The organism is Nocardioides ginkgobilobae (assembly GCF_054781275.1).
This window is the reverse complement of record NZ_BAAGUS010000005.1, coordinates 54,691-109,768: the sequence shown is the minus strand read 5'-3', so window position 1 is coordinate 109,768 and position 55,078 is coordinate 54,691. Positions and strand designations below refer to the sequence as shown.

At 71.9% G+C, this 55,078-nt stretch carries 58 protein-coding genes and 1 tRNA gene (2 of these 59 running past the window's edge); 15 read left to right on the top strand and 44 right to left on the bottom strand.

Annotation, left to right across the window (positions count from 1 at the left end):
• The 3 genes in view from ACYVID_RS06875 to ACYVID_RS06865 are tightly spaced (at most 60 nt apart) and all read right to left on the bottom strand, a layout consistent with a single transcriptional unit that may run on beyond the window.
• Window positions 1–1,787, bottom strand: the 5' portion of a protein-coding gene (locus ACYVID_RS06875; RefSeq protein WP_460735703.1) for a 3-hydroxyacyl-CoA dehydrogenase family protein. The gene continues 25 nt to the left of window position 1, outside the view; only the first 1,787 of its 1,812 coding nucleotides appear in the window; its start codon is at window positions 1,785–1,787; the stop codon falls past the left edge of the window.
• A 60-nt stretch (window positions 1,788–1,847) separates the two neighbouring features.
• Window positions 1,848–2,414: a GNAT family N-acetyltransferase gene (locus ACYVID_RS06870; RefSeq protein ID WP_460735701.1), complete on the bottom strand. Its 567-nt coding sequence runs from the start codon at window positions 2,412–2,414 to the stop codon at window positions 1,848–1,850.
• Window positions 2,411–3,970, bottom strand: coding sequence for an alanine/glycine:cation symporter family protein (locus ACYVID_RS06865; protein WP_460735699.1), 1,560 nt, complete (start codon window positions 3,968–3,970; stop codon window positions 2,411–2,413). The genes ACYVID_RS06870 and ACYVID_RS06865 overlap by 4 nt, the downstream gene beginning before the upstream one ends.
• Before the next feature lie 93 nt (window positions 3,971–4,063).
• Here ACYVID_RS06865 and nucS point away from each other — a divergent pair, with 93 nt between their 5' ends.
• From nucS to ACYVID_RS06850, 3 genes are all read left to right on the top strand, one after another.
• Window positions 4,064–4,765 carry an endonuclease NucS gene (gene nucS, locus ACYVID_RS06860; RefSeq protein WP_460735697.1) on the top strand — a complete coding sequence of 234 codons (702 nt, stop codon included), beginning with the start codon at window positions 4,064–4,066 and terminating at the stop codon, window positions 4,763–4,765.
• Between the two features lies 1 nt (window position 4,766).
• Window positions 4,767–5,321: a DUF952 domain-containing protein gene (locus ACYVID_RS06855; RefSeq protein ID WP_460735695.1), complete on the top strand. Its 555-nt coding sequence runs from the start codon at window positions 4,767–4,769 to the stop codon at window positions 5,319–5,321.
• 79 nt (window positions 5,322–5,400) lie between these two features.
• Window positions 5,401–6,498 (top strand): alpha/beta fold hydrolase, encoded by a 1,098-nt coding sequence (locus ACYVID_RS06850; protein ID WP_460735693.1) that lies wholly within the window; start codon window positions 5,401–5,403, stop codon window positions 6,496–6,498.
• A gap of 84 nt (window positions 6,499–6,582) precedes the next feature.
• On the opposite strand, the gene ACYVID_RS06845 is transcribed toward ACYVID_RS06850, so the two are convergent.
• The 5 genes from ACYVID_RS06845 to ACYVID_RS06825 all read right to left on the bottom strand — a co-directional run bounded on the left by ACYVID_RS06845 (window position 6,583) and on the right by ACYVID_RS06825 (window position 10,626).
• Window positions 6,583–7,113, bottom strand: a complete 531-nt coding sequence (locus ACYVID_RS06845) for a ferritin (protein ID WP_460735691.1) — start codon at window positions 7,111–7,113, stop codon at window positions 6,583–6,585.
• 16 nt (window positions 7,114–7,129) lie between these two features.
• Complete coding sequence (locus ACYVID_RS06840; RefSeq protein WP_460735689.1) at window positions 7,130–7,333, bottom strand: hypothetical protein; 204 nt, start codon at window positions 7,331–7,333, stop codon at window positions 7,130–7,132.
• Between the two features lie 69 nt (window positions 7,334–7,402).
• Complete coding sequence (locus ACYVID_RS06835) at window positions 7,403–9,439, bottom strand: protein meaA (RefSeq protein ID WP_460735687.1); 2,037 nt, start codon at window positions 9,437–9,439, stop codon at window positions 7,403–7,405.
• A gap of 97 nt (window positions 9,440–9,536) precedes the next feature.
• Entirely contained in the window at window positions 9,537–9,842 is a 306-nt protein-coding gene (locus tag ACYVID_RS06830; protein WP_300644657.1) for an STAS domain-containing protein, read from the bottom strand.
• 115 nt (window positions 9,843–9,957) lie between these two features.
• Entirely contained in the window at window positions 9,958–10,626 is a 669-nt protein-coding gene (locus ACYVID_RS06825) for a hypothetical protein (RefSeq protein WP_460735685.1), read from the bottom strand.
• A 51-nt stretch (window positions 10,627–10,677) separates the two neighbouring features.
• On the opposite strand from ACYVID_RS06825, the gene ACYVID_RS06820 reads away from it, so the two are divergent.
• The gene (locus tag ACYVID_RS06820; RefSeq protein ID WP_460735683.1) at window positions 10,678–11,256 is read left to right on the top strand and encodes a cob(I)yrinic acid a,c-diamide adenosyltransferase; all 579 of its coding nucleotides are present in this window, start codon (window positions 10,678–10,680) and stop codon (window positions 11,254–11,256) included.
• Here the strand turns inward: ACYVID_RS06820 and ACYVID_RS06815 are convergent.
• The 25 genes from ACYVID_RS06815 to argS form a co-directional block, all read right to left on the bottom strand.
• A complete protein-coding gene (locus ACYVID_RS06815; RefSeq protein WP_460735681.1) occupies window positions 11,253–12,464 on the bottom strand; it encodes an MFS transporter in 1,212 nt (403 codons plus the stop codon). The two genes, ACYVID_RS06820 and ACYVID_RS06815, sit on opposite strands and share 4 nt — an antisense overlap.
• A 55-nt stretch (window positions 12,465–12,519) precedes the next feature.
• A complete protein-coding gene (locus ACYVID_RS06810; RefSeq protein WP_460735679.1) occupies window positions 12,520–12,978 on the bottom strand; it encodes a DUF2550 domain-containing protein in 459 nt (152 codons plus the stop codon).
• Between the two features lie 111 nt (window positions 12,979–13,089).
• A complete protein-coding gene (locus ACYVID_RS06805) occupies window positions 13,090–13,488 on the bottom strand; it encodes a F0F1 ATP synthase subunit epsilon (RefSeq protein WP_460735677.1) in 399 nt (132 codons plus the stop codon).
• Complete coding sequence (atpD, locus tag ACYVID_RS06800) at window positions 13,488–14,942, bottom strand: F0F1 ATP synthase subunit beta (RefSeq protein WP_460735675.1); 1,455 nt, start codon at window positions 14,940–14,942, stop codon at window positions 13,488–13,490. Before atpD ends, ACYVID_RS06805 begins: the two co-directional genes overlap by 1 nt.
• A 13-nt stretch (window positions 14,943–14,955) precedes the next feature.
• Window positions 14,956–15,870, bottom strand: a complete 915-nt coding sequence (locus ACYVID_RS06795; RefSeq protein ID WP_460735673.1) for a F0F1 ATP synthase subunit gamma — start codon at window positions 15,868–15,870, stop codon at window positions 14,956–14,958.
• A gap of 4 nt (window positions 15,871–15,874) precedes the next feature.
• Window positions 15,875–17,509, bottom strand: a complete 1,635-nt coding sequence (gene atpA, locus ACYVID_RS06790; RefSeq protein WP_460735671.1) for a F0F1 ATP synthase subunit alpha — start codon at window positions 17,507–17,509, stop codon at window positions 15,875–15,877.
• A gap of 59 nt (window positions 17,510–17,568) precedes the next feature.
• Entirely contained in the window at window positions 17,569–18,387 is an 819-nt protein-coding gene (locus tag ACYVID_RS06785; protein ID WP_460735669.1) for a F0F1 ATP synthase subunit delta, read from the bottom strand.
• 1 nt (window position 18,388) lies between these two features.
• Entirely contained in the window at window positions 18,389–18,931 is a 543-nt protein-coding gene (locus tag ACYVID_RS06780; protein ID WP_460735667.1) for a F0F1 ATP synthase subunit B, read from the bottom strand.
• Window positions 18,932–18,968: 37 nt separating this feature from the next.
• Entirely contained in the window at window positions 18,969–19,175 is a 207-nt protein-coding gene (atpE, locus tag ACYVID_RS06775; protein ID WP_300641059.1) for an ATP synthase F0 subunit C, read from the bottom strand.
• A 130-nt stretch (window positions 19,176–19,305) separates the two neighbouring features.
• Window positions 19,306–20,103: a F0F1 ATP synthase subunit A gene (gene atpB, locus ACYVID_RS06770; protein ID WP_460735665.1), complete on the bottom strand. Its 798-nt coding sequence runs from the start codon at window positions 20,101–20,103 to the stop codon at window positions 19,306–19,308.
• A 25-nt stretch (window positions 20,104–20,128) separates the two neighbouring features.
• Window positions 20,129–20,365: an AtpZ/AtpI family protein gene (locus ACYVID_RS06765; RefSeq protein WP_300641061.1), complete on the bottom strand. Its 237-nt coding sequence runs from the start codon at window positions 20,363–20,365 to the stop codon at window positions 20,129–20,131.
• A 30-nt stretch (window positions 20,366–20,395) separates the two neighbouring features.
• Window positions 20,396–20,893 carry a hypothetical protein gene (locus tag ACYVID_RS06760; RefSeq protein ID WP_460735663.1) on the bottom strand — a complete coding sequence of 166 codons (498 nt, stop codon included), beginning with the start codon at window positions 20,891–20,893 and terminating at the stop codon, window positions 20,396–20,398.
• 52 nt (window positions 20,894–20,945) lie between these two features.
• Entirely contained in the window at window positions 20,946–22,103 is a 1,158-nt protein-coding gene (locus ACYVID_RS06755) for a glycosyltransferase family 4 protein (protein ID WP_460735661.1), read from the bottom strand.
• A 4-nt stretch (window positions 22,104–22,107) separates the two neighbouring features.
• Entirely contained in the window at window positions 22,108–22,878 is a 771-nt protein-coding gene (locus ACYVID_RS06750) for an L-threonylcarbamoyladenylate synthase (RefSeq protein ID WP_460735659.1), read from the bottom strand.
• A 5-nt stretch (window positions 22,879–22,883) separates the two neighbouring features.
• Window positions 22,884–23,735 carry a peptide chain release factor N(5)-glutamine methyltransferase gene (gene prmC, locus ACYVID_RS06745; protein ID WP_460735657.1) on the bottom strand — a complete coding sequence of 284 codons (852 nt, stop codon included), beginning with the start codon at window positions 23,733–23,735 and terminating at the stop codon, window positions 22,884–22,886.
• Between the two features lies 1 nt (window position 23,736).
• Window positions 23,737–24,810, bottom strand: coding sequence for a peptide chain release factor 1 (prfA, locus tag ACYVID_RS06740; RefSeq protein WP_460735655.1), 1,074 nt, complete (start codon window positions 24,808–24,810; stop codon window positions 23,737–23,739).
• Between the two features lie 104 nt (window positions 24,811–24,914).
• The gene (rpmE, locus tag ACYVID_RS06735; protein WP_300641072.1) at window positions 24,915–25,130 is read right to left on the bottom strand and encodes a 50S ribosomal protein L31; all 216 of its coding nucleotides are present in this window, start codon (window positions 25,128–25,130) and stop codon (window positions 24,915–24,917) included.
• Between the two features lie 99 nt (window positions 25,131–25,229).
• On the bottom strand, window positions 25,230–26,849 hold the full coding sequence (locus ACYVID_RS06730; RefSeq protein ID WP_460735652.1) for an ATP-binding protein: 1,620 nt from the start codon (window positions 26,847–26,849) through the stop codon (window positions 25,230–25,232).
• A 13-nt stretch (window positions 26,850–26,862) separates the two neighbouring features.
• Entirely contained in the window at window positions 26,863–27,234 is a 372-nt protein-coding gene (locus tag ACYVID_RS06725; RefSeq protein ID WP_300641076.1) for a response regulator transcription factor, read from the bottom strand.
• Window positions 27,235–27,310: 76 nt separating this feature from the next.
• The gene (gene rho / locus ACYVID_RS06720) at window positions 27,311–29,302 is read right to left on the bottom strand and encodes a transcription termination factor Rho (RefSeq protein WP_460735650.1); all 1,992 of its coding nucleotides are present in this window, start codon (window positions 29,300–29,302) and stop codon (window positions 27,311–27,313) included.
• Window positions 29,303–29,447: 145 nt separating this feature from the next.
• Window positions 29,448–30,365, bottom strand: a complete 918-nt coding sequence (thrB, locus tag ACYVID_RS06715; protein WP_460735648.1) for a homoserine kinase — start codon at window positions 30,363–30,365, stop codon at window positions 29,448–29,450.
• Between the two features lie 15 nt (window positions 30,366–30,380).
• Window positions 30,381–31,463: a threonine synthase gene (gene thrC / locus ACYVID_RS06710; RefSeq protein WP_460735646.1), complete on the bottom strand. Its 1,083-nt coding sequence runs from the start codon at window positions 31,461–31,463 to the stop codon at window positions 30,381–30,383.
• Window positions 31,460–32,764 (bottom strand): homoserine dehydrogenase, encoded by a 1,305-nt coding sequence (locus ACYVID_RS06705; protein WP_460735644.1) that lies wholly within the window; start codon window positions 32,762–32,764, stop codon window positions 31,460–31,462. Before ACYVID_RS06705 ends, thrC begins: the two co-directional genes overlap by 4 nt.
• Window positions 32,765–34,168, bottom strand: coding sequence for a diaminopimelate decarboxylase (lysA, locus tag ACYVID_RS06700; RefSeq protein WP_460735643.1), 1,404 nt, complete (start codon window positions 34,166–34,168; stop codon window positions 32,765–32,767).
• Window positions 34,165–35,835, bottom strand: a complete 1,671-nt coding sequence (gene argS / locus ACYVID_RS06695; protein WP_460735642.1) for an arginine--tRNA ligase — start codon at window positions 35,833–35,835, stop codon at window positions 34,165–34,167. Before argS ends, lysA begins: the two co-directional genes overlap by 4 nt.
• 153 nt (window positions 35,836–35,988) lie before the next feature.
• On the opposite strand from argS, the gene ACYVID_RS06690 reads away from it, so the two are divergent.
• Both ACYVID_RS06690 and ACYVID_RS06685 read left to right on the top strand, forming a co-directional pair.
• A tRNA-Arg gene (locus ACYVID_RS06690) sits at window positions 35,989–36,064 on the top strand.
• Window positions 36,065–36,388: 324 nt separating this feature from the next.
• Window positions 36,389–37,942 (top strand): hypothetical protein, encoded by a 1,554-nt coding sequence (locus ACYVID_RS06685; RefSeq protein ID WP_460735641.1) that lies wholly within the window; start codon window positions 36,389–36,391, stop codon window positions 37,940–37,942.
• A gap of 155 nt (window positions 37,943–38,097) precedes the next feature.
• Here the strand turns inward: ACYVID_RS06685 and ACYVID_RS06680 are convergent, their stop codons facing one another.
• Window positions 38,098–39,021: an LCP family protein gene (locus ACYVID_RS06680; protein ID WP_460735639.1), complete on the bottom strand. Its 924-nt coding sequence runs from the start codon at window positions 39,019–39,021 to the stop codon at window positions 38,098–38,100.
• Window positions 39,018–39,776, bottom strand: coding sequence for a hypothetical protein (locus ACYVID_RS06675; RefSeq protein ID WP_460735637.1), 759 nt, complete (start codon window positions 39,774–39,776; stop codon window positions 39,018–39,020). Before ACYVID_RS06675 ends, ACYVID_RS06680 begins: the two co-directional genes overlap by 4 nt.
• A 139-nt stretch (window positions 39,777–39,915) precedes the next feature.
• Here ACYVID_RS06675 and ACYVID_RS06670 point away from each other — a divergent pair, with 139 nt between their 5' ends.
• From ACYVID_RS06670 to ACYVID_RS06655, 4 genes are read left to right on the top strand one after another with little or no spacing between them, the layout of a single operon-like run.
• Window positions 39,916–43,692, top strand: a complete 3,777-nt coding sequence (locus ACYVID_RS06670; protein ID WP_460735635.1) for a multifunctional oxoglutarate decarboxylase/oxoglutarate dehydrogenase thiamine pyrophosphate-binding subunit/dihydrolipoyllysine-residue succinyltransferase subunit — start codon at window positions 39,916–39,918, stop codon at window positions 43,690–43,692.
• Between the two features lie 21 nt (window positions 43,693–43,713).
• On the top strand, window positions 43,714–43,890 hold the full coding sequence (locus ACYVID_RS06665; protein WP_300641092.1) for a DUF6104 family protein: 177 nt from the start codon (window positions 43,714–43,716) through the stop codon (window positions 43,888–43,890).
• Window positions 43,890–44,474: a hypothetical protein gene (locus ACYVID_RS06660; protein ID WP_460735633.1), complete on the top strand. Its 585-nt coding sequence runs from the start codon at window positions 43,890–43,892 to the stop codon at window positions 44,472–44,474. The genes ACYVID_RS06665 and ACYVID_RS06660 overlap by 1 nt, the downstream gene beginning before the upstream one ends.
• A 14-nt stretch (window positions 44,475–44,488) precedes the next feature.
• The gene (locus ACYVID_RS06655) at window positions 44,489–45,091 is read left to right on the top strand and encodes an acetoacetate decarboxylase family protein (protein ID WP_460735631.1); all 603 of its coding nucleotides are present in this window, start codon (window positions 44,489–44,491) and stop codon (window positions 45,089–45,091) included.
• Here the strand turns inward: ACYVID_RS06655 and ACYVID_RS06650 are convergent.
• The 3 genes from ACYVID_RS06650 to ACYVID_RS06640 all read right to left on the bottom strand — a co-directional run bounded on the left by ACYVID_RS06650 (window position 45,088) and on the right by ACYVID_RS06640 (window position 47,791).
• Window positions 45,088–45,342 (bottom strand): hypothetical protein, encoded by a 255-nt coding sequence (locus tag ACYVID_RS06650; RefSeq protein ID WP_460735629.1) that lies wholly within the window; start codon window positions 45,340–45,342, stop codon window positions 45,088–45,090. The two genes, ACYVID_RS06655 and ACYVID_RS06650, sit on opposite strands and share 4 nt — an antisense overlap.
• An 87-nt stretch (window positions 45,343–45,429) precedes the next feature.
• The gene (locus tag ACYVID_RS06645) at window positions 45,430–46,623 is read right to left on the bottom strand and encodes a fatty acid desaturase family protein (protein WP_460735627.1); all 1,194 of its coding nucleotides are present in this window, start codon (window positions 46,621–46,623) and stop codon (window positions 45,430–45,432) included.
• A 70-nt stretch (window positions 46,624–46,693) separates the two neighbouring features.
• Window positions 46,694–47,791, bottom strand: coding sequence for a ferredoxin reductase (locus ACYVID_RS06640; RefSeq protein WP_460735625.1), 1,098 nt, complete (start codon window positions 47,789–47,791; stop codon window positions 46,694–46,696).
• Window positions 47,792–47,950: 159 nt separating this feature from the next.
• Between ACYVID_RS06640 and ACYVID_RS06635 the strand changes: the two genes are divergently transcribed.
• The gene (locus ACYVID_RS06635; RefSeq protein WP_460735621.1) at window positions 47,951–48,592 is read left to right on the top strand and encodes a TetR family transcriptional regulator; all 642 of its coding nucleotides are present in this window, start codon (window positions 47,951–47,953) and stop codon (window positions 48,590–48,592) included.
• Between the two features lie 4 nt (window positions 48,593–48,596).
• Here the strand turns inward: ACYVID_RS06635 and ACYVID_RS06630 are convergent, their stop codons facing one another.
• The 4 genes from ACYVID_RS06630 to ACYVID_RS06615 form a co-directional block, all read right to left on the bottom strand.
• A complete protein-coding gene (locus ACYVID_RS06630) occupies window positions 48,597–49,295 on the bottom strand; it encodes an SDR family oxidoreductase (RefSeq protein ID WP_460735619.1) in 699 nt (232 codons plus the stop codon).
• Complete coding sequence (locus ACYVID_RS06625) at window positions 49,292–50,260, bottom strand: zinc-binding dehydrogenase (RefSeq protein WP_460735617.1); 969 nt, start codon at window positions 50,258–50,260, stop codon at window positions 49,292–49,294. Before ACYVID_RS06625 ends, ACYVID_RS06630 begins: the two co-directional genes overlap by 4 nt.
• 23 nt (window positions 50,261–50,283) lie before the next feature.
• Entirely contained in the window at window positions 50,284–51,396 is a 1,113-nt protein-coding gene (locus tag ACYVID_RS06620) for an NAD(P)-dependent malic enzyme (RefSeq protein ID WP_460735929.1), read from the bottom strand.
• A 192-nt stretch (window positions 51,397–51,588) separates the two neighbouring features.
• Window positions 51,589–51,900 (bottom strand): S24/S26 family peptidase, encoded by a 312-nt coding sequence (locus ACYVID_RS06615; RefSeq protein ID WP_460735927.1) that lies wholly within the window; start codon window positions 51,898–51,900, stop codon window positions 51,589–51,591.
• Between the two features lie 135 nt (window positions 51,901–52,035).
• Here ACYVID_RS06615 and sodN point away from each other — a divergent pair, with 135 nt between their 5' ends.
• The 3 genes from sodN to ACYVID_RS06600 all read left to right on the top strand — a co-directional run bounded on the left by sodN (window position 52,036) and on the right by ACYVID_RS06600 (window position 53,860).
• Window positions 52,036–52,437 carry a superoxide dismutase, Ni gene (gene sodN / locus ACYVID_RS06610; protein WP_300641111.1) on the top strand — a complete coding sequence of 134 codons (402 nt, stop codon included), beginning with the start codon at window positions 52,036–52,038 and terminating at the stop codon, window positions 52,435–52,437.
• Between the two features lie 113 nt (window positions 52,438–52,550).
• Window positions 52,551–52,964 carry an ATP-binding protein gene (locus tag ACYVID_RS06605; RefSeq protein WP_460735615.1) on the top strand — a complete coding sequence of 138 codons (414 nt, stop codon included), beginning with the start codon at window positions 52,551–52,553 and terminating at the stop codon, window positions 52,962–52,964.
• Between the two features lie 2 nt (window positions 52,965–52,966).
• The gene (locus tag ACYVID_RS06600) at window positions 52,967–53,860 is read left to right on the top strand and encodes an RNA polymerase sigma factor SigF (protein WP_460735613.1); all 894 of its coding nucleotides are present in this window, start codon (window positions 52,967–52,969) and stop codon (window positions 53,858–53,860) included.
• Between the two features lie 30 nt (window positions 53,861–53,890).
• On the opposite strand, the gene ACYVID_RS06595 is transcribed toward ACYVID_RS06600, so the two are convergent.
• The gene (locus ACYVID_RS06595) at window positions 53,891–54,319 is read right to left on the bottom strand and encodes a hypothetical protein (protein WP_460735611.1); all 429 of its coding nucleotides are present in this window, start codon (window positions 54,317–54,319) and stop codon (window positions 53,891–53,893) included.
• A gap of 301 nt (window positions 54,320–54,620) precedes the next feature.
• On the opposite strand from ACYVID_RS06595, the gene ACYVID_RS06590 reads away from it, so the two are divergent.
• The gene (locus tag ACYVID_RS06590; protein WP_300641119.1) at window positions 54,621–54,872 is read left to right on the top strand and encodes a WhiB family transcriptional regulator; all 252 of its coding nucleotides are present in this window, start codon (window positions 54,621–54,623) and stop codon (window positions 54,870–54,872) included.
• 15 nt (window positions 54,873–54,887) lie between these two features.
• Here ACYVID_RS06590 and ACYVID_RS06585 read toward each other — a convergent pair whose 3' ends face one another.
• A protein-coding gene (locus ACYVID_RS06585; protein WP_460735609.1) for a sensor histidine kinase crosses the window boundary here: on the bottom strand, window positions 54,888–55,078 show its 3' end. The gene runs 1,285 nt beyond the window's last position; 191 of the gene's 1,476 nt are visible here — the last part of the coding sequence; its start codon lies off the right edge, out of view — the gene reads right to left on this strand; the stop codon is at window positions 54,888–54,890.

Here is a 55,078-nt window from a genome sequence, read left to right as displayed (position 1 = left end):
CCGCGCTTGGTCTTGCGACCGAGGTAGCCCGCGGTGACCAGGTGCTCCAGCAGCGGCGCCGGCGCGAAGCCCGGCTCGCGGAACTCCAGGTAGAGCTCGCGCTGGATCGCCAGCGAGACGTCGTTGCCGACGACGTCGAGCAGCTCGAAGGGACCCATCGGCAGCGCGCAGCCCTGCTTCATCGCGGTGTCGATGTCGTCGGCGGTGGCGTAGTGCGCCTCGAGCATCTTCACGGCGTCGTTGAGGTAGGGGAAGAGCAGCGCGTTGACGATGAAGCCGGCGCGGTCCGAGCAGGACACGGCGACCTTGCCGACCTTGGCGCACAGCGCCCGCACGGTCTCGGTCACCTCGTCGGAGGTGGAGACGGTGGAGACGACCTCGACCAGCTTCATCACGGTGGCCGGGTTGAAGAAGTGCATGCCGATGACGTCCTGCGGCCGCGAGGTCACCTTCGCCATCGCGATGATCGGCAGGCTCGAGGTGGTGGTGGCGAGGATCGCGCCGGGCTTGCAGATCTCGTCGAGGTTCTCGAAGAGCGTGGTCTTGATCGCGAGGTCCTCGGCGATCGCCTCGACCACGATGTCGACGGTCGCGAGGTCGTCGAGCGAGGTGGTGCCGGTGACGCGGCCCAGCACCTCGCTCTTCTGCTCCTCGGTCGCGCGGCCGCGCTGGATCTGCTTGTCGAAGTTCTTCGTGATCATGCCGCGCACGCCCTCGACCTTCTCGGCCGAGCGCCCGACGTAGAGCACGTCGTAGCCGGCCTTGGCGAAGACCTCGACGATGCCCGAGGCCATCGTGCCGGTGCCGACGACGCCGACCTGCTTGATGTCGTGGCGCAGCGCGGGCGCCTCGTCGGCGGACGGCGTCGCGGCGTCGGCGACCACCACCGGGGAGTCGGCCTTCTCGTAGGTGTAGAAGCCGCGGCCGGTCTTGCGGCCCAGCAGGCCGGCGGTGACCATCTGCTTGAGGATCGGGGTGGGCGCGTGCAGGCGGTCGCGGCCCTGGCGGTACATCGTCTCGAGGATCTCGTACGCCGTGTCGAGGCCGATCAGGTCCAGCAGCGCCAGCGGGCCCATCGGGTAGCCGCAGCCGAAGCGCATGGCGGCGTCGATGTCCTCGCGCGAGGCGTACTTCTGCTCGAACATCGAGGCGGCGTGGTTGAGGTAGCCGAAGAGCAGGGTGTTGGCGATGAAGCCGGCCTTGTCGCCGCACACGACCGGGCTCTTGCCGAGCGAGCCGAGCAGCGACTGCACGTCCTCGAGCACCGAGGGTTCGGTGACGACGGTGCGCACGACCTCGACCAGTCGCTGCACCGGCGCGGGGTTGAAGAAGTGGATGCCCACGACCCGCCCCGGGGCCGAGGTCGCGGTGGAGAGCTCGGTGACCGAGAGCGAGGAGGTGTTGGTGGCCAGGATGGCGCCCGGCGCGACCACGGAGTCGAGCTCGCGGAAGATGCCGATCTTGACGTCCATCGACTCCACGACGGCCTCGACCACGAGGTCGGCGTCGGTGAGGTCCTTGAGCGTGGTGGAGAAGGTGATCCGCCCCAGGAGCGCGTCGGCCTCCTCCTGGGTCAGCTTCTCCCGCGAGACCGCGCGGGAGGTCGAGGCCTCGAGGTGGCGGCGGCCGCGGGCCACGCCCTCCTCGTCCTTCTCCACACCGACCACGGTGTAGCCGTGCTTGGCGAAGACCTCGGCGATGCCGGCACCCATGGTGCCGAGACCCACGACACCGACGGTCGTGAAGGTGCGGGCGGAGGACTCGGTGGGGGCGCTCTCAGCGGTCATGGGCGGCATCATGGCACGGTCCGGGCACCCCTCCCCCGCGGATGTTCACTGGTCGGTAACTTAGCCGCGATCTGATCGATCCAAGTCCCGCACGAGCACCTCTCGGACCCCGCAGGCGTCGAGGCCCAGCGCCTGCTCGTGCTCCCGCAGCCGCCGCAGGTACGCCGCCGGGCGCGACTCCTCGCGGAACCCGAGCCGCCGGTAGAACGGCCCGTTCCAGGGGGCGTCGCGGTAGGTGCACAGGCTGATCGACCCGTGGCCCTCCCACCGGGCCTCCTCGCACGCCGCCCGCACCAGGGCGGACCCGACCCCGCGCCGCCCGTGCCCCGGGAGCAGCACCGAGAGCTGCTCGAGGTGGGCCGCGGGCAGACCGGCGTCGTCACGCAGCCACAGCAGGTGCGCAAACCCCACCGGCCCACCGTCGTACGCCGGGTCGAGGGCGACCAGCAGCCGCCCCGGCTCCGCGTCGCGCTGGTGCCCGGTGGGTGCGGGGGCGACCAGGGCCGGCGGGAGGTCCCCGGTGCACCACTCCCGGAAGAGCGGTGCACCGGAGTCCTCGATCGCCGCGAGGTGGCGCAGCTCGGAGGGCCGTGCCTCGCGCACCAGGACCGGCGGGGACCCGCTCACGTAGTGGCGCGCTCCTCGACCGGGACCTCTTCGATCTCACCGCTGCGGATGCCGCGGAGGAAGGAGCGCATCTCCTCGCGCACCTTCGGCAGCAGCAGGTAGCAGGCCAGCAGGTTGAAGACCGCGCAGACGAAGAGCATCGCGTCGGCGAAGGAGAGCACCGAGCCGAGATCGACCACGGCGCCCAGGGCGGTGAAGAGGCAGAAGATGATCTTGAACGCGTTCTCCTTGGCCCGCGACCTACCGACCAGTGTGGTCCAGGCCTTGAGCGTGTAGTAGCTCCAGGTGATGAGGGTGGAGAAGGCGAACAGGGCTACCGCGACGGTGAGCACGTTCTCGAAGCCCGGTAGGAAGGACTCGAAGGACCGCGAGGTCAACGTGACCCCGCCCGCACTGTCTATGCTCTGCCCGATCCGGTCCTCGTAGTCGGTGGAGTCGGCCGCGATGATGATCGTGAGCGCCGTCATCGTGCAGATGATGACGGTGTCGATGAACGGCTCCAGCAGCGCGACGAAGCCCTCGCTGACGGGGTGCTTGGTCTTGACCGCGGAGTGCACGATCGGCGCGGAGCCGACCCCGGCCTCGTTGGAGAAGGCGGCGCGCTGGAAGCCGACGATCAGCACACCGATCATCCCGCCGGCGACGCCTTCGGGGTTGAACGCGCCGGTGATGATCGCACTGAAGGCGTCCGGGACCTCCGTGACGTTGCCGAGGATCACCAGCAGGCAGGCTCCGACGTAGATCAGCGCCATGAAGGGGACGAGCCTGGAGGTGACCCGGGCGATCGACTGGACGCCCCCGAGGATGACCACCCCGACCAGCAGCGCGAGAGCGATGCCGAAGAGCAACGAGGCCAGCGGTGAGCCGAGGAACCCCTCCTCGCCGCCGGTGATCTCCACGGCCTGCGCGTAGGTCTGGTTGGACTGGAAGGCGTTGCCGCCCAGCGCCCCGAAGAGGATGAGGGCCACCGCGAAGATACTCACGCCGATCTTGCTGGCGGAGGCGCCGAAACGCTCGAAGGCGACCGGCATGTACGTGAAGGGGCCGCCGGTGACGGTGCCGTCCTCGTGGATCTCCCGGTAGCGCACGCCCAGGGTGCACTCCACGAACTTCGTGCACATCCCGAGCAGGCCGGCCAGGATCATCCAGAACGTGGCGCCCGGACCGCCGACCGTGACGGCCACCGCGACGCCGGCGATGTTGCCGAGCCCCACGGTTCCGGACACCGCCGAGGCGAGCGCTTGGAAGTGCGTGACCTCCCCCGGGTCGCTGGAGCGGGAGTAGCGCCCGCGCACCAGCGCCCAGGACGTGCCGAGCGAGCGGAACTGCACGCCGTTGAAGTAGACGGTGAAGATCGCCGCGGCCGCGACCAGCCACAGGACGATCAGCGGGAAGGAGTAGTCCCCGAGCGGGACCTGCCAGAACACCACGGACGTCACGGCGTCCGCGATGGGTGTGAAGGCGTCGTTGATCCCCCGCTCGATGTCGGTGATGACGCCCTCGTCGGGCTGCGCGGCCAGGGGGGTCACCGCGGCGATGCTTCCGAGAATGGTCATAGCGGACCATGCAACACCACCCGATCGGGCTAGTCGACAACCCGGGAGGACCCCGCCGCCGCCGGAGGCACGTCGCCGGTACGCTCGGGCCGCGTGAGACTCGTCGTCGCGCGCTGCCAGGTCGACTACGCCGGCCGGCTGACCGCCCACCTGCCGATGGCCACCCGGGTGCTGATGATCAAGGCCGACGGGTCGGTGCTGGTGCACTCCGACGGCGGCTCCTACAAGCCGCTGAACTGGATGTCCCCGCCGTGCACCCTCAAGGAGGGCACGACCGAGGACGGCCAGGTGGAGTGGACGGTCACCAGCCGCGCCACCGCGAAGGGCCCCGAGGACACCCTGCGGATCCTCCTCGCCGAGGTCCTCCACGACTCCTCCCACGACCTGGGCGTCGACCCGGGCCTGCAGAAGGACGGGGTCGAGAGGCACCTCCAGGAGCTGCTGGCCGAGCACCCCGCGACCCTCGCCGACGGCCTCACCCTGGTGCGGCGGGAGTTCCCGACGGCGATCGGGCCGGTCGACCTGATGTGCCGCGACGCCGACGGGCTCTCGGTCGCGGTCGAGATCAAGCGCCGCGGGGAGATCGACGGCGTCGAGCAGCTGACCCGCTACCTCGAGCTGCTCAACCGCGACCCCCTGCTGTGCACCCGCGGCCCGGTCCGCGGCATCTTCGCCGCCCAGGCGATCAAGCCCCAGGCCCGCGTGCTCGCCGAGGACCGTGGCATCACCTGCGCGGTCGTGGACTACGACGCGCTGCGGGGCATGGACGACGGCGCCGAGCACCGGCTCTTCTGACGTGCTCGTCTACCACGTCGCCACCGCCGCCGACTGGGCCGCCGCCCGGCGCGAGGGGCGGTACACGACCTCCACCCGCGGCCGCACGCTGGAGCAGGAGGGCTTCGTCCACGCCAGCCGGGCCGACCAGTGGCGCGGGGTGCACGCGCGCTTCTACGCCGACGTCACCGAGCCGCTGGTCCTGCTCGAGATCGACACCGCACTCCTGGGCTGCCCCGTGGTCGAGGAGCCCGGCGAGCCCGGCGGCCGCGAGACCTTCCCGCACCTGTACGGGCCCGTGCCCGTGGCCGCGGTCGTCCGCGCCGTACCCCTGGAGGACGCGCTCGCAGCGACCTCCTTCAGTGGCCTCTTCCTGCGCGAGGTGCTCCGCAACGCAGCGCTGGGCCTGCTGCTCGTGACCCTGGCCGGCCTCGGCGGGGTGCTCGTCGGCGGTCCGGACGGCGGGCCCGAGACCCTTGCCGGTGCGGCCGCCGGCCTGGCGGTGGGACTGCTGGCGGTCTGGCTGCTGCTGCGCCGGGGCGGGGACCAGGGCCGCAGCGGGCGCGGGGCGCCTTAGGACCACCCGCTCGGACGTGGGGAGCGACACATACCGACAGTTTGTTCGCAAGTTCGTTGTTGACCTACATTCAACAACCATGAGGACCCCCCACCGCTCGCGCGTCGCGCGCACCCTCCTCGTCGGCCTGCTGGCCGGCGCGGTCTCCGGCGCCCTGGTCGGCGCCGTCGCCGGTCAGTCCACCGCCGCCGAGGCCGGTCCGCGTGGCGAGCGCCAGCCGGTGATCACCCGCGACGTCGTCTTCACCCTGACCAACACCAACGACACCGACGTCCCCTGCCTGGCCGACGGCTCGACGTACTCCGTCGCCGGCCGCCTCGTGGGCCCCCGCGACGAGGTGCTCGGCCGGGCCGGGAGCACCCGGATCAACGTGCTGGTCCACGACGCCGGCACCGGCGGCTGGTTCTGGAACCTGGAGTCCTCCCCCCGCCACGACTACGCCGGCCGCCTGGCCGCGCAGGGCGAGACCTCCCTCGTGCTGGACCGGCTCGGCTTCGACGCCAGCCCGCTGGCCGACGGCCGCTCCACCTGCCTGGGTGCCCAGGCCACGATGCTCCACCAGGTGGTGCAGAACGTGACGGCGGGCATCTACCGCTTCGTCGACCGTCCCGGGGCCTCGGTCCCCCACGCCTCGCAGGTGGTCCTGCACGGGCACGGCGTCGGCGCGGCCGTCGCCCAGCTCGAGGCGGCCACCTTCGACGACGTCGAGGGCCTGGTCGTCATGGGCTTCAACGACACCGGCGCCTCGCAGGCCGCCGTGCGCGAGGCCGCGCGCCAGACCAGCACCTGCCTGGGCGACGACTACGCGTCGTACGGCGCGACGCCGGCCGACTTCGCCTCCCTGCTCTTCGCCTCGGCGTCGAGGTCGGTGCAGCGCCAGGCCCTGGCACAGCGCAACGACACGCCCTGCGGCGACGTGACGAGCCTGCTCGGCACCCTCGGCGCGCTCGGCCTCGGCACCGGCTCGATCGAGCCCCCGGTCCTGGTGCTCCAGGGCGGCCGCGACGCCCGGATGGACGGCGACGCCCAGGCCCAGGCCCGGCGCTTCCGCTCCTCCGAGGCGGTCACCGCCCGCACCTTCGCCCGCGCCGGCTCGGCCCTCCCCCTGGAGCGCCAGGCGCCCCAGGTGCGCCGCACCGTGCTCTCCTGGCTCGACACGACCTTCGTGGAGCGCTGAGCACCCGCACCGCACCGGCAACAGCAGACGCGACGAGGCCCCCGCCGGCAGGCGGGGGCCTCGTGCTGCCACCAGGGCTGGGGATCAGGCCCCCGCGACCCGGGGCGCTGTCGGGTCCGCCCCCTCGCCGCGCTGCTCGCGCGCGACGTACTCCTCGATGTCCTCGACGTCGCCGACGTTGCGCGTGACGACCGCGAGCAGGTCGGACATGGTCGCGACCTCCTCGACCTGCTCCTTGATGAACCACTGCATGAACTGCTCGGAGGCGAAGTCGTTCTCCTCCCGCGCGATCCGCAGCAGGGCGTTGATCTGCTCGGTGACCCGTCGCTCCTGGTCGAGGGCGAGCGCGACCGGGGCGACGACGTCCGCGAAGGTCGGCACCGGCGCCGCGACCCCGGGGATGACCACCTCGGAGTCGGTGTCGAGCAGGTAGCGCACCATCATCATGGCGTGCTCCCGCTCCTCCAACGCCTGCCCGTAGAAGAAGGCCGCCATCTGCGGCATCGTCTGGGCGTCGAAGTAGACAGCGCAGGCGAGGTACTGGTTGTGGGCGGCGAGCTCGTTGCCGATCTGGGCGTTGAGCTGGTCGACGAAGCGCGCGGCAGGCACGGTCATGTCTCCTTGGTGGCGCTCAGGCGGCGCGCGTGAGGTCCTTCTTGGTGAACGTTCGGCCGTCGACCCGGACGAGCCGGCGCTTCTTGACGGTGTAGCCGTCGGGGAGGGTGCCCTCCTTGAGCATGCGCAGCGGGCAGCGGTCGCACTTCTTGCGCGACTCGCAGCACTTGGTCTTCGGCAGCTTCAGCACCATCTTCGTGCTGCCCTTCTTCTTGCCCATGACACGAGGGTAGCAAGAAGTCAGGATTGCCTAACCTATGTTCGCGGCGCTGGACGGCGCCCGCCGCCGTCAGTCCAGCCCGTTGGCCTTGCGGATGACGTCGACGATGCCGCCCATGATCTGGGTCAGCCCGAAGTCCTTGGGCGTGTAGACCGCCGCGACGCCCTGCTCGACCAGCCTGCGGCCGTCGGACTCGGGAATGATGCCGCCGACGATGACCGGCACGTCGTCGAGCCCAGCCTCGCGCAGCCCGTCGAGCACCGCGGGCACCAGCTCCATGTGGGAGCCCGAGAGGATGGAGAGCCCGACGCAGTGCACGTCCTCGGCCACGGCGGCGGACACGATCTGCTGCGGGGTGAGCCGGATGCCCTGGTAGACGACCTCGAAGCCGGCGTCGCGGGCGCGCACGGCGACCTGCTCGGCGCCGTTGGAGTGCCCGTCGAGACCGGGCTTGCCCACGAGCAGCCGCAGGCGGCCGCCCAGCTCCTCACCGGTCTGCTGCACCCGGGCGCGGACCTCGGTCAGCTCGGCCCCGGCCTCCACCACGCCGACGGCGCCCGAGACGCCGGTGGGCGCCCGGAACTCGCCGAAGACCTCGCGCAGGGTGCCGGCCCACTCCCCCGTGGTCGCGCCGGCGCGGACCGCGGCCAGCGTGGCGGGCATGAGGTTCTCGGTGCCCTTGGCGGCCTCGGCCAGCGCCCGCAGCGCCTCCTCGACGGCCGCCTCGTCGCGCTGGGCCTTCCACTCCTCCATGCTGGCCAGCGCGGTGCGCTCGGCCTCGGGGTCGGCGACCATGATCGCGCCGTCGAGGTCCGCGGTCAGCGGCGAGGGCTCGGTGGTCTCGAACTTGTTGACCCCGACGATGACCTCCTCGCCGGCCTCGATCCGCGCACGGCGGGCTGCGTGGGAGGAGACGAGCTCGCCCTTCATGTACTCCACGGCGGCGATCGCGCCGCCCATGGCCTGGACCCGGTCGATCTCGGCCTTCGCGCCGGCGACCAGCTCGGCCACCTTGGCCTCGATGACGTGCGAGCCGTCGAAGATGTCGCCGTACTCCAGCAGGTCGGACTCGAAGGCCAGCACCTGCTGCAGGCGCAGCGACCACTGCTGGTCCCAGGGCCGCGGCAGGCCGAGCGCCTCGTTCCAGGCGGGCAGCTGCAGCGCGCGGGCGCGGGCGTTCTTGGACAGGGTGACGCCGAGCATCTCCAGCACGATGCGCTGGACGTTGTTCTCCGGCTGGGCCTCGGTCAGGCCGAGGCTGTTGACCTGCACGCCGTAGCGGAAGCGACGCATCTTCTCGTCGGTGACGCCGTAGCGCTCACGGGTGATCTCGTCCCACAGCTGCACGAAGGCCCGCATCTTGCAGGTCTCCTCGATGAAGCGGACACCGGCGTTGACGAAGAACGAGATCCGCCCGACGACCTTGCCGAAGTCCTCCTCCGAGACCTGCCCCGAGCCCTTGACCTCGTCGAGGACGGCGATCGCCGTGCACAGCGCGTAGGCCAGCTCCTGCGTCGGCGTCGCGCCGGCCTCCTGCAGGTGGTAGCTGCAGATGTTGATCGGGTTCCACTTGGGGATCTGATGGACGGTGTAGGCGATCATGTCGGCGATCAGCCGCATGGAGGCCTCGGGCGGGAACGCGTAGGTCCCGCGGGAGAGGTACTCCTTGATGATGTCGTTCTGGGTGGTGCCGGCCAGCTGGGCGGCCACCTCCTCCGGCGACAGCTCGGGGTTCTGCTCCTCGGCCGCGACCTGGTACATCGCGAGCATCCACATGGCGACCGCGTTGATCGTCATGGAGGTGTTCATCTCCGTGAGCGGGATGCCGTCGAAGAGCTTGCGCATCTCACCGAGGTGCATGACCGGGACGCCGACCTTGCCGACCTCGCCGCGCGCCATCACCGAGTCCGGGTCGTAGCCGGTCTGGGTCGGCAGGTCGAAGGCGACCGAGAGACCGGTCTGCCCCTTGGCGAGGTTCGTCCGGTAGAGCTGGTTGGACGCTGTCGCCGTGGAGTGCCCGGCGTAGGTCCGCATGACCCAGGGACGGTCCTTCGCGGGACGTGCGGGGGCCTGGCTGTCAGCGGGCCGCTCGGTGGGCGCAGTCATGGATCGAAGGGTAGAACGAGATGTACGCGTCGGTAACCTCCGTCCATGTGGCCATCGCCACGCGTCCGGAGGCCGCGGCCACGGGGTCTGTCGTGCGTCAGGCGGTCGCGGCCGAGCGCTCCACGTCCACCACGCGGATCAGGTGGGAGAGGTGCAGCATCCGGATCACCGCCGGGCCGCACCCGCGCAACGTCAGGTGCTGGCCCTCCCGGGCGGCCTCCCGCGAGGCCATCGCCAGCACCCGCAGCGCGGTGAGGTCGATGGTCGCCACCGCGGTCAGGTCGGCCACGACGTGCTCGTGCTCGGCCAACCGGTCGTAGAGCGCGGAACGCACCTCCATGGTGCTGCGCGCGTCGAAGTCACCGCTCAGCACGAGCGTGGGTCCGTCGGTCGTGATGTCCATCCGCTGCCTCCCGAGACGTGCGCCCCCAGGTTCCTTTACCCACAGTGACGCTCGCCAGTCCTTTTCGGTTGCACCTCGGACCCGACTTTCTCGACGCGTGTCGGTAGTGGACGGATCAACCACCGAGCGGGGCGCGTTCCGCGGAGCGCAGCCGCCACGCCCAGGAGGCGCTCCCGACGCCGATCAGCCCCATCCCGGCCACGCCCTCGGGAGCGAAGATGTGGCCGACGTGCACCAGCCAGGCCCCGGGCAGCAGGGTCACGGTCCCAACGACCCAGGTGGGGACGTCGCCGCGGTGCCGGACGAGCCGGTCCACGACGAGGGCCAGGACCACGACGACCAGCGCCCACTCGCCGACCCGGCCCAGCGGCGTACCGATCCGGAAGAGCTGGCTGACCGCCTCGGGGCGGGGCACGCCCGGCCCGAGCTGGTGGGTGACCCAGCCGGCAGCCAGACCGCTCACGACGTCGAGCGCGGTGTAGAAGGTGGCATAGGTGTAGGCCCCCAGACGGACCAGCCACGCCAGCGGGTCGCGCCGCCCGGCCACGAGGGTCGCCAGGGCCCAGCCGACCAGCGGGAAGACGACCAGGCCGGCCACGTGCAGCGTGAACCACCGCCACGAGGAGTCGTAGGTCAGCGAGTGCGGGTGGAAGAGCCCCGCGGCCGCCAGCGCGAACGCCGGCGCGGCGACCAGCGCCGGGTGCGCCACGCGGCGACCGGACGGGCCCGCCGGGGCCGGGTCGCGGAGGGCGGGGCTGCTGGTGGTGCCGGTGCTGCGTGCCATCGCTCGAACCTAGCCCGCAGGGGTCCCACCCGCGTGGCTACGCTCTCGGGCATGGTGAACCTGACGCGCATCTACACCCGCACCGGCGACGCTGGCGAGACCCGGCTCGGCGACATGAGCGTCACCACCAAGAACGACCTGAGGCTGCACGCCTACGCCGACGTCGACGAGGCCAACGCCACGATCGGCCTCGCGGTCGCCACCGGTGGGCTCGACGAGGACGTCGTGCGGGTGCTGACCCACGTGCAGAACGACCTCTTCGACGTCGGCGCGGACTTCTGCACCCCGGTGGTCCCGGACCCCGAGTACCCGCCCCTGCGGATCGAGCAGGACTACGTCGACCGGCTCGAGGCCTGGTGCGACGAGTACAACGAGCACCTCGAGCCGCTGCGCTCCTTCATCCTCTCCGGTGGTACGCCGGGTGCCGCGCACCTGCACGTGGCCCGCACCGTCGTCCGCCGGGCCGAGCGGTCCGCCTGGGCGGCCTACGAGCAGCACCACGACACGATGAACAAGGTGGCCATCACCTACCTCAACCGGCTCTCGGACCTGGTCTTCATCCTCGCCCGGCACGCCAACCGCGCCCAGGGCGACGTGCTCTGGGTGCCGGGTGGTGAGCGGGAGGCCTAGGCCGGCTTCCGCGTCGCGAGCACGCTGAGCGCCGCGGGCAGCATGAGCGCGGTGACCGCGAGCAGCACCTCGAGCGTGCCGATCCGGTCGCCCAGGTGTCCCAGCAGCGGCGGGCCGGCCAGGAACGCGCCGTACCCGACCGTCGAGACGACCGAGACCCGCGCCGCGGCCCGCCCGCCCTCGTCGGCGGCCGCGCTCATGCCCACGGGGAAGCCGAGGGCAGCGCCCAGGCCCCAGAGCAGGACTCCCAGCACGACGAACGGCAGCGCGGGGCCCGGCAACGCACCGCCCAGAACGGTGAGGACCGCGCCGAGCGCGGCCAGGGCGGCGCTCCCCCACAGCGTCGCCGGTCGGCCGTAGCGGTCCAGCAGCACCGGGCCGTAGAGGCGGCCGGTGGTCATCGCCACGACGAAGAGGGCGAACCCGGCGACCCCGACCCAGTGCTCCACGCCGTAGCCGTCGATGAGGCCGAGGGTGAGCCAGTCGTTGGCCGTGCCCTCGACCATGGCGAAGCACAGCACCATCAGGCCGATGGCCAGGGTGCGCGGCTCGCGCCACGGCGAGGGGCCGCGGCGCACGGCTCCGCCCTCGCCGGCCGCGGGGGCCGGCTCGGCAGGCAGGAAGCGGGCCGAGGTGGTCCAGGCGACGACACCGATGACGACGGCCGCGCCCACGAGGTGCAGGAGCATCGGCACGTCCAGGGCCACGACCAGGATCCCGATGCCGGCGCCCAGGAAGGAACCCGCGCTCCAGGCGGCGTGGAAGCGCGGCATCACGGTGCGCGCCATCCGGCGCTCGACCTCGGCCGCCTCGACGTTCATCGCCACGTCCCAGACACCGATGCCGATGCCGTGCACGAAGAGCCCGACGGCGGCCAGGGGCAGCTGGCCCGTCACGGCGCCCAGCGCGGCCACGGACAGGCCCACGGTGTCCGCGAGGACGCCTCCGCGCACCGTGCGGGTCGCGCCGATCCGCTCGATGACGCGACCGGTGCTGGGCAGCGCGACGAGCGAGCCGCCGGCGATGGCCAGCAGCAGCATGCCGAGCGAGCCGTTGGAAAGCGACAGCCGCTCGCGCAGGTCGGGCAGCCGCGAGACCAGGGAGGCGAACACCAGCCCGTTGAGCACGAAGGAGGCCGCGACGGCGTTGCGGGCGGCGAGCAGCCCGGGCGCGAGGGGACTGCGGCGTACGTCGGTCGTGGCACTCACCCGACCATGGTGCGCCTGGTGTGTTTACCGGTCAAATGAGCAGCGCGCCCGCCGCTCAGGGCCGGGTCCCCCGCGACCCAGGCATCTCCGCGCCCGGCGGGCGCGCCTCGAGCCAGGCCTGGAAGCCGGTGAGCGTGGCGGGGCTCATCGCCAGCTCGATGTCGCCGTCGGCAGCCCGGCAGGAGATCACCACGTGGTCGGGGAAGAGCGAGACCTGCTCGGGTCCCTCGGGGTCGCGGCGACCGACGTAGGTGAGCTCGTCGCGCACCCAGGTGCGCTTGGGCCGCGGCGAGAGCGAGAAGATCCGGAACCACTCCAGCCGCTCGTCGGAGTAGCGGCCCACCCCCAGCAGCCAGCCCCGACCCGGGTGCGAGGTGCGCACGCGGTGGGACAGCTCGAAGGTGCCTCCGGAGCGCGCGATGACGCGTCGGCGGACGACCAGCCCGAGCCCGTAGAGGAGCACCAGCACCAGCAGTCCGCCGGCGATGTCGAGCAGCCACTGCCACAGCGGCACCGCATCCCCCTCACGCCGACGAGTCCGGGAAACGACACCACCCACCGTCCCGGCTGGGGGTCACCCTAGCGGGACGGTGGGCGGGTCAGGACCTGCGGGGCAGGTGCGCGGTCAGCTGGCCTTCTCGGCAGCGCGGATGCGCGCCTCGGCACGGCGGATCTGCATCTCGCGCTCGTCGCCGGTGGGCAGCCCCTGGGCCGCCTCCAGCTCCGCGCGCGCCTCGTCGACCTTGATCTCCTCGGCCAGCAGCGCGTGCTCGGTGAGGATCGAGACCCGGTCGTCGGCGACGGAGATGAACCCGCCGTCGACGGCCGCGTGCACGACGCCCTCGGGAGCGTTGATCTCGATCGCCGCGTCCGTGAGCAGGGCGAGCATGGGCGCGTGGCCCTGCAGCACACCCATGTCGCCCTCGACCGTGCGAGCGATGACCATCGACGCCTCGCCGGACCACACGGTCCGGTCGGCGGCGACCAGCGCGACCTGCAGGCCGGTGGCTCCCTCGCTCGTCATCAGAGGTTCTTCTGGATCTCGGCCCACTTCTTCTCGACGTCGTCCAGACCGCCGCACATGAAGAAGGCCTGCTCGGCCACGTGGTCGTACTCGCCGTCAGCGATCTTGTTGAACGCCTCGATGGTGTCGGCGACGGGGACGGTGGAGCCCTCGATGCCGGTGAACTGCTTGGCCACGTAGGTGTTCTGCGACAGGAAGCGCTGGATGCGGCGCGCCCGGCTGACGATGATCTTGTCCTCCTCGGACAGCTCGTCGACACCCAGGATCGCGATGATGTCCTGCAGCTCCTTGTTGCGCTGCAGGATCTGCTTCACCCGGATCGCGCAGTCGTAGTGCTCCCGACCGATGTACTGCGGGTCGAGGATGCGCGAGGTCGAGGTCAGCGGGTCCACCGCGGGGTAGATGCCCAGCGAGGCGATCTCGCGGGACAGCTCGGTGGTCGCGTCCAGGTGGGCGAAGGTGGTCGCCGGCGCCGGGTCGGTGTAGTCGTCGGCCGGCACGTAGATCGCCTGCATCGAGGTGATCGAGTGACCGCGGGTGGAGGTGATGCGCTCCTGGAGCACACCCATCTCGTCGGCGAGGTTGGGCTGGTAGCCCACGGCCGAGGGCATGCGACCCAGCAGGGTCGAGACCTCGGAGCCGGCCTGGGTGAAGCGGAAGATGTTGTCGATGAAGAGCAGCACGTCCTGGTTCTGGACGTCGCGGAAGTACTCCGCCATCGTCAGCGCCGACAGCGCGACGCGCAGGCGGGTGCCCGGCGGCTCGTCCATCTGGCCGAAGACCAGGGCGGTCTGGCCGAGGACGCCGGCCTCCTCCATCTCCACCATGAGGTCGTTGCCCTCACGGGTGCGCTCGCCGACACCGGCGAACACCGACACACCACCGTGGTTGCGGGCCACACGGGCGATCATCTCCTGGATGAGCACCGTCTTGCCCACGCCGGCGCCGCCGAACAGGCCGATCTTGCCGCCCTGCACGTAGGGGGTCAGCAGGTCGATGACCTTGATGCCGGTCTCGAACATCTGGGTCTTCGACTCCAGCTGGTCGAAGGCGGGCGCCTTGCGGTGGATGCCCCACCGCTCCTGCGCGACGAAGGTCTCCCCCGCCGGCATGTTGAGCACCTCGCCGGTGGTGTTGAAGACCTTGCCGAGGGTCTGGTCGCCGACGGGGACCGTGATCGGCTCGCCGGTGTCGACCACCTGGCCGCCGCGGACCAGGCCGTCGGTCGGCTTCAGGGAGATCGCACGGACCATGCCGTCGCCGATGTGCTGGGCGACCTCGAGGGCGATCGTGGTGGTCTCACCCTCGAGCGTGATCTCGGCGGTGAGCTTGTTGTACATCTCCGGCATCGCGTCGACGGGGAACTCCACGTCGACGACCGGGCCGATGACGCGCGCGATGCGACCGACGCTGGCACCGCCGGCCTGGGTGGTCTCTTCAAGGGTGGCAGTCATGTCACTACTTTCGTTACTCGGCGCCTGCGTTGGCATCGGCCAGCGCGTTGACGCCACCGACGATCTCGCTGATTTCCTGGGTGATGCCGGCCTGACGGGCCTGGTTGGCGATGCGGGTGTACTTCTTGATCAGCTCTTCGGCGTTGTCCGTCGCGGACTTCATCGCCTTCTGCCGCGCGGCGAGCTCGGAGGCCGCCGCCTGCAGGAGGGAGAAGAAGATCCGGGACTGGACGTACTGCGGGAGCAGCCCGTCCAGCACCTCCTCGGCGGAGGGCTCGAACTCGTAGAGCGGGAGGAGCTCGGACTCGTCCGGCGCCTCGGTGCCCTCGACGACCTCCAGGGGCAGCAGCCGCACGGCCGTCGGCTCCTGGGTCAGCATCGAGACGAAGCGGGTGTAGACGACGTGGACCTCGTCCACGTCACCCTCCTCGCCCTGCTCCTTGAGGAAGGACTCGATCAGCGTCGACCCGACCTCGGCCGCCACGTCGTACGACGGCTGGTCGGAGAAGCCCGTCCAGGCCTGCACGATCGGGCGCTGGCGGAACTTGTAGTACGCCTCGCCCTTGCGGCCGCAGATGTAGGTGTCGATCTCCTTGCCCTCCTCGCGGAGGCGCTCGACGAGTCGCTCTGCCTCCTTGAGGACCGAGCTGGAGTAGGCACCGGCCAGTCCACGGTCACTGGTGACGATGAGGACGGCGGCCCGCTTCGGGTCCTCCTCCTCCTTGGTCAGCGGGTGGTCGACGTTGGAGAACGTCGCCACCGCCGACACCGCACGCGTCAGCTCTCGGGCGTACGGCGCCGCGGCCTGGGCCCGCTGCTGCGCCTTGATGATGCGGGACGCAGCAATGAGCTCCATGGCGCGCGTGATCTTCTTCATCGACTCCGTCGACTTGATCCGCGCGCGGTACTCACGCAGCGATACGGCCATCGGGTCAGCCCCGCTTCTGCTTGACGATCTGCTCCTGGCCCAGCTCGTCGTCCTCCATCGCCTCGGCCTCTTCGTGGCCGACCTTGATCGAGCCACCGTCGGAGGTCTCGAACTGGGTGATGAAGGAGTCGTAGGCAGCCGCCAGGCCGTCCTCGTCCTCGAACTTCGTCGTCTCGCGGATCGCGTCGAGGATGCCCCCGTGGCTGCGCTTGACGTAGTCGATGAACTCCTGCTCGAAGCGCAGCACGTCACCGACCGGGACCTTGTCGAGGCGACCGGTGGTGCCCAGCCACAGGGAGACGGTCATCTCCTCCAGGGCGTAGGGCGAGTACGCCGGCTGCTTGAGCAGCGCCATCAGGCGCTGACCGCGGTCCAGCTGCTGGCGCGAGGCCGCGTCGAGGTCGGAGGCGAACATCGCGAACGCCTCCATCGCGCGGAACTGCGCCAGGTCGACCTTGAGCGAGCCGGTGACGGCCTTCATCGCCTTGGTCATGGCCGCACCACCCACGCGCGAGACCGAGACACCCACGTCGATGGCGGGGCGCTGGTTGGAGGCGAAGAGGTCCGACTGCAGGAAGATCTGGCCGTCGGTGATCGAGATGACGTTGGTCGGGATGAACGCCGAGACGTCGTTGGCCTTGGTCTCGATGATCGGCAGACCGGTCATCGAGCCGGCGCCCAGGTCGTCGGAGAGCTTCGCGCAGCGCTCGAGCAGGCGGCTGTGCAGGTAGAAGACGTCACCCGGGTAGGCCTCGCGGCCCGGCGGGCGGCGCAGCAGCAGCGACACGGCGCGGTAGGCCTCGGCCTGCTTGGTCAGGTCGTCGAAGACGATCAGGACGTGCTTGCCGTCGTACATCCAGTGCTGGCCGATGGCCGAGCCGGTGTAGGGCGCGAGGTACTTGAAGCCCGCGGAGTCCGAGGCGGGGGCCGCCACGATGGTGGTGTACTCCAGGGCGCCGGCCTCCTCGAGGGCACCGCGCACCGAGGCGATGGTCGAGCCCTTCTGGCCGATGGCGACGTAGATGCAGCGGACCTGCTTGGTCGGGTCGCCCGACTCCCAGTTCTGGCGCTGGTTGATGATCGTGTCGATCGCGATCGTGGTCTTGCCGGTCGCGCGGTCGCCGATGATCAGCTGGCGCTGGCCGCGGCCGATCGGGGTCATCGAGTCGATGGCCTTGATGCCGGTGGCCAGGGGCTCGTGCACCGACTTGCGCTGCACCACGTTGGGGGCCTGGAGCTCCAGGGCGCGGCGGCTGTCGGAGACGATCTCGCCGAGACCGTCGATCGGCTTGCCGAGCGGGTCCACGACGCGGCCCATGAAGCCGTCACCCACGGGCACCGAGAGGATCTCGCCGGTACGGCGGACCGTCTGGCCCTCCTCGATCTTGTCGAAGTCACCGAGGACGACGACACCGATCTCGCGGGTGTCGAGGTTCAGGGCGATGCCCAGCGTGCCGTCCTCGAACTCCAGCAGCTCGTTGGCCATCGCCGAGGGCAGCCCGCTGACGCGCGCGATGCCGTCGGCCGCCTGGGCGACGGTGCCGACCTCCTCGCGGCTCGCCGCGTCGGGCTGGTAGTCGGCGACGTACTTCTGCAGCGCGTCGCGGATCTCGTCCGGACGGATGGAGAGCTCCGTCATTCTGGTGCCTTCTCTCTTGTGCTCGGTGCCTGTGGGCGGAGTAGGGGGTGGGGCCGGGGTCAGCCGGCGAGCAGACGACGCGCGTCGTCGAGCCGGCTCGAGACCGTCCCGTCGATCACGTCGTCACCGATCTCGACGCGGACACCACCGAGGACCTCGGGGTCGACCACGGTGTTGAGGTGGACCGGCCGGCCGTACTGACGGGTCAGCAGGTCGGCGAGGCGCCGCTCCTCGGTCTCGCTGAGCGGCCGGGCGACGCGCACGGTGGCGACGTTCTCGCCGGCCACCGCAGCAGCGACCTTCTGGTACTCGACCAGGGCCGCGCCCACGGTGCGGTAGGTGCCGTGCAGGGCCTGCGTGGCCAGCACGACGGTCGCCGGGAGGGCCTTGCCGCCGAGGAGGTCCTCGACGAGCCGGGCCTTGTCGGCGATGGAGCGCGCGGGGTCGGAGAGCGCGTCGCGCAGCGACGGCTCGGCCTTGACGGTCTGACCGAAGGCGAAGAGCTCGTCGGCCAGCCGGTCGGCGTCAGCCTGGACCGAGCGCACGGTCGCGACGACGCTGAGGTGCTCGAGCGCGTGGGCCAGGTCGCTGGCCACCGTCCACCGTCGCGAGACGGCCGAGCGCAGCAGCGCGAGGCTGGTCTCGGAGACCTTGGCGCCGAGGACCTCTCCCACGAGGCCGGTCTTGGCCTCGGTCGGGATCGACCCGTCGGTGGCGAAGCGGCGCAGCGCACCCTCGGTGCGCAGCGTCGAGGCCACCGAGAACAGGTCGGAGGCCACCCGGGTGGCGGTCTCCGGCGAGCCGGAGACCGAGGCCTCCAGCTCGCCGGTGAGCGAGGCGACGGCGTCGGCCGAGGCTCCGCGGAAGTCCGAGGTCATCTCAGTTGACCCCCGGGGTCCCGGCCTCGAGGTCGGCGAGGAAGCGCTCGACGACGCGGCTCTGGCGGGCCTCGTCCTCCAGGCTCTCGCCCACGATGCGACCGGCCAGGCCGGTCGCGAGGGCGCCGACCTCGGCCCGCAGCGAGGCGACGGCCTGCTGGCGCTCCGCCTCGATCTGGGTCTTGCCGTGGTCGACGATGCGAGCCGCCTCGGTCTGGGCCTGCTGGCGCATCTCGGCGACGATCGCAGCACCCTGCTCGCGGGCCTCCTCGCGGATGCGCGCGGCCTCGTGACGGGCCTCGGACAGCCGCTGCTCGAGCTCGGCGAGCTTGGCGTCGGCCTCGGCCTGCTTGGTCTCCGCCTGGGCGATCCCGCCCTCGATGGCCGCAGTCCGCTCGGTGAACGCCTGCTCGAAGCGGGGCGCGACGAACTTGTAGATCAGGACGACCAGGAGCAGGAAGAAAGCCCCGCCGAGGACGATCTCGATCACCGGCGGGATCAGCGGGTTGGTGGGTTCCGCCGCCCGCAGCATGGAATCACCCATGAGTCACCTCAGTACGTGGGAAGGAGCGTCGGACGGATCAGGTGATGACGAACGCGAGCGCGATGCCGATGATCGCGAGCGCCTCGGCGAGCGCGAAGCCGAGGATCGCGATCGACTGCAGGCGACCCTGCGCCTCGGGCTGACGGGCGACGCCGTTGATGTAGGCGGCGAAGATGAGACCCACCGCGATCGCCGGGCCGATCGTCGCGATGCCGTACCCGAGCATGTTGAGGGAGCCAGTCACGGCTTTTCCTTTCGTCTGACGCCGGCGGCGTCGTTTTGGCGGAACTGCTGTCGTGCGGTGCTGCGTTGTCCAGCACCGCGGGTTATTCAGTTGTGGGAACCGGGGTCGCCCCCGAGCGCCGAGCGGGTGCTCAGTGCTCGTCGGCGAGGGCGCCGCCGACGTACATGGCCGTCAGCAGCGTGAAGACGTAGGCCTGCAGGAACATCACCAGGAGCTCGAGCACCGAGACGGCGAAGAACATGACCCAGGCCAGGACGCCACCGAAGACGTTGACCAGCGAGGGCGACTCGATGATGAGGTACTCACCGCCGACGGCGAAGAGGACCAGCAGCAGGTGGCCGGCGAACATGTTGGCGAACAGACGCAGCGCCAGGGTGACCGGCCGGACCAGGATGTTGGAGAGGAACTCCAGCGGCACGATGAGCAGGAGCACCGGGCCCTTCACGCCCGCGGGGATGCAGGTGTGCTTGAGGTAGCCGATGAGGCCGTGCTTCCAGATGCCGGCGCCGTTGTAGAGCAGCCAGGTCAGGATCGCCAGGCCGTAGGCGTAGCCGGAGCGCGAGAACGTCGGCAGCTGGATCAGCGGGACGATGCCGAAGTAGTTGTTCACTGCCACGAACATGAACAGCGCGAAGAGGTACGGCACGAACTTCAGGTAGTGCTCGGCACCGATGATCTCGCGGGCGATGCTGTTGCGGACGCCGCCGTAGGCGATCTCGCCGGCGTACTGCAGGCGACCGGGGACGATCGCGGCGCGGCGCGCCATCAGGTAGGTCACGCCCGCGATCAGGACCACGGACAGCGCCAGCTGCAGCATCGACTTCGTGACCCCGCCGAACAGCGGCGGGTACTCGAAGACGGACGGGCCCGGCGGCTCGAAGCCGCCGCCGTCGGCCAACGGCAGTAGGACGGTGGCGAGGTCGATCAACGCCGGGTCTCCTTCGTCGTCTGCGTCACTGCTCTCCCCCGGAGTCTGCCGGAGGGGCGCCGAACGTCTTGAACACCATGTACATCCCGAGGCCCGCACCCAGAAGGATGCCGACCGCCACCAGGAACGAGGTCCCGAGCCACCGGTCGGCCAGCCAGCCGAGGACGCCGTAGAGCAGGACGCCCGCCACGAGGTAGCTGAAGGCCCGCCAGGGATCCTGGGACGGCTGGCTCGTGTCGTACCGAGAGTCGTCGGGAGCCATCGCGAAGCGGACGATAGCAGTCGGTGGCACTCATCGCCGCACCGCCTCGGGCGAGGGGCCGGCGGGGGTCGTGGGGGCCGCTGCGGGGCCCTGCTGGGGCAGCTCGTAGACGGGGATCCGGACGCGGACGGCGGCGACCACTTGGCCCACCATCCACCCCAGCATCACGGCGAGCAGGCCGCCGAAGAGCCAGCGGCGCTCGGCCAGGTCGGCGAAGAGCGCGGCCTCGGAGGCGGCCAGCAGGACGGCCACCAGCAGCACGAGCTGCAGCGCGTAGGTCATCAGCGCCACGCCCAGCGAGGCGCCCGGCATGAGACCCGCCACCAGGTCCACGGCCGTGGAGCCGAAGAGCAGGATGCCCAGGACCGCCAGCGCGCCGAAGACGGCTGCGAGGGCCGCGTCACTGCCCGAGGCCAGCCAGCCGGCGCCGGCGACGAGGAGCCCGGGGACCAGCGCGGCGGCGCCGACGGCGCCGTGCAGGAGCACGGCGTGCGGGCGGCGCGGGGACGCGGTCGTCGCGGGGGTCATCGGCGGCCGTTCTCTGCTGGGAGGGGCAGGGCTGTAACGCTCGTGAAAACTATCACAAGCGTTCGGGCGCCTCGGCAACTGGATCGTTCAAGACCGCGGGCCGGTGCAGCCGCGGGAGCAGGAAGGTGAGCGCGATCGTGCCCGCCGTCGCCACGGCGACACCGGCCACCACGACCGGACCGGAGTAGAGGCTCACCAGCACGGTGCCGAAGGCGACCAGGGCCGCCCACAGCCACATGATGAGCACCGCGCGGCGCTGGGAGTGCCCGATCTCCAGCAGCCGGTGGTGCAGGTGCTGCTTGTCCGGGGCGAAGGGCGAGCGGCCCGCTCGGGTCCGGCGCACCACGGCCAGGACCAGGTCGAGCAGGGGGACCACGAGGATCGCCACGGGCAGCAGGATCGGCAGCAGCAGGACCAGGCTGGCGTCCCCGCCCGAACCGCTGCCCTGCGACAGGTCGACCTCGTTGAACTGGCCCGTGAGGGTGATGGCTCCCGCGGAGAGCACCAGCCCGATGAGCATCGACCCCGAGTCGCCCATGAAGAGGCGGGCCGGGTTGATGTTGTGAGGCAGGAACCCCGCGCAGGCGCCCGCCAGCGCCACGGTGAGCAGCGCCGCCGTGGTCGCGCGCGAAGTGTTGTTGATGGCCGTCAGCTGGTAGCAGAACAGGAAGAAGGCCCCGGCGCCGATCCCGACGACGCCCGCGGCGAGGCCGTCGAGGCCGTCGACGAAGTTCACCGCGTTGATGGTGGCGATCACCAGGAACCCGGTGAGCAGGGCGGCCTGCCTCGGGTCGAGGGAGAAGATCTCGCCGCCCGGGACGGTGAAGAAGTAGAACTGCACGCCGAAGGCCACCAGGAAGCCCGCGGCCAGCAGCTGGCCGCCGAGCTTGGTCAACGCATCGAGCTCGAAGAGGTCGTCGAGCACCCCGACCGCACAGATCAGCGCCCCGGCACCGATGACCACCCCGGCGTCGCGGAAGACCACGTCGCCCGCGGTGGAGAGGAAGGGCAGCTCACGGGCCACGAGGTACGCCGACACGAGGCCGCCGAGCATCGCCAGCCCCCCGAGGTAGGGGATCGGCTCGTCGTGCACGTCGCGGTCGCGGACGCGCGCGACCGCACCGGTGCGCAGCGCGATCTCGCGCGCGATGACGGTGAGGAGGTAGGTGACCGCCATGGCCACCAGGAAGACGACGACGTACTCGCGCACGCCCTCAGACCTCGCTGTCGGCGCGCGGCCCCGGGTCCTGCTCGTCGGGGTCCGTGCTCACGGGACCGCGGGGACCGCCGGGGTCGTCGCCCGCGGTCGGCGGCCCGGCCTCCGGCTCCTCGCCCTCGAGCACGAGCGTCGCACCCAGGGGCTCGAGCACCTCGTTGAGCCGCTCCAGCGACAACGCGCCCAGGCGCAGCACCCGGCCCTGGGTGCCGGTCACGTCCACGATCGTGGACGCCTCTCCCCCGGGCGACTCGCCGTCGTCGACGATGACGTCGACGTCCTCGCCGAGCATCTCCTCGGCCTGGTCTGCGTCGGTGGCCGCGGGCATCCCGGTCTTGTTGGCCGAGGAGACCGCCAGGGGCCCGGTGCGCTCGAGGATCTCGCGCGTGAGGTCGTGGTCGGGCATCCGGACGGCGACGGTGCCGCGGGTCTCCCCCAGGTCCCACTGCAGGGAGGACTGCTGGTGGCAGACGAGGGTCAGCGGACCGGGCCAGAACTCGTCGACCAGCGCGCGGGCGTAGCCGGGCACCCGCACGGCCAGGGCGTCGAGCGTCGTGGCGGCCGAGACCAGCACCGGCGGCGGCATCTCGCGTCCGCGTCCCTTGGCGGCCAGCAGCGCACGGACGGCGGCAGGGTCGAAGGCGTCCGCGGCGATCCCGTAGACGGTGTCGGTCGGCACCACCGCGAGACCACCGCGCTGCAGGGCCAGGGCAGCGGCCTCGACCGCGCTCTCCCGGTCGTCCTCGCCCTGGGTCGTGTAGCGCTCCATGGGGGTCATCGTGCCAGTCGGGCCGTGGTGAACCGTGCGCGACCGGCCAGGTCCGCGTGGTCGCGCACCTCGTGCCAGCGGCCGGTGGCGGCCAGCACGGCCGGCACGCTCTCGCCCTGGACGTCGGCGTGCTCGACGCCGAGGACGCCGCCCGCTCGCAGCAGCGCGGCGCCGCGGACCGCCAGGAGGCGGATCGCGTCGAGTCCGTCCTGACCCGAGAAGAGCGCCAGGTGCGGGTCGTGGTCGCGTGCCTCGACCGCCACTGACTCCCACGACTCCAGCGGGACGTAGGGCGGATTGCAGACCAGCACGTCGACGGTGCCGAGCAGGTCCTCGAACGCCTCGAAGGCGTCGCCCAGCCGCAGGTCGACCCCGGTGCCGGCGAGGTTGCGCTCGGCGTAGGCGTGCGCCTCGGGGCTCAGCTCGACGGCGTGGACACGGGCGTGCGGCACCTCGTCGGCCACCGCTGCCGCGATCGCGCCGGAGCCGGTGCACAGGTCGACCACGACGGGCGCGGCCAGGGCCGCGGCCTGCTCGACGGCCCACCCGGCGAGCAGCTCGGTCTCGGGGCGGGGGACGAACACGCCCGGCCCGACGGCCAGCTCGACGTGCCGGAAGCCCGCCGAGCCCGTGAGGTGCTGCAGAGGCTCGCGGGCGGCGCGGCGCGCCACCAGCACGTCGTACGACGCCGCCTGCTCGTCGGTGACCTCCGCGACCAGGGCGAGCCCGCCGCGGGTGGTGCCGAGCACGTGGGCCAGCAGGGTCGCGGCGTCGGAGTCCGGGCTGGCCACTCCCCCGGCGGCCAGGCGTGTCGCGGCGTCGGCGAGGAGCGCGCGACGCCCGACGGGCGGGGCCACCTCAGTCCTCGAGCGCGGCCAGGCGCGCGGCCATGTCGGCGTCCACGCACGAGGCGAGCACCGGCTCCAGGGCGCCGTCGAGGACCTGGTCGAGGTTGTAGGACTTGTAGCCGGTGCGGTGGTCGGAGATCCGGTTCTCCGGGAAGTTGTAGGTGCGGATCCGCTCGGAGCGGTCGACCGTGCGGACCTGGCTGCGCCGGGCCTCCCCGGCGGCGGCCTCGGCCTCCTCCTGGGCGACGGCCAGCAGGCGCGCGCGCAGGATGCGCATCGCCTGCTCCTTGTTCTGCAGCTGGGACTTCTCGTTCTGACAGGACACGACGATCCCCGAGGGCACGTGGGTGATCCTGACCGCCGAGTCGGTGGTGTTGACGCTCTGCCCACCGGGGCCGCTGGAGCGGAAGACGTCGATGCGCAGGTCGTTCTCGTCGATGCTGACGTCGACCTGCTCGGCCTCCGGGAGCACCAGGACGCCGGCGGCACTCGTGTGGACCCGCCCCTGGGACTCCGTCACCGGAACCCGCTGGACCCGGTGCACGCCACCCTCGAACTTCAGCAGCGCGTACGGCGCCTCACCGGGCGCGGGAGTGCCCTTGGCCTTCACGGCCACCGTCACCGACTTGTAGCCGCCCAGGTCGGACTCGGTGGCGTCGAGCACCTCGACGGACCAGCCGCGCTGCTCGGCGTACCGGGTGTACATGCGCAGCAGGTCCCCGGCGAACAGGGCGGACTCCTCACCGCCCTCCCCGGACTTCACCTCCAGGAGCGCGTCCTTCTCGTCGGCCGGGTCGCGGGGCACCAGCAGGCGGCGCAGCCGCTCCTCGGTCGTCGCACGACGCTCCGCCAGGGCCTCGGCCTCCTCGGCGAAGGCGGGGTCCTCGGCGGCCAGCTCGCGCGCGGCCTCGGCGTCCTCGCCGAGGGTGCGCCACTCCCGCCAGGTGCCGATGATGGCCGAGAGCGCGGCGTAGCGCTGGTTGAGGCGCTTGGCCAGCCGGGCGTCGGCATGGGTCTCGGGCTGGGCGAGCTGCTGCTCCAGCTCACCGTGCTCGACGAGCATCCCCTCGACGGCCTCGAACACGCGGTGCTCCTCGGGTGGTGGTGCGGTGAGTGGGGATCGAGCGGGGACAGCACGAGCGCCGGCCCTCCCAGCCTGTGGCGGGGTGGACCGGCGCTCGGACGGGGCTACTTCTTGGCAGCCTTGGCGTAGCGGGCCTCGAAGCGGGCGACCCGGCCGCCGGTGTCGAGGATCTTCTGCTTGCCGGTGTAGAACGGGTGGCACTGCGAGCAGACGTCGGACTTGATGACGCCCGAGGTCGCCGTGCTGCGGGTGGTGAACGTGGCGCCGCAGGCGCAGGAGACCTGGGTCTCGACGTACTCCGGGTGGATGTCCTTCTTCATGGGTCTTCCTCTCGTCGATGACCCCGGGTCGCCCTACCTGGGTGGTGGCGTGAACCGGGATCGAGCCAGGACATCATGCCCAACGCCGGGGCCCCTGCCCTAATTCCGGCTGGCCGGCTCCTGGTCGGGCTGCCCGACGGGCTGCCCGGTCGGTTCCTCGGCGGAGCGCCCGGTCGACCCTGCCGCCGGGACCTCGGCGGGCTCGGGCGCCGCGGTGTCCCCGAGCAGCGGGAACCGCATCGTCACGGTCGTCCCCCGCCCCTCCTCGGACTCGATGCGGAGCTCGCCGGCGTGCCGGTCGACGATGGTCTGCACGATCCGGATGCCCAGGCCGGTGCCCGCGATCTCGTTGGTCACCGCGTTGGACGCCCGGAAGAACCGGGTGCCGAGCCGCTCCACCTCGGCCGCGGGGATGCCGATGCCGTGGTCGCGCACGCGGACGACGGCCTGTGCGGCACCGGCGGTGACCTCGACCTCGACCGTGGTGTCGTCGAGGCTGAACTTCACGGCGTTGGAGAGCACGTTCAGCAGCGCCCGCCCGAGCATCGCCCGGTCGGCCAGCAGCAGCACCGGCGTCGTCGGCGCGTTCAGGCGCACCGTGATGCCCCGGCTCGCCGCGGTGATGCGCACGTCGGTGACCGCGTCGCGCACCAGCGGCACCAGGTCGGCGGACTCCAGGTCGGTGTGCCGGGTCTCGGCCTTGGACAGGGTCAGCAGGTCGTCGATCAGCATCTTGAGCCGGGCCACGTTGCGGCGGCTCGCCTCGAGGATCCGCTCGTGCCGCGGCGACATGACGTCCTCGAACTCCTCGGCCACGACCTCGAGGTAGCCGCTGATGGTCGTCAGTGGCGTGCGGAGCTCGTGGGAGACGTTGGAGACGAAGTCGTCCTTGGCGGTGTCGAGGGTCCGCAGCGACGACTGGATCCGCGACTCGACCGCCAGCGCCCGCCCCTGCGCGTCGGCCAGGGCGTTGAGCGCCTCCACGACCGAGCGCAGCTCGCGCGGGCCGACCGGACGAGCGCGCAGGGACGGGTCCTTGGCCATCTGGGTCACGACGCGCTCGAGCTCGACCAGCGGGTCCGACACGTCACGCAGCATCTGGGCGCGCGAGCGGGTCACCACCAGCCAGGCGAGGAGGGCCAGCAGCGCGATCGCGCCGACGGTGGCGCGCAGCCGCCAGGAGGCGTCCGTGCTGGCCTGGCGGACCCGGTCGCCGAACGCGGCGGCCGTGGCGCGGTGCGACTCCAGCACCTCGCCGAAGAGCACCTGGCCGAGGCGGTAGCGACGCGGCTGGAAGCTGTCGGGACCTCCCGCGTCGGCGACGCGGGGCTGGGCGTAGCGGGTCAGCCACTCCTCGACCGCCGCCTCCTGCTGGGCGACCAGGACCCGCAGGTCCGGGTCGCCCTCGGCGTACGCCCGGACCTCGCGCTGGTCCGCGGGGAGCCGGGCCAGGACCTGCTGGTACTGGTCGAGCGCCGAGGGGTCGCCGCTGCGGGCGTAGTTGGCCACGGCTCCCTCCATCGCCGTGAGGTCCAGCAGCACGTCCTGGTTGGCCGCGGCCGCCGGCTGCAGCTCCTCGGTGAGGCTGTTGACCGCACGGGTGGAGAGAAGGACCCCCAGGATCGCGACCACGGCCATGAGCCCGACCACGAGGGCCAGGCGGAACAGGGCAGGAGTCAGTGTCCGTGCGACGGTGCGCCCGGGCGCCGTGGCCTCCACGCCTGACCCCGTCTCAGCCCGAGCGCGACAGCAGCGCCTCGACGCGCGCTGCCAGCTCGCGCGGGCTGAACGGCTTGGTGATGTAGTCGTCGGCACCGGAGTCGAAGCCCGTCTCGACGTCGGACTCCTGGGCGCGGGCCGTGAGCAGGATGACGGGCAGGTCGGCCAGGGCGGGGTCGGCCCGGATCGCCCGGATCGCGTCGAGGCCCGAGACCCCCGGCATCATGACGTCCAGCACCGCGAGGTCGGGGCGGCTGGCCTGGCATGCCTCCACCGCCGCCGCGCCGTCGCCGACCGCCGTGATCTCGTGACCCATGGTCGAGAGCTTGAACTCGACGAGCTCACGGATGTCGACGTCGTCGTCGGCCACCAGGATCCGTGCCACGGGTCACCTCTCGTCGCGGGCCACCGGGCCCAGGTCTCCAGCAGAGCCTAGGGCACCGGAGGTGCCCGTCAGGCCGCTACCTGGCAACCTTCCCGCCGGCTTCCGCCAGCTGCCCCTGGGCCTGGACCGACCGGAGCAGCTCGTAGTTGGTCTGGGTGGCGGCGAGCCGGTCCAGCAGCAGCTCCATCGCCTGCACCGGCTCGAGCTCGGCGAGCCCGGCGCGCAGGGCGTCGACCACCGCGACCTCCTCCGCGGCCAGGAGCAGGTCGGCGCGACGCGTCCCGCTCGCGGCCACGTCCACGGCCGGGAAGAGCCGCCTGGCAGCCAGGTCGGATCGCAGGCGCAGCTCGTGGTTGCCGGTCCCGCGGAACTCCTCGAGGATCCGCTGGTCGGTCGCGGAGCCGGAGTCGGCGACGGCCGTGGCGAGGATCGTCAGCGACCCGCCGTTCTCGATGTTGCGGGCGGCACCGAAGAGCCGCTTGGCCGGGTGCAGGGACTGCGGGTCCAGCCCGCCCTCCAGCGTCCGGCCGCTCGAGGGGGCCGCCAGGTTGTAGGCGCGGGTGAGGCGGGTCAGGCCGTCCAGCAGCACGACGACGTCGTGGCCGAGCTCGACCAGCCGCTTGGCCCGCTCGACGGCCAGCTCCGCGACGGCGGTGTGGTCGGCCGGCTGGCGGTCGAAGGTCGAGGCGATGACCTCGCCCTTGGTCCGCCGCTCGACGTCGGTGACCTCCTCCGGCCGCTCGTCGACCAGCACGACCATGAGGTGGCACTCGGGGTTGTTGGCCGTGAGCGAGTCGGCGATCGACTGCAGCAGCATCGTGCGGCCCGAGCCCGGGGGCGCGACGACCAGGCCGCGCTGGCCCTTGCCGACGGGTGCCAGCAGGTCGACCACGCGACCCACGAGGTCGGTGGGGCCGGTCTCCAGGCGCAACCGCTCGGAGGGGTAGAGCGGGGTCAGCCGGGCGAAGTCCGGGCGGTGGCGCGAGGCGTCGGGCTCCTGACCGTTGACGCTCTCGATCTTCACCATCGGGTTGAACTTCTCCTTGCGCTCGCCCTCGCGGGGCTGGCGCACCTGCCCGGTCACGGCGTCGCCGCGACGCAGGCCGTACTTCCGCACCATGGTCAGCGAGACGTAGACGTCGTCGGTGCCGGCGAGGTAGCCGCTGGTGCGGACGAAGGCGTAGTTGTCGAGCACGTCGAGGATGCCCGCGGCCGGGACGAGCACGTCGTCCTCGAGGATCGTGGTGTCCACCTCGCCGCGACGGGTGCGGTCGCGCTCGCGGCCACGACGGCGCCGGCTGCGGCGGCCGCCCTCGTCATCGTCGTCGTCGAGGTCGCCGCCGAGGTTCTGGTTGCCGGGGTTCTGGTTGCCGGGGTTCTGGTTGCCCTGCTTGCCGCCCTGGCCCTGCTGGTTGCCCTGCTTGCCGCCCTGGCCCTGGTCGCCACCCTTGCCCTGGTCGCCGGCCTGACCCTGCTGGGACTTCTGGTTCTGGTTCTTCTTGCCCTGCTGGCCCTGCTGCCGGTCCTGCTGCGGGCGCTCGGAGCGGTCCTGGCGCTCCGAACGCTGGCGCTCCTGCTGGTCGGCCTTGCCCTGCTGGTCGGCCTTGCCCTGCTGGTCGGGCTTGCCCTGCTGGTCGCCCTGGCCCTGCTGCTGGCGCTCGGGCCGGTCCTGGCGCTCGGCGGAGCGGTCGCGCGCGGGGCGCTCCTCCTGCTCCTGCCGCTGCGGCTGCCGGTCACCCTGGTCGGTGGCGGGGCGCTCGGCCGGCTGGTCGGTGGTCCGGGGTGTCGACCGCCCGTCCGAGGAGTCACCGGCCCGGCCTCCCGACCGGCCACCCGACTGGCCATCCGACTGGCCCGACTGGCCACCCGACTGGGCGGCCTTGATCGCCTCCACGAGCTGGGCCTTCTTCATCGACCCGGACCCCTTGATGCCCAGGCCCCCGGCGAGCTGCTTGAGGTCGGCCAGCAGCATGCCGTTGAGGCCACCGGCGCGGGCGCGCTTGCTGGTGGCGGCGGCCGGCGCCGCCTGTCCCTGCTCGGCGGCGGGGTCGTGGGTCTGCTCGGTCACGTGAGTCCTTCCCACACCGGTGTGCGCGAGAGGACAACCGGCGTGCGCGATCCGCCCGAGGGGCGAGGAACGGGAGCCCGCTGGACGCGGGACGCGGCCCGCGTCGGAGACGACGTGCGGCCGGGCGCCACAGTAGCAGTCGCGCTCAGCCCTCGCGGCGCACCACCGCACCGGCGCCGTCGACGGCGAGGTGCGTGGACCACCAGCCCGCCGGCGTACGGTCCAGGACCGCACGGGTGGAGTCGGCCTCCGGGCCCTCGACGAAGGCCAGCACCGTCGGTCCGGCGCCGGAGACCACGGCGGGGATCCCGTCGGCGCGCAGCGCCTCGACCAGGTCCAGGGACTCCGGCATCGCCGGGCGCCGGTAGGACTGGTGGAGGTAGTCGCGGGTGGCGAGCAGCAGGTGCTCGGGGCGCCCGCCGAGGGCCGCGACCAGCAGCGCGGCACGGCCGGCGTCCGCGGCCGCGTCGGCGTGCGGCACGGTGTCGGGGAGCAGCCCGCGGGCGGCCTCGGTCGAGACCGGCGTCGGCGGCACGAGCGCGACCGCGCCGATCCGGGGGTCGACGGGGGCCGGGACAGCGTAGAACTCCCCCGCCTCCTGGCCCGAGACCACGAAGCCGCCGAGCAGCGCCGGCGCGACGTTGTCGGGGTGCCCCTCGATGCGGGCGGCCAGCCGCAGCGCGGCCTCGTCGTCGAGCAGCAGCTCACCGCCCGCCACCAGGGCTCGCGCCAGGACCACCCCGCCGACGATCGCGGCCGAGGACGACCCCAGGCCGCGGGCGTGCGGCACGACGTTGCGGCAGGTCAGGCGCAGGCCCGCGGGCTGGCCACCGAGCAGCTCGAAGGTGGCGCGCATCGAGCGGACGACCAGGTGCGACTCGTCGCGGGGTACGTCGTCGGCACCAGCGCCCTCGACCTGCACGACGAGTCCCGACCCGAGCACCTCGCCCTCGAGCTCGTCGCGCAGCGAGAGCGCGAGGCCCAGGGAGTCGAAGCCGGGGCCGAGGTTGGCCGAGGTGGCCGGGACGGAGACGCCGACCGGGCCGTCGACGAAGGTGACCATGAGCGGGTCCGGCCCTCAGGCCAGGCCGGCGGCAGCCGCGGCGGCGTCCACGTCGGCGTCCACCACGGTGTCGACGATCCCGCCACCGCTGGCCGAGAAGGCCTCCAGCGCGGTCGCGGTGTCCTTGAGCCCGTGGCCGGTCACGGTGATGACCACCGTCGAGCCGCGGTAGGACTCGCCGTGGGCCAGCTCCTGCAGCAGGCCGGCGACCCCGGCCGCCGAGGCGGGCTCGACGAACACGCCGTCGTGGCTGGCCAGCTGCGCCTGGGCGGCGAGGATCTGGTCGTCGGTGACCGCGGCGAACCGGCCCTCGGACTCCTTCGCCGCCTTCTCGGCCAGGTGCCAGGAGGCGGGGTTGCCGATCCGGATCGCGGTGGCCTTGGTCTCCGGGTCCGGGAAGGGCTCCCCGGTCACCAGCGGCGAGGCGCCCTCGGCCTGGAAGCCGCGCATGACGGGCCGCTTCGTGGCCTCGCCGAGCTCGGCGTACTGGGTGTAGCCCAGCCAGTAGGCGGAGATGTTGCCGGCGTTGCCGACGGGCAGCAGGTGGTAGTCCGGGGCGTCGCCGAGGAAGTCGACGACCTCGAAGGCCGCGGTCTTCTGCCCCTCGAGGCGGACGGGGTTGACGCTGTTGACCAGGGCCACGGGGTAGGCCTGCGAGAGCCCGCGCGCCATGGCCAGGCAGTCGTCGAAGTTCCCGCGGACCATGATCACCTGCGCGCCGTGGAGGATCGCCTGGGCCATCTTCCCGGCCGCGATCTTGCCCTCGGGCACGAGCACGAGCGGCTTGATGCCGGCCTTGGCGGCGTAGGCGGCCATCGAGGCGGAGGTGTTGCCGGTCGAGGCGCAGACCACCGCTTTGGCGCCCTCGTGGACGGCCACCGACAGCGCGGCGGTCATGCCGCGGTCCTTGAAGGAGCCGGTGGGGTTGTCGCCCTCGACCTTGAGGTGCACCTCGGCGCCGGTCAGTCCGGAGAGCCACTCCGAGTGCACGAGCGGGGTGCCGCCCTCGCGCAGCGTGACCGCGCGGGTGCCCTCGGGGATCTCGAGCAGGTCGCGGTACTCCTCCACGACCCCCCGCCACTGCTGGGTCCGGCTCACTCCGCTCCTCCTTCGACGCGCATGACCGAGGTGACCTCGCGCACGATGTCCATCCGCTGCAGGTGCTCCACCGTCGCGGAGAGCTGGGCGTCGGTCGCCTCGTGCGAGACCACGACCAGCTGCGCGTCGTCGTCGCGGCCCTCCTGTCGCACGGTCTGGATCGAGACGCCGTGCTCGGCGAAGGCCTGCGCCACCGCGGCCAGCACGCCGGCACGGTCGTCGACGTCGATGGCCACGTGGTAGCGGGTGACCGTCTCGCCCATCGGCAGCACCGCCAGGTCGGCGTACGCCGACTCGCCGGCGCCGCGCGTGGCGGCGAGCCGGTTGCGGGCGACCGTGACGAGGTCGCCCAGGACGGCCGAGGCCGTGGGCGAGCCGCCCGCGCCGGGGCCGTAGAACATCAGCTGCCCGGCGGCCTCGGACTCGACGAAGACCGCGTTGTAGGCCTCGCGGACCGAGGCCAGCGGGTGCGACCGCGGGATCATCGCGGGGTGGACCCGCACGGCCACGGCGTCCTCGCCGCCCGGCTGGCGGCGCAGCTCGCAGATGGCCAGCAGCTTCACGACGCAGCCCATCTCGGCGGCGGAGGCGACGTCGGCGGCGGTGACCTCGGAGATGCCCTCGCGGTGCACGTCGGCGGCGGTCACGCGGGTGTGGAAGGCCAAGGAGGCCAGGATCGCGGCCTTGGCCGCGGCGTCGAAGCCCTCGACGTCGGCGGTCGGGTCGGCCTCGGCGTACCCCAGCTCCTGGGCCTCCTCCAGCGCCTCGGCGAAGCCGCTCCCGGCGGTGTCCATCTTGTCGAGGATGAAGTTGGTGGTGCCGTTGACGATGCCCAGCACGCGGGTGACGCGGTCACCGGCCAGGGACTCGCGCAGCGGGCGCAGGATCGGGATCGCGCCGGCGACGGCGGCCTCGTAGTAGAGGTCGCGGTCGGCCTTCGCGGCCGCCTCGAACAGGGTGGGACCGTCCTCGGCCAGCAGCGCCTTGTTGGCCGTGACGACCGAGGCCCCGTGCTCCAGCGCGGAGAGGATCAGGCCCCGGGCGGGCTCGATGCCGCCGATGACCTCGACGACCACGTCGGCCCGGGTGACCAGGGCCGCGGAGTCGGTCGTGAGCAGCCCCTCGGGGACCTCCACCTCGCGCGGTGCGTCGAGCCGGCGCACGCCGACGCCGACCAGCTCCACCGGCGCACCGATGCGCGCCGCCAGGTCCTCGGACTGCTCGGAGAGCAGCCGCACCACCTGCGAGCCCACGGAACCGCACCCCAGGACCGCCACCTTCAGCGGTTCAGCGCTGACCATCTACAGATCACCCACGTCGGTTGCCAACAGGTCGTCCTCAGTCTCGCGCCGCACGACGACGCGTGCGACCCCGTCCCGCACCGCGACCACCGGGGGCCGCAGTGCGTGGTTGTAGTTGGAGGCCATGGAGCGGCAGTAGGCACCGGTGCCGGGCACGGCCAGCAGGTCGCCGGCCGCGACGTCGCCGGGCAGGAACTCGTCCTTGACGACGATGTCCCCGGCCTCGCAGTGCTTGCCGACCACGCGGGCGAGCACCGGCGGCGCGTCGGAGGCGCGACCGGCCAGCGTGCAGGAGTAGTCGGCGTCGTACAACGCGGTGCGGATGTTGTCGCTCATGCCGCCGTCGACCGAGACGTAGGTGCGCACGGCTCCCCCGTCGAGCCGGACCGGCTTGACGGTGCCGACGGAGTAGACCGTGCACACCGCGGGGCCGACGATCGCGCGACCCGGCTCGATGGACAGGTGCGGGAGCTCGATGCCCAGCGCCCGGCACTCGTGCTCGACGATCTCGCGCATCCCCGCGGCGAGGTCGCGCGGGTCGGCCGGGTCGTCCTGGGTGGTGTAGGCGATGCCGAAGCCGCCGCCGAGGTCCATCTCGGGCATGACCGTGCCGAGCTCGGTGGCCACCCGGGCGTGCAGCGCCAGCACGCGACGGGCCGCGACCTCGAAGCCGGCGGTGTCGAAGATCTGGCTGCCGATGTGGGAGTGCAGGCCGCGCAGCTCGAGCGCGTCGGAGGCCAGCACCCGGCGCACCGCCTCCAGGGCGTCGCCGGAGGTGATGGAGAAGCCGAACTTCTGGTCCTCGTGAGCCGTCGCGATGTACTCGTGGGTGTGGGCCTCGACGCCCGCGGTGACGCGGACCATCACCGCGGTCCTCGTGCCGTGCGCCCGGCTGACCTCGGCCAGCCGCTCGACCTCCTCGAAGGAGTCGATGATGACCCGGCCCACGCCCAGCCGCACCGCGCGCTCGAGCTCGGCGACGCTCTTGTTGTTGCCGTGGAAGCCGACCCGCTCCATCGGGAAGCCGGCGCGCTCCGCGACCGCCATCTCCCCGCCCGTGCAGACGTCGAGGTGCAGCCCCTCCTCGGCGACCCATCGGGCCACGGCCGTGCAGAGGAACGCCTTGCCGGCGTAGTAGACGTCGAAGCCTGCGAAGGCGTCACGGAAGGCCCCGGCGCGGGCGCGGAAGTCCGCCTCGTCCAGGACGTACGCCGGCGAGCCGTGCTCGGCCACGAGGTCGGTCAGCGCCACGCCGCCGACCGACAGCACGCCGTCGGACTTCGTGGCGGTGCGCGACCACAGCTGCTCGACCAGCTCGTTGGGGTCGCTGGGCTCGCGCAGCCACGAGGGACCGCGCAGCGCGCCGGAGGCGTGGGCCCAACCGGCCTCGTGGGTGTGGCTCACATCCGCTCCGGGGCGGAGACACCGAGCAGGTCCAGGCCGTTGGCCAGGACGGTCCGGGCCGCGAGCGTGAGGACCAGCCGGGCCTCGTTGACCGGGGCCACGGGCTCGTCGCCTTGCGGCAGCATCCGGCACTCGCGGGTGTCGTACCACTTGTTGAACGTGGAGGCGAGGTCCTCGAGGTAGCGCGCGACCCGGTGGGGAGCGCGCAGCTCGGCGGCGGCCGTCACGACCCGGGGGAACTCCGCGAGCGCACGCAGCAGGTCGCCCTCCCGCTCGTGGGAGAGCAGGGCCGGGTCGAAGGCGGCCGCGGCCGCCTCACCGGACATGCCGAGGTCGGCGGCGTTCTCGACCATCCGGCAGGTGCGAGCGTGGGCGTACTGCACGTAGAACACCGGGTTGTCGTTGGTCGCACGGGCCCAGAGCTCGAGGTCCAGGTCGATGTTGACGTCGCTGGAGTAGCGGGCCAGTGCGTAGCGTCCCGCGTCCACACCGATCGCCTCGACCAGGTCCTCGAGCGTCACGACGGTGCCGGCCCGCTTGGACATGCGCACGGGCTGACCGTCGCGGAGGAGGTTGACCATCTGGCCGATGAGGATCTCGAGGTTCGTGCCCGGCTGGTCGCCGAAGGCGGCACACATGGCCATCATCCGGCCGACGTACCCGTGGTGGTCGGCGCCCAGCATGATCAGGCAGCGGTCGAACCCACGCTCGCGCTTGTCGAGGTAGTAGGCGAGGTCGCCGGACAGATAGGCGCCGTTGCCGTCGGACTTGATGACGACCCGGTCCTTGTCGTCACCGAACTTCTCGGTGGCCAGCCACGTGGCCCCGTCCTGCTCGTAGATGTTGCCGAGCTCGCGCAACCGCGCCACCGCACGCTCGACCGCGCCCGACTTGTGCAGCTCGTCCTCGTGGAAGAACACGTCGAAGTCGACGCCGAAGTCGTGCAGGGACTGCTTGATCTCGCCGAACATCATCTCGACGCCGATGGCCCGGAAGACCTCCTGCGGGTCGTCAGCCTCGAGAGCGTCGGGCCGCTGGGCCAGGACCGCCGCAGCGATGTCGTGGATGTACTGCCCGCCGTACCCGTCCTCGGGTGCGGGCTCGCCCTTGGCCGAGGCCAGCAGCGAGCTGCTGAACCGGTCGATCTGGCTGCCGTGGTCGTTGAAGTAGTACTCCCGCGTGACCTCGGCGCCGGAGCGCTCGAAGATCCGCCCGAGGGCGTCGCCGACCGCTGCCCACCGCACCCCGCCGATGTGGATCGGGCCGGTGGGGTTCGCCGAGACGAACTCCAGGTTGACCTTCTCCCCCGCGAACGCGTCGTTGGCGCCGTACGCCGCCCCGGCCGCCACGATGTCGGCGGCGACCTTGCCCTGGGCGCCGGCGTCGACGGTGATGTTGAGGAAGCCCGGACCGGCGATCTCGACGGCGGTCACGCCGTCGCCGGCCAGCAGCCGCTCGCGCACCAGCTCGGCCAGGGCCCGGGGGTTGAGACCTGCCTTCTTCGCCAGCTGCAGCGCGACGTTGGTGGCGTAGTCGCCGTGCTCCTTGGAGCGGGGTCGCTCCACGGTCACGTTCGTCGGGACGCCGTCCGGCAGGGTGAGGGCACCCTCGTCGGAGAGCGTCGTCAGCACGTCGACGATCGCGGTGGAGAGCTGCTCGGGAGTCACCCGACAACCCTATCGGCGCGCGCGTGCGGGCCCCGCATCGATATCGGCGCTGGGACGTGGCGCGCCGGGGGCGACCCGATTCGGCACCCCCCTGGCCGGGCTGTAGGGTGAGCCCGCTCGCAGGCCCGGCCCCGTGCCGGACCTCGACAGCACGCCTCCGTAGCTCAGGGGATAGAGCACTGGTTTCCGGTACCAGGTGTCGCAGGTTCGAATCCTGCCGGAGGCGCCAGCACCGCGACGGTCGTCGACCGTCGTCCCGACCCGGACCCGCTCCAGCAGGTCCGGGTCGTTGCGTCTGCGCAGCCGCTTATACCGCCGCCCTCAAGTCGCCGGGGCACGAAGCCGATGCTCCTCGTGGTCCGGACGCCTGGAGGTAGTCCGTCCGGCCTGGTCCAGACCACCCGAAGTGACTACCTAACCCGAGGGTGTGTGGGCCGTTTCACCCTTTGAGGTCCGTCACCACGACGGAAACCTCCCGGGAGGGGAGGGGTGCTTCACACACTCTTCCTGGCTACCACCGCTGACACCAGCAGCGACGACGAAAGTAGGAAGTGTGAAGAAGTCCTTCAAGAGGGCAGTGGCCGTCTCCGCCGTCTGCGCGGCCGGCCTCGCAGGAACCCTCACCACCACCCCCGCCGCGACCGCCCAGGACGACGCGCAGGCGCCCAAGGTCCTCACCGACTTCGGCATGACCGCGCTGGCCTACGGCACGAAGATCAGCCTGGCCGGGGTGGACGTCAAGAGCCTCAAGGACGCCAAGACCCTGCAGGCCTGCACGCGGACCACCGGCCTGGAGCGCCTCGCGCCCTCGCTGCTGTCCACGGACACGATCGCCGAGCTCCTCGGCGACGCCCTGCCGGTCGACCTGGCGGGCCTGATCCACCTCTCCCCCAGCACCAGCTCCACCGAGACCTACCGCGACGGCAACATCACCGGCGTCCGGGCGACCAACGTCCTCGGTGACATCGTCCTCGGCGCCAAGGAGCTCGCGCCCGGCGTGCAGCTGCCGACGCTGCGCATCCAGGGCCTCGAGGCCGTGGCGGACTCCTTCCACGACCCTGCCGACGCGGACGGCGACGGCAACCCGTTCGGCACCGCCGAGTCCTTCGGTTTCGGGACCCTGGAGCTGATCCTCCCCGAGGACGGCGTCATCGGCGACACCCTGGAGATGCTCTTCGAGAACATCCCGGGCACCGAGGGCCTCAACGAGATCATCAACGTCCCCCTCGGCGCCCTGGTCGACACCCTGAACCAGCTCGCGGACGCCGCGAACCCGCTGCTCGGTGACGTCATCGAGATCCCGGGCCTGGGCTCGATCGGCCTCGGCACCTCCTTCGCCAAGGTCGGCGACGGCTTCGCCTCCTCCGGTGCCAACGCCCTGCAGATCGAGGTCGACCCCTCGGAGCAGAACAACGACTCCACCGCGCTGCTCAAGCTGGGCTACGCCCAGTCGCGCATCGACGAGGGCGCCGTCAACGGCGTCTTCCGCTCCACCCTCAGCGGCCTGAACCTCAAGGCGCTGCCGCTCACCGAGGACACCGCGCTGCTGCACCTCGGCGGCATCGGCACTCAGGCCATCCCCTGCGCGGGCACCGACAACGAGACGGAGTCCAAGACCGTCGAGAGCGTCGACTTCCCGCTGAGCCTGCCCGGCCTGCCGACCGCGATCGCCACCCTCAACGGCATCGAGTACTCCTACAAGGCCGACCAGCTCTCCCGCGGCCGCGCCAAGTCGGTCGCCACCTCCTCGCTCGGCTCGCTCGAGATCCCGGCCCTCGACCTGGTCATCTCCGGTGTGGAGTCCACGCTGCGCCTGCGCAGCACCGGCAAGCCCGGCAAGGCCGTCCGCGGCGCCAAGGCTCCCGAGTTCAAGCTCGCCAGCGTCCTGTACAAGGGCGAGGAGCTGCTCCCGCCGGGTGGTCTGAACATCGGCGAGACCGTCTCCTTCGTCGTCGAGGAGCTCAACAACACCAACGGGTTCATCACCTTCGGCCCGCGTGCGACGAGCAACTTCTACGGCGGCAAGCTGGCGGCGACGCGTCTGCAGATCGGCGACCTCCTGACCCTCGACCTGGGTTGGCTCGAGTCGCAGATCTTCCCCCGCTGATCCACGCTCGCTGAGCCTCGGCCCAGCGACCTGACCGGCACTGCCGGTCCACCCTTCTGACACGACCGGGGCGGCCCATCGAGGGCCGCCCCGGTTCGTGCGTTCCGGGGTCTCGTGGCTCGCTGCGCTCGCACCTCGACCAGCGAGGTGCGCCGTCAGCAGCCGGGGGGCAGCGTGGCGTCGGCGCGAGCAGCGTTGCCGAGCCGACGGGCGGTCGCGACGTCCGGCCGCACGATGCTCGCTCCGCCGATGGTGCCGATGGTGCCGGGCACCACGCACGTGGTGATCCGGGCGGGGTCGACCCGGGCGACGAGCTGCGCCAGCCGGAACAGCGTCGCCGGGCCCTCCCCCGTGCGCAGGTGCTGCAGCACCGACATGACCCCGCGCTCCATGAACCCCGGGGTGCCGGCCTGCGAGGCCACCCGCGCCTGGATGCCGCGCAGCACCCGCTGCTGGTTGGCCGAGCGCGCGAAGTCGCCCCCGGCCAGGGTCTTGCGGATGCGGGCGAAGGCCATCGCGCCGTAGCCGTCGAGGCGGACCCGCCCCTGGGCGAACCCGCGCGGCTTGAGGTCGGGGTCGGAGAAGCGGCGCGGGTTGCTGACCGTGATGCCGCCGATGTCGTCGACCATGTCCTCGAAGAACGGGAACCGCGTGACGAACACGTAGTCGGGCTGGACGCCCACGAGGTTGCCGACGGTCCGGCCCTGGAGCTCGGGCCCACCGAACACCATCGCGGCGTTGACCCGGCTCGCGCCGTACCCGGGGATCGGGACGTAGGAGTCGCGCGGGATGCCGATCGCGGCCGCCGCGCCGGTGCGCGGGTCGATCCCGATCAGCTGCAGCGCATCGCCGCGGGTCCTGGTCATGACCTGGCCGGGCCGGGCGTCGGAGCCCACCGCCAGGATCCACACGACCCGGTCCCCCACGTCGAGGCCGCGTGCGTGCCGCATCGCCACCAGCGCGGAGTCCTCGGAGGCCACCTCGGCGTCCGGCACCACGACCGCGGTCGTGGCCAAGACGGCCGCCAACGCGGTCGCCCTCGCCGTACGCCGGAGCCGGCCCGCCCTGCGCGTGCTCATCGCCCGCCTCCCGACTGCTTGCCCGACTGCTTGCCCGACTGCGTGGCCGACTGCCTGCCCGACCGCTCCGCCTCCCGGCCGGGGGCCGGCTGGAGCGGCGACTGGGTCACGTCGAAGCCGAAGACCCGCCACCCGCCGCGCAGGTAGGACAGCACCAGCCGGCCCTCGAGCCGGATCCGGCGCTCCACCTCGCCCGTGGTGCGGAAGTCCATCCGCACCCGTGCGGTCGCCCCGCGCGGCATCTCCCGCGTGGACAGCACGTCGACGGCGACCCGTCGCCGCAACGGCACGAGCGCGTCGATCCGCGAGCCCAGCCGGGCGCTGGTCATGAGGTCGCGCTGCTGCCAGGCCTGCGCGGCCGCCGTGCGGGTGAACCCGGGGAAGGAGCCCCGGTAGCGGCTGCGCGGGTAGTCGGCCTCGACGAAGGCCGCGTCCCACCAGCCGTCGACGACCGCCGCGACCCGCTGCGCCACTTGGCGGTGCCGCTGCGGCGCGAGCCGGCCGACCCGCTGGCCGGGCACCACCACGGTGGGCACGCCCGAGGCCTGCCGACCGGCATCCTCACCGCGGCTGCTCGGCCCGCCGTCCCGCGGGCCCGACCCGTCCTCGCCGGTGCACCCGGAGACGAGGACCAGGGCCAGCAGCGGGCCCAGCAGCGGGGCGAGGAGCCGCCGGTCCGGGCGGTTGCGCCGGGACCCCCGGAGGGGTGGGGTACGCCGGGTCCTGGGCGCCCCGAGGGGCTCCTGGTGCGGCACGAATGCTCCTCCTGGTGTGGCTTCGGTGACACCCTGCCCGAATCGCGCCCCGACCTGGGACATCGACGCGTCGGGGGTCTAGCCTGGGTGACTGCAATTCCCACCTTCGCGCGCTCATCCGAAAGAGGCGAATCAAGCCGTGCCGCAGTCCCCTGGCAGCTCCACCTCCACCGGCTCCCCCGAGGTCTCCCACGACTTCGGCGCCAACGACTGGCTCGTGGAGGAGATGTTCGAGCAGTACCAGAAGGACCCCGGCAGCGTCGATCCGAGCTGGAAGGCCTACTTCGACTCGCGCAACGGTGCCGGCAACGGCAGCGGCGGCGGCAGCAACGGCGCCGCCCCGGCGAAGGCCCCGGCGCCGGCGCAGCCTGCGAAGGCCGAGCCCGCCAAGGCCGAGCCCGCCAAGGCCGGGAGCAACGGCGCCGACAAGCCCGCGGACAAGGACAAGCCCGCCGCCCAGGCGCCGGCCCCCGTGGCCAAGCCGCGCCCCGAGTCCAAGGCAGCCGAGCCGAGCAAGGGGACGTCCTCGCCCATGCCCAAGGAGACCCGCCCGACCGCGCCGGCCGAGGCCAGCGACGAGCCGACGTACACCGTGCTGCGCGGCGCCCCGGCGCGGACCGCGCAGAACATGGACGTCTCGCTGACGGTCCCGACCGCGACCTCGATCCGCTCGGTCCCGGTCAAGCTGCTGTGGGACAACCGCACCGTCATCAACAACCACCTCGCCCGTGCCCGCGGTGGCAAGGTCTCCTTCACCCACCTCATCGGCTACGCCCTGGTGAAGGCGCTGAAGTCGATGCCGGAGATGAACAACTCCTACGCCGAGGTCGACGGCAAGCCGAACCTCGTCACGCCGGCCCACATCAACCTCGGCCTGGCCATCGACATCAAGAAGGGCGAGACCCGCCAGCTGCTCGTCCCGAGCATCAAGGCCTGCGAGTCGATGGACTTCGCGGCCTTCTGGACCGCCTACGAGGACGTCGTCACCAAGGCCCGCGAGGGCAAGCTCACCGTCGCTGACTTCCAGGGCACCACGATCAGCCTCACCAACGTCGGCGGGCTCGGCACCAACCACTCGGTGCCGCGCCTGATGACCGGCCAGGCCGCGATCATCGGCGTCGGCGCCATGGAGTACCCGCCGGAGTGGCAGGGCGCCTCGGCCGACGCGATCGCGCGCAACGCGATCTCCAAGGTCATGACGCTGACCTCGACGTACGACCACCGCGTCATCCAGGGCGCCCAGTCCGGTGAGTTCCTGCGCCGCGTCCACCAGCTGCTGCTGGGCGAGGACGGCTTCTACGACGAGATCTTCCGCTCGCTGCGCATCCCCTACCAGCCGATCCGCTGGGGCGCGGACATCGCGACGTCGCACGACGACGAGATCTCCAAGCAGGCGCGCATCCTGGAGCTGATCCACGCCTACCGCGTGCGCGGCCACCTCATGGCCGACACCGACCCGCTGGAGTACCGCCAGCGCACCCACCCCGACCTCGAGGTGGAGAACCACGGCCTCACGCTGTGGGACCTCGACCGCGAGTTCGCCACCGGCTCCTTCGGCGGCGAGGGCCGCCGGTTCATGAAGCTGCGCACGATCCTGGGGATCCTGCGCGACTCCTACTGCCGCACCACCGGCATCGAGTACATGCACATCATGGACCCCGAGCAGCGCCGTTGGCTCCAGCAGCGCGTCGAGCAGCCGCACGTGAAGCCGCCCCGCGAGGAGCAGCTGCGGATCCTGCTCAAGCTCAACCAGGCCGAGGCCTTCGAGACCTTCCTGCAGACCAAGTTCGTGGGCCAGAAGCGCTTCTCCCTCGAGGGCGGCGAGACCACGATCCCGGTCATCGACGAGATCTGCGAGGCCGCCGCCGAGGCCGGTCTCGACGAGGTCACCATCGGCATGGCCCACCGCGGCCGCCTCAACGTGCTGGCCAACATCGTCGGCAAGAACTACTCCCAGATCTTCCGCGAGTTCGAGGGCAACATCGATCCGCGCACGGTCCAGGGCTCCGGCGACGTGAAGTACCACCTCGGCGCCGAGGGCGAGTTCACCGCGGAGAGCGGTTCGACGGTCAAGGTCTCCGTCGCGGCCAACCCCTCCCACCTCGAGGCCGTCGACCCCGTGCTCGAGGGCATCGCCCGGGCCAAGCAGGACGTCCTGGACCGCGGCTCGGAGTACCCCGTCCTGCCGCTGCTGGTCCACGGTGACGCCGCGTTCGCCGGCCAGGGCGTGGTCGCGGAGACGCTCAACCTCTCCCAGCTGCGCGGCTACCGCACCGGTGGCACCGTCCACCTGATCGTCAACAACCAGGTCGGCTTCACCACCTCGCCCGGCTCGTCGCGCTCCTCGCTCTACTGCACCGACGTGGCGCGGATGGTCCAGGCACCGATCTTCCACGTCAACGGCGACGACCCCGAGGCCTGCATCCGCGTGGCCCGGCTGGCCTTCGAGTACCGCCAGGCCTTCCACAAGGACGTCGTCATCGACCTGGTGTGCTACCGCCGGCGTGGTCACAACGAGGGCGACGACCCGTCGTACACCCAGCCGCTGATGTACGACCTGATCGAGCAGAAGCGCTCCGTGCGCAAGCTCTACACCGAGTCCCTCATCGGTCGTGGCGACATCACGATCGAGGAGGCCGAGCAGGTCCTGCGCGACTACCAGCAGCAGCTGGAGCGGGTCTTCACCGAGGTCCGCGAGGCCACGAGCCAGCCCTCGGGCTGGACCACGGTCCCCGACTACCCGGACAAGCCCGCGGGCGAGACCCGTACCTCGATCGAGCCCGACGTGCTCAAGCGGATCGCGGACGCCTACACCACGCCGCCGGAGGGCTTCACCGTCCACCCGAAGGTCATGCCGCAGCTGCAGCGCCGGGCCACCTCCATCACCGAGGGCCCGATCGACTGGGGCACCGGCGAGATCCTCGCCTTCGGCTCGCTGCTCATGGAGGGTCGCCCGGTCCGCCTGGCCGGCCAGGACTCGCGCCGCGGCACCTTCGTGTCGCGCTTCGCCACGATCATCGACCGGCGCAACGCCGACGAGTGGACCCCGCTGTCCTCGCTCACCGAGGACCAGGCGAAGTTCTACGTCTACGACTCGCTGCTCTCGGAGTACGCCGCGCTCGGCTTCGAGTACGGCTACTCGGTGGCGCGTCCCGAGGCGCTGGTGCTGTGGGAGGCGCAGTTCGGCGACTTCGTCAACGGTGCCCAGACCGTCATCGACGAGTTCATCTCCTCCGGTCGCACGAAGTGGCGCCAGGACTCCGGTGTCGTGCTGCTGCTGCCCCACGGCTACGAGGGCCAGGGCCCCGACCACTCCTCCGCGCGGATCGAGCGGTTCCTGCAGATGGCCGCCGACGACGCCTTCGTCGTGGCCCAGCCGTCGACCCCGGCGTCGTACTTCCACCTGCTGCGCCAGCACGCGCTCGGCGAGGAGCACCGTCCGCTGATCGTCTTCACGCCGAAGTCGATGCTCAAGCGCAAGGAGGCCGCCTCGCAGCCCGAGGAGTTCACCTCCGGGCACTTCCGTCCCTTCATCGGCGACGGTGCGGCGGACCCGGACAAGGTCGACACCCTGCTGCTGTGCAGCGGTCGCGTGACCTGGGACCTCATGGTCGACCGGGCCAAGCGGGAGAACCCCGAGCGGTTCGCGATCGCCCGGGTCGAGCAGCTCTACCCGCGCCCGCTGGACGACATCAAGGCCGAGATCGCGCGCTACCCCCACCTCAAGGAGGTGCGCTGGGTCCAGGACGAGCCGCGCAACAACGGCCCCTGGCCGCACTACGCGCTCAACGCCTGGGCCGAGGTCGACGCCACGGTCGTGCCGGTCACCCGGCCCGAGTCGTCCTCGCCGTCGGTCGGCACCGTCAAGCGGCACCAGGTCGAGCAGAAGGAGCTGCTGGACCGGGCCTTCGCCTGATCCGGCATCCGCGGCAGCGACATGTACTTCACCGATCGCGGCATCGAGGAGCTCGTCTCGCGCCGGGGAGACGAGGAGGTGACCCTGGGGTGGCTCGCCGAGCAGCTCCAGGCCTTCACCGACGTCCACCCCGAGCACGAGGCGGCGGTCGAGCGGCTGGCCACCTGGCTGGCCCGCCTCGACGACCCCGAGGACTGATGGAGGCACCTCCGCCGGAGATCAGCTACGCCGCCTGGGGCCGCGCCTTCTTCCGCGAGGCGGTCTCGGTGGAGCGGGTCCTGGCCGCGGTCAACGTCCTGTCCGGGCAACCGGTCGACCTGCGCCCCCTGGGCGTCGGTCCGGGTCGCGTGGCGCGGGTGACCGCCCAGGGCGCCATCGGCGAGGCCTGGGGGCACCGGGTCGGCGACGACCCGGTCGCCTTCGCCGTACGACTCCCGGTGGCGGTGACCTTCACCCTCGACCTCGGCGTGGACAAGCAGGTCTTTGCGGCGGACCTCGAGGTGCCGCTGCTCATCACCGGTCGGGCGCGCGCGGACCTGACCATCACCTTGGACATCGAGCCGCCGCGCCCGCACCAGATCGTGGTCGACCTGCGGGCGCAGGGGCTGCGGGCCTCCCTCACCAAGCACGCCGCCCGCGTGCAGGGCGAGCTGCAGCGCTTCGTGGCGCGCTACGTCGCGCGCGAGGTGGAGAAGGACTACGTCCTGCGGGTGCGGACGATCGACGTCTCCGCGGCCATCGACCGAGCCCTGGTCACCCTGGCCCCGCAACGGCCGGTCTGACTACCGTCGGGACCATGACGACGCTCTACCCCGCGGCCCCGTGGACGATGGAGGGCCAGCTGTGGCTCTCGCTGTTCAAGGTCGGGCACGACGTCGACGCCCGCCGCCCCCGCGGTGTGTACGGCGTCGCGCTGGTCTCCTACGAGGAGCCGAGCCCCCTCACCTACTCCGAGCTGCTGGTCGCGCGGGTGGTCAAGGAGCCGCTGCGGGCGGTGTCGATCACCGACATCTGGGTCGACTCCCCCGCCTCGGTCGCCGGCGGCCGCGAGCTGTGGGCGATCCCGAAGGAGCTGGCCGATTTCCGCGTGACCCGCGAGCGCGGCACGGTGCGAGAGCGCACGTCGTGGTCGGTCGACGTCGAGGGCCGCCCGGTCGTGCGGGCCCGCTTCACCGACGCCTCGCGGCTGCTGCCGCGCGTGCCGCTCAAGGGTGCGACCTGGCAGCCGCCCATCGACGACCACGCCGGCGACGTCGTCGCGCACCTGACCGGCTCCAGCAAGGTGGGGCCGTGCCGCTCCGGCTGGGAGATCGCCCCCGACGGGCCGCTCGGCTGGCTGGCCGGCGCGCGCCGCCTGGCGTCGTTCCGCCAGGACGGCTTCCGGATGACCTTCGGCTAGCCGGGCAGCTGCTGGGGGTCCTCGTCCGCGGTCGGCTCCTGCTCGGCCGCGGCCCGCTTGGCGGCGTCACGGATCTCGAAGACCTCGGTGGCCAGGCCACCGATCGCCCCGGCGACGTCCTTGACGGCGTTGGTGAGGATCGTGGCGACCTCGCCCACCGCGCCGGCCGTCGCCTCGACGGTGCTCTGCACGGCGTCCTTGGAGATCTCCGCCTTGCTGATGCGGTCCTTGCCGCCGGGGCCGTTGCTCATGGACACAGTCTCCCCTCCGAGGTCCGGGTGCGCCACGGCCCGTGACCATGGTCTGGGTCACGGGCCGTGGCGTCGGCTGAGGTCGGCTCAGGCCGCGATCCGCTCCTGGGCGGCGACGGGCTCGGCGGCCTTGGCGCCCCGGCCCGGCAGGGCGAGCCGGCAGATCTTCTTGAACACGCTGCCGACCTGCTTGTGCAGCGGACCGGTGTTGTAGGGCAGGCCGTAGCGCTCGCAGATCTCCTGCACCTGCTGGGCGACCTCGGGGTAGCGGCGGGCCGGCAGGTCGGGGAAGAGGTGGTGCTCGATCTGGTGGCTCAGGTTGCCGCTCATGACGTGGAAGAGCGGACCGCCGGAGATGTTGGCCGAGCCGAGCACCTGGCGGTAGTACCAGTGGCCGCGGGTCTCGACCGGCTCGCCCTTGTCGTCGACGCCGTCGAGGCACTCCTCCTCGGAGAAGGTCTCCACGCCGGCCGGGAAGTGCCCGCAGAAGATGATGTTGAAGGCCCAGATGTTCCGCACGACGTTGGCCACCGCGTTGCCCGCGAAGGTCAGCGGGAAGAGCGGGCCGGTCAGCGCCGGGAACAGCACGTAGTCCTTCAGCGCCTGGCGGCGGATCTTGCGCAGCAGGCCGGGGTAGAGCGGCTTGTTGTCGGCGAGGCTGCGCTTGCCGGAGACGATGTTCTCGACCTCCAGGTCGTGCAGGGCCACGCCCCACTCGAACAGCATCATCAGGGCGAAGGCGTAGAGGGGGTTGCCCAGGTAGTAGGGCCGCCACTTCTGGTCCTCGTCCATCCGCAGGATGCCGTAGCCGATGTCGCGGTCCTTGCCGAGGATGTTGGTGAAGGTGTGGTGGATGTAGTTGTGGGAGTACTTCCACTGCTCACCGGGGCAGGCGGTGTCCCAGTCGAACATCCGCGAGTTCAGGCCGGGGTCGCCCATCCAGTCGTACTGGCCGTGCATGACGTTGTGGCCGATCTCCATGTTGTCGAGGATCTTCGACAGCGAGAGCGCGGCGACGGCCAGCGGCCAGGCCGGCGGCACGTAGAACAGCGCGCGGCCGGCGACCTCGAGGCCGCGCTGGTACTTCACGACCTTGCGGATGTAGGCCGCGTCGGCCTCGCCGAGGTCGGCCAGGACGGCCTGGCGGATGGCGTCCATCTCCTCGCCGAACGCCTGCAGCTGCTCAGCGGTCAACGGGACCTTGCCGGAGACGGGGGCCGTGGTGGCGCTCGAGGTGGTCGTGGCGCGGGTGCTCTGGGGGGTGCTCTGGGTGGTGCTCATGGTGGGCTTCCCTTCGGTCGGAGGGTGCGGAAGTGACTGGTCGACGGTGCGAAAGTGACGGCTCGGCGGGTCAGAGGTCCACGACGCAGTCACCGACAGGGGCGGTCACGCAGACGCGGACCTCCTCGTCGGGCTGCGAGGACTCCTCGCCGGTGAGGACGTTGCGGACGGTGCCGCTGGACTTCGTGGCGGTGCAGGAGAAGCAGATGCCCATCCGACAGCCGGAGGTCGGGCGCAGCCCCAGGGCCTCGGCCTGCTCGAGCAGGGTGGTGCCGGTGTTGGCGGCCTGCTTGCCGGAGCGGGAGAAGGCGACGTCGCCCTCGGCGGCGCCGGACGGCACCACGCTGGCCACGTTGAACAGCTCGGTGCGCAGCCGGGGGCTGTCGGCGTACGCCTCGCGGACCAGGTCGAGCATGGGCGCCGGGCCGCAGGCCCACGTGTCGGTGGCGGCGTACGACGGCACGAGCCGGCGCAGCTCGAACTCGCTGAACACGCTGCCGTGGCGCAGCACGACGTCGACGTCGTTGTCGGCCGCCGCGATCTGGGCCAGCTCCTCGGCGAAGATCTGGTCCTCGGCCGAGCGGGCGAAGTGCAGGAACGTCACGCGGCGCCCCGCCTTGCCGTCGTACCCGTCGCGCAGCAGGGTGCGCAGGATCGACATGGCCGGGGTGATGCCGGAGCCGCCGGTGAGGAAGAGCAGGTGGTTGTTGGTCGGCGTCGCCGGGCTCTCCTCGAGGACGAAGTCGCCCTCGGCCTGGGACAGGTGGACGATGTCGCCGACCTGGGCGCGCTCGACGAGCCAGCGGCTGACCGACTGGCCGGGCCGCTGCTCGCCCTGGGCGCGGACGGTGAGCTGGATGGTCTCCCCCGGCAGCGAGGCCGCGGAGGAGATGGTGAAGCAGCGGGTGGTCCGCCGGCTCCCGGGCAGGTCCACGCCGACCTGGACGTACTGACCGGCGCGGTGCCCGCGCCAGGTGCTGGTCGGCTGGAGGGTGATGGTGGCGACGGGGTGCTCGCCGCCGGTCTCGCGCCGCACGTCCAGGACGCGGGCGCGGACCTCCTTGGCGGCCCACATCGGGTTGATCTGCTCGAGGTAGCGGTCCACACCGTGGGGCGAGGTGAGTGCGGCGACCGCGCGGGAGCGGAGGATGGTGCCGGCGATACTCATGTCGTCTCCTGACAATGGGTGAACGTCTGTTCACTCAATCTTGCCGACCGCCCCCCGGCAGGGTCAAGTAGCGCGCAGGTGACCCACCCCACGGGACCGAGTGAGGGTGGACACATGTGCACCGACGAGTCGGCCGACCTCCCTCGATAGGCTGGCCCCGTGACCGAGACCCGCGTGGAGCGCAAGGAGCGCACCCGGCGCGCCATCCTGGATGCGGCCCTGGAGCTCTGCGAGGACAGCAGCCTGGTCGCGCTGTCGCTGCGCCAGGTCGCCGGGCGGGTCGGGATCGTCCCCACCGGCTTCTACCGCCACTTCGACTCCATCGAGGCCCTGGGCCTGGCGCTGGTCGACGAGTCCTTCGTGTCGCTGCGCGCCATGCTCCGCGACGTACGTCGGGTGGAGGCGGGTGGCACGGCCCCGGTCTCCTTCGCCGCGATCGTCGACCGGTCCGTCGACACGCTGGTCTCGCACGTGCACGCCCAGCGCGCCCACTTCGCGTTCATCGCGCGCGAGCGGACGGCCGGGCCCCCCGCGGTGCGCGAGGCGATCCGGCACGAGATCGAGCTCTGCGAGCGCGAGCTCGCCACCGACCTGGCCCGGCTCCCCGGGCCGGACGCCTGGAGCGCCGAGGACCTGCGGATCCTCTCCAACCTCATCGTCACCGCGATGGTGCACACCGCCGAGTCGCTCATCAGCAGCGCCGGGCGGCCCGAGGCCGAGCGTCGGCTGACCCAGACCGCCCGCACGCAGCTGAGGATGGTCATCATCGGCGCCCTGCACTGGCGCTCGGGTCAGGAGTAGCCGCTCAACGGGGCCCGGGCTTGATCGTCAGGTCGGGGACGGTGGCGTCGACGGGCAGGTCGAGCACGTGCAGGACCGCGTCGGCGACGGTCTCCGGGCGGATCCAGTCGGCGGCGTCGTACTCCTTGCCCTCCTGGGCGTGCACCTGCTCCTGCATCGGGGTGGCGGTGCGGCCGGGGTAGATGCTCGTGACCCGGACGCCGTGCCCGGCCTCCTCCGCCCGCAGCGCGTCGGCCAGGGCCCGCAGGCCGTGCTTGGTGGCGGCGTACGCCGACCACTGCGGGTGCGCGAAGAGCCCGGCACCCGAGTTGACCAGCACCACGGTGCCGCGGGCCTCCCGCAGCGCCGGCAGCGCGACCCGGGTCAGGGCGGCAGGCGCGACGAGGTTGACCCGCAGCTGCTCGGCCCAGTCCTGCACCGAGAGCTCCGCGACCGTGCCGAGCTGGACGACACCGGCGGCGTGGACGACCGAGTCCAGCCGCCCGGGCAGGGGCAGCGCCTCCACGGACTCCGGGTGCGCCAGGTCGGCCACGAGCGTGATGGCCCCCGGCAGCTGGGCGGCGAGCTCGGTCGCGCGCTGCTCCGAGCGGACCACCACGTGCACCTCGTCGCCGCGCTCGAGCAGCGCCGCCGCCACCAGGGCACCGATGCCGGAGCCGGCGCCGGTGACCAGGTGGGTCCGGGACGGGGTCGTGCGGGTCACCGGGTCAGGACGATCTTGCCGAACACGTCGCCGTCGACGATCGCAGCGAAACCCTCGGCGGCCTGCTCCATCGGGAGCGTGCGGTCCACCAGCGGGCGGGAGCCGGTGGCGTCGAGCAGCGAGACCAGCGAGGCGAGCTCGTCGCGGGTGCCCATGGTCGAGCCGATGACCGAGAGCTGGAGGAAGAAGATCCGGGTCAGCTCGGCGTCGTCGAGCTGCGGGCCCGAGGTGGTGCCGGAGATGACGATGGAGCCGCCGGGGCGCAGCGCGCGGATCGAGTGGGACCAGGTGGCGCGGCCGACGGTCTCCATCACCGCGTCGACCTTCACCGGCAGCCGGGCGCCGGACTCGAAGACCTCGTGGGCACCGATCTCCAGCGCGCGGGCGCGCTTGGCCTCGTCACGGCTGGTGGCGAGCACCTTCAGGCCCGCGGCACGGCCGAGGATGATGCAGGCGGTCGCGACGCCGCCGCCGGCGCCCTGCACGAGCACGGTGTCACCGGCCTTGAGGCCGCCACGGGTGAAGAGCATGCGGTACGCCGTGAGCCAGGCCGTCGGCAGGCAGGCAGCCTCCTCGAAGGACATCGAGGCGGGCTTGGGCACCACGTTGCGGCGCGGCACGACGACCTTGTCGGCGAAGGTGCCCTGGTGCCGCTCGGAGAGCAACGAGCGACGCGGGTCGAGGGTCTCGTCGCCGGTCCACGCCGGGTCGCTGATGACCGCGTGCACGACGACCTCGTTGCCGTCCTCGTCGAGGCCCGCGGCGTCGCAGCCCAGGATCATCGGCAGCTGCTCGGACTTCAGCCCCACGCCCTTGAGCGACCACACGTCGTGGTGGTTCAACGAGGCCGCCTTGACGGTCACGGTCGTCCACCCGTCGGGGGCGACCGGGTCCGGACGCTCACCCACCTTCAGCGCGGACAGCGGGTCGTCGGAGGAGAAGGAGTCGGCGTAGACAGCGAACATGGGCCGACCGTACCGACCGGCCCTTACCTCCGGGCCACCCCGTCTCGCCGAGCGGCCTCGGCGACGGCGGCCGAGACGGCGCCGGGCACGCGGGGGTCGAACGGGCCGGGGATGACGAAGTCCTCGCGCAGCTCGTCGCCGACCAGCTCGGCCAGCGCGTTGGCCGCGGCGAGCTTCATGCCCTCGGTGATGCCGGTGGCGTGGACGTCCAGCGCGCCCCGGAAGATCCCGGGGAAGGCGAGCACGTTGTTGATCTGGTTGGGGAAGTCCGAGCGGCCGGTGGCCACGACGCGGGCGTACTTGTGTGCGATGTCGGGGTGGACCTCGGGGGTGGGGTTGGCCATCGCGAAGATGATCGCGTCGGGGGCCATCCGGGCGATGTCCTCCTCCGGGATGGTGCCGCCGGAGACGCCGAGGTAGACGTCGGCGCCGTCGAGGGCGTCGGCCAGCGAGCCGGAGCGGCCGGCCTTGTCGGCGGTGATCTCGGCCAGCGCCTTCTTCACCGGCGTGAGGTCGTCGCGGCCGGAGTGGACCACGCCCTTGCGGTCGGTGACGGCGAGGTCGGTGATGCCGGCCTCGATGAGGATCTTGGCGATGGCGACGCCCGCGGCGCCGGCACCGGAGATGACGACCCGGGTCGTGGCGTAGTCGCGCCCGGTGAGCTTGAGGGCGTTCTCGAGCGCGGCCAGCGCGACGACGGCGGTGCCGTGCTGGTCGTCGTGGAAGACGGGGATGTCGAGGCGCTCCTTGAGCCGGTCCTCGATCTCGAAGCAGCGCGGCGCGGAGATGTCCTCGAGGTTGACGCCGCCGAAGCTCGGCGCGAGCCGGGCGACGGTCTCGATGATCTCCTCGGTGTCGGTGGTGTCCAGGCAGATCGGGACGGCGTCGACGCCGCCGAACTGCTTGAAGAGCACCGCCTTGCCCTCCATCACCGGCATCGCGGCGGCGGGGCCGATGTCGCCCAGGCCGAGCACGGCGGTGCCGTCGGAGACGACGGCCACGGTGTTGGGCACCCAGGTGTAGTGCTGGGTCATGCTGGGGTCGGCGGCGATCGCCTCGCACACCAGCGCCACCCCGGGGGTGTAGGCCAGCGAGAGGTCCTCCTTGCCCGTCAGCGGCGCGGAGGTGATCTCCATCTTGCCGCCCAGGTGGAGGTCGAAGACGGGGTCGCCCTCGTGCGGGTGGTGGGCTGCACGGAAGGGCTTGGGGGTGTTCGGCGTCTCGGACACGGCCGGAAGTCTGGCACAGCGGACGTCATCGTCCGGGGGGCGTCTCGCGGTGCGATGGGTCACAGGAAAGGGCGGGGCTGCCCGCCCTCAGGCCGGCCCTCAGGCCGGCCCTCGGAGCCGCCCCGGACGCGGCCAGAGCCGCGCCAGCACCACCGCCCGGACCCGCTCGTCGGGCACCGGGCCGCGGTGCCGCGAGTCGACGCCGACGGCGGGGTCGTCGCTGAGCAGCCACCAGCCACCCGCGCCGGAGGCCGTCGTACGCCGCTCGACCGCGCGCTTCACCGCGACCGTGCCGTCCGCGAGCTCCCCGACCACGACGTCACCGGGGCGCACCCGGCGGCCGTGGACCACGAGGAGCCGGTCGCCCTCGCGCAGGGTGGGGGCCATGGAGGCGCCGTGGACGCGTGCCAGGCCCAGCCGCGGGGTCGGCGGGGTCCGGGGGACCCGAGGAAGCCGAGGGACCCAAGGGAGAGGTCGTCGTCGGGGTGAGTCCACGAGGAGTAGTGTCCCAAGCCACCAGGACGACTCGATGAGAAAAGGACCTGCATGTTCTCGAAGCTGTTCGCCCCCACGATCGACGTCTCGGCCCACTGCGACCTGCCGTGCGGTGTCTACGACCCCGCCCAGGCCCGCATCGAGGCCGAGTCGATCAAGGGGATCATCGCCAAGGTCGCCGACAACGACGACCCCGACTTCCGCACCCGCGCGCTGATCATCAAGGAGCAGCGCGCCGAGATGGTCAAGCACCACCTGTGGGTGCTGTGGACCGACTACTTCAAGCCCCCGCACTTCGAGAAGTACCCCCAGCTGCACGTCCTCGTGAACGAGGCGACCAAGCTGGCCGGTGCCTCGGGCGCCAAGGGTTCGCTGGACGCCGACGTGGCCGACCAGCTGCTGGCCAAGATCGACGAGATCGCGGAGATCTTCTGGGAGACCAAGAAGGCCTGAGGCCTCCGCCCGGTCTCGCGGCGCGGGCCGGTCCCACCGGGGCCGGCCCGCGCTGCACCCGCTCCACCGACGTGCCCCTCCCCCACACCCACGCCCCAGACGAGGACGACCCCATGTCAGAGCCCGGTCAGGTCGAGGCACCCGGCGACCGCCGCCCCGACGTCGAGCTGCGGCTGCCTGCCGACGGCGCCTACGTCGCAGTGCTGCGCACCCTCACCGCCGGGCTCGCTGCCCGCCTGGACTTCACCATCGACGACATCGAGGACCTGCGGATCGCGGTCGGCGAGGCGTGCGCGATGGTGCTGCCCGAGGCCGACCCGGGCTCCGACCTCACGGGGCGCTTCGCGCTGGCACCCGGCCGGCTGGCGATCTCGGTGGCCGTGACGGCCTCGCAGCCCGCTCCCCCGGACCACGACTCCTTCGCCTGGCAGGTGCTCACCACGCTCGCGAGCAGCGCGACCATGAGCACCACGGAGGGCGAGCTCGTCGTGACCCTCGTGATGGCACCCGACTCCTCGGGCCTGTGACCGTGACCCCCACCGCAGGACCCGACCAGCCCGCGGTCGAGGCAGCCACGCCGCTGCCCGACGTGGTGCTGCCCGAGGTCCCGGACCCGCCCGAGGCGGGCGAGCCCACCGACGCCCGGCGCGCCGGCATCGAGGAGACCCGTCGGCGCAGCGCCGAGCTGTTCGTGGAGTTCCTCGACGAGGGCGCCTCCCAGGCCTCGCGCGACGCCGCCCGCGACGCCCTCGTGCGCCTGCACCTGCCGCTGGTCGAGCACTGCGCGCGCCGCTTCCGCAACCGCGGTGAGCCCTTCGAGGACCTCGTCCAGGTCGGCACGATCGGCCTGATCAAGAGCGTGGACCGCTTCGACACCGAGCGCGGCGTGGAGTTCTCCACCTACGCCACGCCCACGATCATCGGTGAGATCAAGCGCTACTTCCGCGACAAGGGCTGGGCCATCCGGGTGCCGCGCCGGCTCCAGGAGCTGCGGATGCAGATCGGCACCGCGACCGCCGAGCTGACCCAGGACCTCGGCCGCTCCCCCACCGCCAGCGAGCTCGCCGCGCACATCGGCTGCACGGTCGAGGAGATCGTGGAGGGCATCGAGTCCTCGAACGCCTACTCCACGCTCTCCCTCGACGCCACCGACGACTCCGACGACGGCGCGGCCTCGATGCTCGACGCCCTCGGCGAGGTCGACGCGGGCATGGAGCACGTGGAGATCCGCGAGTCGATCAAGCCGCTGCTCGACCAGCTCGACGCGCGCGAGAAGAAGATCCTGCTGCTGCGCTTCTTCAAGAACATGACGCAGAGCCAGATCGCGGAGGAGATCGGGGTCTCGCAGATGCACGTCTCGCGGCTCCTCAACCGCACGCTGGAGCAGCTGCGCAGCTCGCTGCAGGCCGCCGAGCACGGCTGAGCCGGCTGCGGCCACGGTCCCGCCCGGCGGCTACCGCTCGCGGCGCGGGTCCGCCTCCGGCAGCGCGCCCAGCGCGCGCATCGTGTCGGGGTGCAGCATCCCGGCCAGCGTGACCAGCGCGACCAGCACGAGCGCTACCGCGAGCAGCGGCAGGTCCTGGACGTTCCACGCCAGGCCCAGGGCGATGAGCTGGGTCAGCAGCAGCGGGCCGCGCGACCACGAGGCCATCCGGAACAGCCCCCAGGCGCAGGACAGCACGGCAGCGCCCACCAGCAGGAAGAAGACCGCGGTGGACAGTCCGAGCGAGAGCCGCTCGGACTCGATGCTGGCAGCCTCCAGGGCGGCCAGCAGCAGCAGAGCGGCGCCCTCCACCCCCGCCAGCGACGCCGCCACGACGAGCGGGGCGGGCCGGGCCCCGGAGGTCGGGGCGGGCTCGGTCGGGGGCACCTGTGAGGTCACCTGCCAAGCCTAGGCGCTCCGTGTCGCTCCCTCCGTCCCGCTCGGGGACCGGGCGGGTACCCGCGGATAGCACGTCGCGCGGCCTGCAGGGGTGATCCGCCGCTGTGACGTAGCAGACCAGGATGGGCGGTCGAAAGGTCTTGTTTAACGGTCCAATCATTGCCACGCTGGTCGCTGCGCTCGCGACGGAGTCCGTCCTGGCATGCCCACAGGCCCGCCGACGGACCGCGCGACAGGAGCGCCGCAGGCCCTGCCACCCCTGGCTTGCCCGGACGTAGAAGGAAAGAGGGATACCCCAGCCATGGATTGGCGCCACCGTTCCGCCTGCCTCGACGAGGACCCCGAGCTCTTCTTCCCGATCGGCAACACGGGCCCTGCGATCCTCCAGATCGAGGAGGCCAAGCAGGTCTGCCGCCGCTGCGACGTGCGCGAGCAGTGCCTGCAGTGGGCCCTCGAGGCCGGCCAGGATCACGGTGTCTGGGGCGGTCTCAGCGAGGACGAGCGTCGCGCGCTCAAGCGGCGTACGGCGCGGGCCCGCGTCCGCACCGCCTGAGCCCGGGTCCGACCCTCACTCCAGCGGCACGTCGATGGCCGCCCGCGTCCCGGCCTCGGGACGACCCGCCCTCGCGGGGCCGAGCGCGAGCCTGCCCCCGAGCTCGGACTCCACGAGCGTGCGGACGATCGAGAGCCCGAGGTTGGTCGACCCGTCGAGGGTGAAGTCGTCGGGCAGGCCGCGTCCGTCGTCGACGACCGCGACCT

Coding starts and splice junctions, on each gene's coding strand:
- ACYVID_RS06760 (WP_460735663.1), bottom strand. CDS start 20,893: ATGACCCCCGCGACGACCGCGTCCCCGCGCCGCCCGCACGCCGTGCTC.
- rpmE (WP_300641072.1), bottom strand. CDS start 25,130: ATGAAGAAGGACATCCACCCGGAGTACGTCGAGACCCAGGTCTCCTGC.
- ACYVID_RS06795 (WP_460735673.1), bottom strand. CDS start 15,870: ATGGCCGTATCGCTGCGTGAGTACCGCGCGCGGATCAAGTCGACGGAG.
- ACYVID_RS06830 (WP_300644657.1), bottom strand. CDS start 9,842: ATGGACATCACGACCGACGGACCCACGCTCGTGCTGAGCGGTGACTTC.
- ACYVID_RS06645 (WP_460735627.1), bottom strand. CDS start 46,623: ATGAGCACCACCCAGAGCACCCCCCAGAGCACCCGCGCCACGACCACC.
- ACYVID_RS06785 (WP_460735669.1), bottom strand. CDS start 18,387: ATGACCTCGGACTTCCGCGGAGCCTCGGCCGACGCCGTCGCCTCGCTC.
- ACYVID_RS06680 (WP_460735639.1), bottom strand. CDS start 39,021: ATGAGCACGCGCAGGGCGGGCCGGCTCCGGCGTACGGCGAGGGCGACC.
- ACYVID_RS06865 (WP_460735699.1), bottom strand. CDS start 3,970: ATGACCATTCTCGGAAGCATCGCCGCGGTGACCCCCCTGGCCGCGCAG.
- ACYVID_RS06820 (WP_460735683.1), top strand. CDS start 10,678: ATGGTGAACCTGACGCGCATCTACACCCGCACCGGCGACGCTGGCGAG.
- atpA (WP_460735671.1), bottom strand. CDS start 17,509: ATGACGGAGCTCTCCATCCGTCCGGACGAGATCCGCGACGCGCTGCAG.
- ACYVID_RS06850 (WP_460735693.1), top strand. CDS start 5,401: ATGAGGACCCCCCACCGCTCGCGCGTCGCGCGCACCCTCCTCGTCGGC.
- ACYVID_RS06625 (WP_460735617.1), bottom strand. CDS start 50,260: ATGTTCGCTGTCTACGCCGACTCCTTCTCCTCCGACGACCCGCTGTCC.
- ACYVID_RS06805 (WP_460735677.1), bottom strand. CDS start 13,488: ATGACGAGCGAGGGAGCCACCGGCCTGCAGGTCGCGCTGGTCGCCGCC.
- ACYVID_RS06845 (WP_460735691.1), bottom strand. CDS start 7,113: ATGACCGTGCCTGCCGCGCGCTTCGTCGACCAGCTCAACGCCCAGATC.
- ACYVID_RS06750 (WP_460735659.1), bottom strand. CDS start 22,878: ATGGAGCGCTACACGACCCAGGGCGAGGACGACCGGGAGAGCGCGGTC.
- ACYVID_RS06840 (WP_460735689.1), bottom strand. CDS start 7,333: ATGGGCAAGAAGAAGGGCAGCACGAAGATGGTGCTGAAGCTGCCGAAG.
- ACYVID_RS06780 (WP_460735667.1), bottom strand. CDS start 18,931: ATGGGTGATTCCATGCTGCGGGCGGCGGAACCCACCAACCCGCTGATC.
- ACYVID_RS06640 (WP_460735625.1), bottom strand. CDS start 47,791: ATGAGTATCGCCGGCACCATCCTCCGCTCCCGCGCGGTCGCCGCACTC.
- atpD (WP_460735675.1), bottom strand. CDS start 14,942: ATGACTGCCACCCTTGAAGAGACCACCCAGGCCGGCGGTGCCAGCGTC.
- ACYVID_RS06620 (WP_460735929.1), bottom strand. CDS start 51,396: ATGGAGATCACCTCCGCGCCGCTGACGGGCAAGGAGGACCTCTCGCTG.
- ACYVID_RS06650 (WP_460735629.1), bottom strand. CDS start 45,342: ATGAGCAACGGCCCCGGCGGCAAGGACCGCATCAGCAAGGCGGAGATC.
- ACYVID_RS06705 (WP_460735644.1), bottom strand. CDS start 32,764: ATGGTCAGCGCTGAACCGCTGAAGGTGGCGGTCCTGGGGTGCGGTTCC.
- ACYVID_RS06655 (WP_460735631.1), top strand. CDS start 44,489: ATGACGACGCTCTACCCCGCGGCCCCGTGGACGATGGAGGGCCAGCTG.
- thrB (WP_460735648.1), bottom strand. CDS start 30,365: ATGGTCACCTTCGTCGACGGCCCGGTCGGCGTCTCCGTCCCGGCCACC.
- ACYVID_RS06605 (WP_460735615.1), top strand. CDS start 52,551: ATGTCAGAGCCCGGTCAGGTCGAGGCACCCGGCGACCGCCGCCCCGAC.
- ACYVID_RS06835 (WP_460735687.1), bottom strand. CDS start 9,439: ATGACTGCGCCCACCGAGCGGCCCGCTGACAGCCAGGCCCCCGCACGT.
- ACYVID_RS06765 (WP_300641061.1), bottom strand. CDS start 20,365: ATGGCTCCCGACGACTCTCGGTACGACACGAGCCAGCCGTCCCAGGAT.
- ACYVID_RS06825 (WP_460735685.1), bottom strand. CDS start 10,626: ATGGCACGCAGCACCGGCACCACCAGCAGCCCCGCCCTCCGCGACCCG.
- ACYVID_RS06660 (WP_460735633.1), top strand. CDS start 43,890: ATGGAGGCACCTCCGCCGGAGATCAGCTACGCCGCCTGGGGCCGCGCC.
- sodN (WP_300641111.1), top strand. CDS start 52,036: ATGTTCTCGAAGCTGTTCGCCCCCACGATCGACGTCTCGGCCCACTGC.
- ACYVID_RS06590 (WP_300641119.1), top strand. CDS start 54,621: ATGGATTGGCGCCACCGTTCCGCCTGCCTCGACGAGGACCCCGAGCTC.
- ACYVID_RS06665 (WP_300641092.1), top strand. CDS start 43,714: ATGTACTTCACCGATCGCGGCATCGAGGAGCTCGTCTCGCGCCGGGGA.